We start from the raw sequence: 57,671 nt of genomic DNA, 5'->3' as shown, positions 1-57,671 counted from the left end.
AGCACGTGCAGCGGCGCTGGATGCGTTAACGCTGACGGTGGATGCCAGGCTAATGATATATGAGCGGTCATAAGGGGCGGGCATAAGAAGGGTAGCAAAAAAGAGAGTGTAAAAAATCTAATCGCACTCTCTCAATTACATTCTCAATTACATTCTCAAGTACTTTTTCAAGTACTGTCTCAATGTCACTCTCTTTTATTCTTAACGCATGAACGCAACAAGGCCCGCATAAGCGGGCCTTGTTATCCGAACCGGTTAAGGTTCGAGCAAATTCTTAAACCGTTAAGGCTTAGGACATTTGCTTGATGTTAGAAGCCTGAAGGCCTTTCTTACCCTGGGTAACGTCAAAAGAAACGTTAGCACCTTCTTGAAGGGTTTTGAAACCGTCAGACTGAATTTCAGAGAAATGAGCAAAAAGGTCGTCGCCACCGTCAGAAGGAGCGATGAAACCAAAACCTTTAGTGTCGTTAAACCATTTAACTGTGCCAGTTGCCATGATGTAGATCCTTTCGCGCTAATGCGCCGTAATAAAATTCCTGGTATTACCCAGATGAAAAGTAGCGGGTGAAACAAGGAATACAATATCAGGCTGCCGAAATAGATCGTACACTTCTGAAACCATGCTGCTTGCTAACCAACTGACGCTACAGTGACATGATTTTTCCTTCGAGTCAAAGCCTTTTATGAATATTTTCTAGAAGCGGTGTCATGGTCCGGGCTACTTCCACCCCATTTTCCATGTGCTAGCGTCTTTTAAATCTTGCCATGCAAGAATGATCTCACGGTTGGAATGAATAGCTTCAATGACTACTTCCACAACCTGCTCTTCTTCATTGCGCAGGAGTTTTGTGACGATAAAGTGTTTCTCTTTATGGCGAGGCTGAGTGGCAGTCCATTTGCTGTTGAGAAGTTTGCTAGGGTTGAGGCTATTCACGATGATGCTCCTGTGAGTTGGGGGCTATATGGCGAGCCAGTCTAATATTTATTATTAAAAGTAGTATCTTTAGCAGGGCGTCGTTGAAGCGGTAATTCTGGTGCTACGGCACATTATCAATACAAGGAGAATCCTATGGTTGCCGACTATGAACTGGCCTACCTAAAGCGCGCTGTGGCCTTGGCAGAAGAGGCTTTAAACGCGGGGGATGAGCCATTTGGTAGCGTGCTGGTAAGTGATGAAGGCAAGATACTGGCCGAGGATCGAAATCGCATTGCCGATGGAGATTCTACTCAGCACCCAGAGTTTGCCCTGGCCCGCTGGGCAGCGAATCATATGACGCCTGAAGAGCGTATGAAAGCAACTGTTTACACTTCAGGAGAGCATTGCCCAATGTGTGCGGCGGCCCATGGCTGGGTAGGGCTAGGTCGTATCGTTTATGTCAGTTCTTCTGAACAGTTGGGTGCATGGCTGGCTGAACTTGGCGTAGCGCCACCGCCTGTCGCTCCGCTATCGATTAATGAGGTGGTGCCCGATTTGGCTGTTGATGGCCCAGTGCCTGGGCTGGATGAGCAAGTCCATGCCTTGCATCGCCGTTTGCATGCATAACGTCAGAGCCGAGTTTTGAAGGACAGGGTTTTTATTGGCTGGCAAGGTTCGGTGATAAACGTATGGCCAATAAAGACAAACACCGCCTTGTGCTCGACAAGGCGGTGTTTGTTAAATCGGTGCAAAAAAGAGCACCAGGGTTTCAATGTGTCTAATGTTTCAATATGTCTAATGTTTCAATATGACATAGAAGGCGTGGATGATGCCGGGTACAAAGCCAAACAGCGTCAGAATAATGTTCAGCCAGAAATGTCCTTTGAAACCGACCTCAAAAAACACCCCTAGTGGGGGCAGAATAACGGCAAAGATCATCTTGATCGGGTCAGTTGCGGTAAACGCCATGCAGCCTCCTTTGCTTACACAGTTTATGTATTAACAGAAACATGTTAGTGCTTATATATTAAGCATATAGATATCAACAGCATAGATATCAATCACGGTTTCAATACGGGTTGTTAGCACAGATTCTTTAATGTGGGATCTTTAACAACAGTGTCTTGCAACTGCTGGTTCTAGCGTAGTCACAATAATTAGATTTAGCGAATCAATACGATCTAGGTGCAACTTCACCTAGGTGCGACTCCATGGTTGCGCTATCGTTCATGTACTTAAGATATATTTACTTAATGTATAGAGCTAGAAAGCCCATCGACTTCAGTTTGGAAGGGACGCCATGAGTTATTATTTAACGCCGTCACTGCTACTTATGAGCGCTGTTTTAGCGCCACCTGTTTGGGCGCAATTACCCGCAGGGGAGGACGCAGTGCTGCCTACCGTCGAAGTAAGTGCCCCGCGTTTAGCCCGCGAGCTATATGCCACGCCTGCGGCAGTTTCTACTTTAGAGAGCGAAGAGATTGCCCAAGGTCAGCAGCGTGTGAGGTTGGATGAGGCGCTTAACAGCGTGCCAGGAGTGTTTTTGCAAAACCGCGATAATTTCGCTCAAGGGCAGCGGATTGCTATTCGCGGCTTTGGCGCGCGTGCGCCCTTTGGGGTGCGTGGGATAACCATCATGGTGGATGGTATTCCTTATACGCTTCCGGATGGTCAGGCACAGTTGGATGCCATTGATTTAGATAGTGCCGAGCGCATTGAGGTGATCCGCGGGCCGTCTTCAGTGCTTTATGGCAACGCGGCTGGCGGAGTGATTGATGTGACTACTGCCGATGGGCGTGATAATCCTGGTACACGGCTGCGGATGGGTGCAGGTAGCGATGGCTATCAAAAAGTGGCGCTGCAAAATGGTGGTGTCCAGGGCGATTGGTCGCACCATATTAGTCTGACGGCGCTTAATGTTGATGGCTATCGCGAACAAAGCTCAACCGAGAAGTATTTGCTGAATGCCAAAATACGTCGAGAATTAGGCAGTGAGCGTGCGGTTACCGCGATTATTAATTTACTGGAGAACCCCCGTTCGGAAGACCCCGGTGCACTTAATGCCCGTGAAGTCGCCGCTGGGCGTGATCAAGCAGCGCCCAATTCAATCGCGCTGGATGCAGGACAAAGCGTTGATCAGCAGATGCTTGGCTTGCAGTACGAAGACTTAGCTGCAGGTGATGGCGAACTGTATCTTAAAAGCTTTATTGCTCAGCGTGATTTTGAACAGCAGCTCCCATTTGTGGGCAGTAGTCGTTTGGGTTATCAGCGTGACTATATGGGCGCAAGCGCTGAATACCATAAGGAGGTAGCGTTAGGGAGCCTGCCGCTTAGCTATATTGTAGGCGTTGATGTGGCTCGCCAAGAAGATGAACGTTTTCGTAATGATGTCGATGCCCAGGGGGTTGTTGGCGAGCAGTTAGCGGATGAAACTCAAACTGCGACGTCCGCTGGCGTGTTTGCCCAAGGAGATTTAGCGCTCTCGGAACAGGTCACGCTCTCATTGGGTGCGCGATTTGATCAGGTGGCGCTAGATGTTGACGATACGTTTCTTGCTGACGGCGATCAAAGTGGAAAACGTACCTTTAACGAATGGAGTGGCTCGGCGGGATTAAGCTACCGTTACCGCCCGCAGCACCAAGCGTATATTGATACTAGTACCGCGTTCGAGACACCTACGTTTGCTGAGTTTGCTAACCCGTCTGGCGGTGGTTTTAATCCTGCCGTTGAGCCGCAGAAAGCATGGAACCGCGAAATAGGCTTGCGTGGCTATATTGAGCCATTGGCAATGGATTACGATCTTGCGCTATTTTCGGTCCGCGTTCGTGATGAGCTGGTGCCCTATGATGAAGGTGGCCGTACTTTCTATCAGAATGCAGCTGACACCCAGCGCGATGGTCTTGAGCTAGCGCTGGGTTGGCAGCTTGCCGACCAGTGGCGTCTGGATAGCGCTTTAACTCTCGCGCGTTATGAATTCGATAAGTTTGCAACACCTAGCGAGCGTTTTGATGGCAACCGGATCCCTGGGCTGCCAGAGCAGACGTGGGTCAATCAATTAACCTGGGAAAACCTTGATCAGCGTTTTGCCACGTTGGAAACCGAATACATCGGTGATTTAGTGGCGGATAACGCTAATGCGACGGAAGTAGATAGCTATTGGCTGCTTAACCTACGGGTAGGCGATGGCTGGCAGCTAAGCGAGGATACGCGGCTAAGCGCTTATCTTGGTCTGCGCAATCTACTTGATAAAGAACACTACGCCAATGTGCGCTTAAACGGCACGTTTGGCCGCTTTTACGAGCCAGCGCCAGGGCGAAGTGTGTATGGCGGCGTTGAGCTGAGTTTTTAATCAGAGGCTGCCTAGCAAAAAAACGGGCGGCTCATTGAGTCGCCCGTTCTCGTTCGTCATCACGCTAAGTGATGGCTATTCCGGCAAAGCATAGCCAATCACATAGTCACCCATTTTAGTGCCGAAGGTGCCGTGACCACCAGCGGTAACGACCACATACTGGCGGCCGTCTGCACCGGTGTAGGTCATCGGCGTTGCTTGGCCACCAGCGGGCAATCGCGCTTTATAAAGCTCTTCGCCAGTGGTGATGTCGTAGCCGCGCAGATATTGATCCAGGGTGCCGCTTAAGAATGAGACGCCCCCCGCTGTGGTCAGTGGGCCGCCTAAAGCGGGTACCCCGACATTTAATGCGATGGGTAGGTCAAAGGGCATGCTGTCGCGGGTGGTGCCATTGCGGTGCTTCCACACAACCTCGTTACTTTGCAGGTCGATTCCTGCTACATCACCCCAAGAGGGCGCTTGGCAGGGAAGGCCGAGTACTGACAGTAGTGGGCCGAGTTCGACGGCATAAGGTGCGCCTGTGTTGGGCTGTAAGCCTTGCTCGCTAGCTGATCCTTGGCTCTCTTCAACTTCATCGCGTGGGATCAGTTTGGAAACAAACGCCAAGTACTTCGCGCCGGTAAATAGTGCTTGGCGTTCGGGGTCTACCGCTACGCCTCCCCAGTTCATCACGCCAACGTTGCCAGGATAGACAATGCTGCCTTGCAGTGAAGGCGGTGTGTACTGGCCTTCATAGCGCAGCGAGCGGAACTGGATGCGACACATCATCTGATCAAAGGGTGATGCGCCCCACATGTCGCGCTCGGTAAGTGGCGGTGGCAGTAAATTCAGCGCTGAGCGAGGCTGAGTTTCGGCTGTCCAATCGCCTTCAACAGCTCCCTGTGGGGCGGGCACTTCTTCGATGGGCACAATCGGCTCGCCGGTTTCACGGTTTAACACGTACAGGCTGCCCTGCTTAGTTGGTTGAATGACGGCTGGTTGGGTGCCGTTTGTCGTCGCTAAGTCAATCAATACGGGTTGTGCGGGCGTGTCCATGTCCCATAAGTCGTGATGCACAAACTGGTACACCCAGGCCACTTGGCCGTCGTCCAGGTTAAGCGCCACTAGCCCGGCACTATAGGTCTCATCATTTTCAGAGCGGTTAGCCCCGTACTGGTCGGGTGTGGCATTACCCATGGGGAGATAAACGAGGCCGAGCGCTTCATCAGCGCTGATCGGCGCCCATACGTTGGGTGAGCCGCGGGTATAAGTTTCTCCCTCTTCTAGCGGGGTGGTGTCTTCAGGGTTTCCACTGTCCCAGTTCCATACCAGCTCACCAGTATGCACATCAAACGCTCGTATAACGCCAGAGGGTTCGTCGGTTGAGCTGTTGTCGGTAACATGACCACCTAAAATTACCAAATTTTCAGTGACCGTAGCAGGCGATGTCGAGTAGTAGCCTCCTGGGCTGAATTCGCCAATATTATTAGTCAGGTCGATTTCACCATTTACGCCAAAACTTTCACAACGCTCGCCGGTATCAGCGTTAAGCGCAATTAGGCGGGCATCCGCGGTGGGCAGATAAAGCCTGCGCGGGCACATGACGTCGGTGACGCTCAGTAGCTCAGAAGTGGGCTCTTCTTCAGAGGTGAGCGAGAAGGTTAGGTCGAGTTCAAACTGACTGCCATCGGCATACAGTGCTGCTTTATCGATGGTGGAATCTTCAGCACTGCTGGAATAGTTAGCCGCATCGTAATACGCCAAGCCCCGGCAGGTCATATGCGCCCATCCGGAAAAGTCCTCTGCGCCCATGGTGCTAATATTAGGATCAAACTCCCATAGGGTTTCGCCAGTTTCGGGCGACAATGCCATCGCACGGCTGTGTGATGTACAAATATAAAGGCTATCGTTGACCTTTAGCGGCGTGTTTTGGTTGGTGATTTCAGGCGGTGCATTAGGGCCGGGTTCATCACCGGTTTGAATTCGCCATACCTCTTCCAGTTCGCCTATATTGTCGGGAGTAATCTGGCTTAGCGAGGAATAATGCGTGCCTGCATTGGTGCCGCCGTAAGCGGGCCAGTCACTGTCTGCAACCTGTGCGGGATTTACTTCGGCAGCGTTATTGGCCGATTCAATTGTGCCTTTTATCGTGCCTGGATAGCTAAATTGGCTAGCAATGGCCACAATAATCGATGCTGCAATGCTTGCCGCCAGCGCTAGGCTGCCGCCGCGTGAATGTAGCGGTTTTCGCCACCAGGGAAGCAGTAAAATAATGCCAATTAAACAGACAATGGCAACCCTGGGAACCAGCTGCCACCAGTCGAGTCCCACCTCCCAAAGCGCCCAAACGAGCGTGGCGAAAAGAGTCAGCGCATACAGCCATAGCGCAGCACCTTTGCGCATAGCCAGCAGTACCCCAACAATAAAAACACTCACCCCAGCGATGATATAGTAAGCACTACCGCCCAGGCTAAGCAGCCTGGCGCCGCCGATGGTTAATGCAATACCAGCTATCGCGAATAATAGGCCGAGCAGTAGCGCTGGCCACTTATTGCGGGCACGCGTGTATTCATCCATGAGAAAGCCTCTATTAACAGTGCATTGAGGTCGCTTGGTGACATTAGCAAAGCGACGAATTTACTGCGTGCCCTAACCCATTGGCAGTAATAATGGGTTAAAACACGCGCCACTTATTAGCAATATTAATAGTCAATTCGCTTTTGGTCTAATTGTTTGCTGGTTAAGGACTGGCATGAACTAACAAGCCGCGCTAGTTACCATAGCGCGGCTTGTTGATGGAGAGGGGAGAATGGAAGTATTTTAACTTAACGCAAGTATTGGCTAATCAGTGAGTTTAACCAGCATTTTGCCGGTGTTTCCGCCTTCAAAAAGTGCTAGGAAGGCATCGGGTGTGCTTCCCAACCCCTCTTTGACAGTTTCTTTATAAACGATTTTACCCTGTGCTACCTGGGGAGCGACTTCGTTGAGGAAATAGCGGTAGCTGGACCAGTGGTCGGCGACAATAAAGCCCTGCATTTTCGCTTTACGTACGACCAGCTGTGAAAGGTTGCTTGGCCCTGGCGCTGGTTTTTCGGCGTTATAGCTGTCGATCATGCCACATACAGCAATGCGCGCACCGTCATTAAGCTGACTTAATGCGGCTTCTAGGCAGACACCACCAACATTCTCAAAATACACATCAATGCCATTAGTGCTAGCAAGCTTAATCGCGTCGCTTAGCTCCTGGGCGCTACGGTCTTTATAGCTAACCGGCTCAACACCCAGTGATTCAAGCCACGCAAGCTTATGAGCAGCCCCAGCAATGCCAACTACGTGGCAACCTTTTGCTTTAGCCAGCTGTACAGCAAGCGAACCCACGGCACCGCTGGCAGCGCTTACTAGTACGTTATCGCTAGGTTTGCATTCGGCAATAAGGTTCAAACCTGTCCATGCGGTCATTCCTGGCATGCCTAACACGCCTAAATAGGCTTGTTCAGGCACGTCACTGTTAGGAAGCGCGGTGACACTATCACCCGGCACCTGTGCGATATCACGCCAACCGCCCATGTGGCTGACTTTTTCGCCTGCCTTAATTTTTGGGTGGTTAGACGCAATGACCTCGCCAATTGCGCCGCCCTCCATTGGTTTGCCCAATTCGAAAGGTGCTACATAGGTGCGCAACCCTGTCATCCGACCGCGCATGTAAGGGTCAACGGATAGCCAGCGATTGCGAATTCTCACTTCACCTTCGCCAAGGTCAGGGAGTTCCTGGCTTTCTAGCGAAAAAAATTCGCGCTTAGGTAAGCCAGTGGGGTAATGGGTTAACGTAAAAAAGCGAGATTGCATGGGCGCCTCCTGCATGTGTGATTTAGAAAATCTCCTTGCAGCATAGAGACCGTTAGCGTGCTTTCAAGTTCGCTAAAAGATAATTTTTCAGCGCAATAAAAAGAGCGGCTCTTGTGAGCCGCTCTCAATTACTCCAATTCTTCTACACTGTTTGTTTAAGGGGTATCACACGCTTGCGGGTGTGTTATCCGTTAATCGACCAGGGTAATCATGACGGGCGCAACGCCACGTCGAATCATGCCGAGTTGACGAGCTGCCCGTTTTGAAAGATCAATAATTCTGCCTTTAACAAAGGGGCCGCGATCATTAATCAAGACTTCAACTTCCTGGCCGGTATCAGGGCGAGTTACCAGCACTTTGGTGCCAAAAGGAAGCGTTGGATGGGCTGCCGTCAGGGCCTGTTGGTCGAATGGTTCACCACTGGCGGTGGGAGAACCCTGAAAACGGTCACTATAGAAGGAAGCAACTCCTTCACGAATTTCGATATCAATGGCAAATGCATGACTAGCAGTAAAGAAGATGAGTAATGCCGCGGCACAACTCGTTCGGATGAAACGTTTAGATGCTCCCATTGGAGTGCCTCAGTTTACCTAGTGCAAATTCTGTCCATATCGGTGTGTTACCGAACATATCTTTTGATAGTAACGTGCTCCTTTTGATACGGCAAGCTTTACGAAGATCGGCGCAATTGGCTTCTAAATTATGAATTTTTGCAACTTTATTTAGTATCGTTGCAATTCAGCAAGTTAACAAAGTGTGTCTGTTATAACTAGGCAGTATTTTAGGTCTAATGTAAATTTCAGATAAACGCTCACTTTAATCAGGTAAGCACCATATAATTAGCACACGCTCAGTTTTAAATTTTAGCCAATGAACAAGGATGCACCTATGGCCAAGTCCTCTTCTCTAACGCTGATTTTGGTTGCTGCAGGCGGGGTTGCTGCTGGTTTTTTAGCTGCCCAGACAGCGCCCTTTTTTACAGCAACGGCAGTCGCTGAAGAATCTACTAGCGCGGAACAGGGACAGGTTTCCCAAGCATTAGCTGGTCTCGATAGCATCACGCTAGGCGAGCGCACACGGGGGGAACTTACCTCGTCAGGTGAGCTAAATGGTAATGATGGTAGCCGCTATTTACGCTATGCCATTAGCCTTGAAGAGGACACATTAGTTGAAATTTCTCTTAGCGGAGCGTTGCAAGGGTTAGTGGCTCTTTATGACGACCAGCTGCAACTGCTAGAGAGCGCAGAAGCCGTGCGCCACCATGTTGAGGAAGATGGTGAATACGTGGTGATCGTCAGCGGTGCAGATGCACGTAGCTATGGTCCATTCACTATTAATAGCCGCACGATTGAACTGAGCGACTCTGACACGCTGGCTGTTGGTACGCCGGTGGATAGCTGGTTAGATGGCTCGTCGCGGGAAGTAACGTTCACTGTCGAAGAAGCTGGCATGTATCAAATCGAGATGCGTGCTGATGAATTTGACGCGTATTTAGAGTTATCTGGCCCTAACAACTACTACCGAGAAGATGATGACGGCGCTGGCAACTTAAACGCACGGATTTCAGATTTTCTTGCTCCTGGTGATTACACCATCATCGCACGTTCGGCCTTCGGTGAAGGCAGTGGCCTATTTACGTTGACTGCCGAACCGCGCGAATTACCAGGTGATGGCGAGCTACGCAACGATGGTACCGTTATGCCCAATGATACATTGAGCGGTTGGTTTAGTGGGCAGGAGCTGAGTTATCAGCTTGAAATCGAAGACGCCGGTATGTATCAAATCGATATGCGTTCAAGCGATATTGATGCTTACCTAGTGTTGGAAGGGCCTAATGGTTATTTCCGCGAAGATGACGACAGTGCCGGTAACCTGGACGCCAGTATTGCCGATTTCTTAGCGCCAGGTAGTTATCAGCTAACAGCCCGTACGGCGTATGGCTCTGATAGCGGTTTGTTCACGCTTTCGGTAGAACCACGTGAACTACCGGACGGTGTAGAGTTACGTAATGAAGGTGAGTTAACGCCGAATGAAACGCTTAATGGCTGGTATAGCGGCGAGCCTTTGACTTATGAACTCACCTTAGAAGAAAGCTCGCTAGTGACGCTAAATATGCGTTCAACTGATTTTGATACGTACTTGGAGCTTTATGGTGAAAGCGATTCTTATAGTGATGATGACGGTGGTAGTGGTACTGACTCGCGCATAGAGCAAGCGCTTTTACCGGGTACCTACACCGTTATTGCACGTGGCTTCGCTGTTAGCGGCAGTGGTATGTTTGAGCTGCAGGTCAGCGCCGAGCCGACAGAAATGCAGCCTGACGCTTAATTCAGCTCACGTTATCTGGTAAACAACGCCCTTGTTGATTGCAGCAAGGGCGTTGTTGGTTGTTACTCTACCATTAGCTCTCAACGGCTGGCTTTTAGGCAGCCCACGACGACCAAAAAAGCTGCCGTTGGCAGTCGCCAGTCGAATACGCTGACGCCTGCCAGTACCAGCAGTAGTGCCGCTAAGATCGGCACACCATAAGCAAGGCTACCTACGAGGCTGGCTTGGCCAAAACGTAGTGCCTTGTCCCACGCCACCATAGCAATGCCGTAAGGCCCAAGTCCGAGAGCAATGCCTGCTAACAGCGCCTCACCTTGGGGTAGTGTGAAGCTTCCTTCCATTATCAAGCTGGCGCAGGTGGCAACCGCACAAGCAATCATTAATAACCGCGGGAGTAGTGGTGTCAGTGATACGGGGGCGACTTGCCCCAACCATGAGTAGAGCGCCCAGCAGCAAGCAGCCAGTAGTGCTAACCCATACCCTGAAGCAGCCCCACCAAAGCCACCATTTAAAGCTTGAGGAAGTAATAAAATAGCCGCGCCAGAAAAAGCGATTAGCGCGCCTGTTACGCTTGCGATATGCAGGCGGCCAAGCCGACTCCATTGGCTTAACAGCACAAACAGCACAGGCCAGGTGTAAGTGATTAACGCAGCTTCTGCAGCGGGTGCTAAGCGCATACCGATGTAGTAGCTGCTAACAGCGCCGACAATCAACAGTGGCAGCCCAAGCCATACGCTCATTTGCCAACGAAGTCGGCAAGCCGCGATATTGACTCGACGGCTTAGTGGCAATGTTGCAAGTGCACCTGCCAACAAGGTCAGGGCGGTGAGCTGAAGCGGGGAGGTATCTCGCGCCAATTCTGCTAATAGCGGCGCTATGCTCCATAAAATCACCGCTACCAGCGCTGCACACACGCTGTACCTTGGTGATATGACAACGGGGGAATGAGCGGGATACATGGCGTCTCTCCTTGCGTTAAACCTGAGACGCGCAGCATACTCAGAAAACATTCATCACAATATCAATCTTATATGATGATTCTTATCAATAATGGTGATGTATGCGTGCACCGACGTTTGACTTAACGCTATTGCGTACGCTAGTGACAATTGCCGATACCGGTAGCGTTACGGCGGCGGCAAAACGGTTGGCGTACACTCAGTCAACGGTGAGTATGCAGTTACAGCGCTTAGAAACGCAGCTTGAGGTGAGTTTGCATGAGCGAGCGGGGCGGCGACTACGTTTTACACCTGAAGGAGATCGCTTACTGGCGCATGCACGCCGCCTATTAGCGCTCAACGATGAGGCGTGGAGCGATATGCAGGCGCGCCAGATAACGGGTGATTTAACATTGGGTATTCCCGAAGACTATGCGTCGCTGTTGCCATCAGTATTTGCGTACTTTCATCAGCTTTATCCTGCAGTGGGGCTAACTGTAAAGTGTGGCACCAGTGCTCACTTGGTCGAACAAGTTAAAGCGGCGGAGTTGGACTTGGCGCTAGTGACCCGCCAAAGGAATTCTCCGGGCGGTGATGTGATTCGTCGTGAGCCGCTGATATGGGCGGTGGGTGTCCATCAACAGCCGTCACTGAGCGACCCCATTCCGCTGGCGCTCTATTCGCCCGGTGCTGACGTTTTTCGTGAAGTGGCTGAGCAGGCGTTACAGGGAGCTGGACGTGATTGGCGCGTTGCCTACACCAGCCAGTCAATGGCGGGTCTTGCGCCTATCGTAACAGCGGGGTTAGCTGTCGTGGTGGTAACGCGCAGCATGTTGACCCCATCGCTACGCCCGCTGGATGAAAGCAGTGGCCTGCCTGCTTTACCAATGATTGAACTAGCGCTCCATCGTGCTCCACACCGACCTTCTGAACCTGCGCGGCGGTTAGCAGAATTGATTCGCGAACAGCTAGCGGCACCTAGTGAAGCGTTATAAGGTGTTGCTTTGATGTATTTGTTGACAGGAAGCTATAGCTCCTCAGTGAGGGAGTAGATAATTAGTTTTTCTAACCGAACCTGACTGAACTAAGCTAACTACCATGACGCTATTGGGCTAGGAGTTTTGAATGCACGAGTTAGATCACTATATTTATCCACACCGAGTATTGCACTGGCTGGTGGCAGTCGCCGTACTATTGTCATTGGCCAGTGGCTTGACGCTTGGCTTCCTGGGCTATGAGCGCACTGTTGCCTTGTTTGGGAATACACTTACCAATGTGCTTTACACCAGCCATAAAACGTTGGGCGTGGCGATACTGCTACTGATGACCTTAAGGATCATTACGCGGCTTGCTTTTGTTGTGCCTGATCATGAGCCGCCCCTCAATGCCTTCGAGCGGATTGTTAGCACTAGCGTGCATCACTTGCTGTATGCGGGGTTAGTGGTTATGCCACTGATTGGTTGGGCAGCCACCGCTACTGGCGGCTTTCCTGTTGAGTTTTTCCACTGGCATTTGCCAGGCTTGTTAGGCAAAAACGAAGCGCTTTCGCAAACGCTGTTTGTTTGGCATGAGCGTTTAGGGTGGGCCTTAGTCGTGCTTATTACGTTGCATGTTGCGGGTGCGCTATTTCATTGGCGTATCAAGCGCGATAACGTTATGAAACGTATGAGCTTGTTTGACTAATATAGCTTAATGTCCATCACTATTATGCCGAACCATAGCCATAATAACGGGTGGTTTGGCTGGTTTTGACGGCATACATCTGGGTATCTGCATCGCGAAGCAGGCTGGCTAACGTATCGTTATCTTTATTGCTCAAGCTAATCCCTACGCTGACACCGACGTGAACTAGCCTGCCGCAAGGCAATTTGATGGGTGAGCGAATGGCCTGTTCGATGCGGTTACGCATTTCCTCTAATGCGGTTTGGTCAGTAATTCCTTCTAGCAAGAGGATAAACTCATCGCCGCCAAAGCGTGCACAATGGTCACTTTCTCGCGCAACGTGCGCTAGCCGTTTAGCCACTTGCTGAAGAACAAAGTCGCCTACCTCATGCCCATACTGGTCGTTAATAGGTTTAAAGCAGTCAAGATCACACATGACCAGTGCCAAAGGCGTCTGTGTTTGTTTACATCGTTCAAGGGCCTCTTCGGCACAACGTGCTAGGCCGTTGCGGTTAAGCAAACCAGTGAGCATATCGTGATTGGCAAGCTTTTCTAGTGCTTGAGTACGCGCAGCTACTTTGGCTTCTAGAACCGCTTCCTGCTTTTTTAGCATTGCGACCGTTTCTGCTTGAGCGCGCTCTTTTTGCCATTTTAATTTATTAAAACGGGCAGCTAGCGCGAAAGATAGCAATAACATCTCAATAGCAGAGCCGATTTGTATTCCATGAAGTGTAATGAAATTAGCGGGCAGAATACTAAGATTTCGTAGCGCAAAGACGGCGGCACCTAATAGAAATATCGACCAAGCAAGTACAAAAATACGAGCGCTAGGCACGCGGTGCCAGCTGCAATAAATACCGCAGGCTAGCATTAACAATGAAGCTGTAAACCCTGTGATATCCATTAAGCGCAGGGCGGGTTGAATAGGCAAAAATATCACCGCTATTAGCGCTAAATAGCAGTAGCCGCGAAATAGCGTGATGGTGTGGTGCCAGCGTGGGCAGTAAGTAGCTGTGTTGAGAAAGCTTTGAGTGAACAGGGTTGCCATTGTAGAAGCAAACGTAAAGCCAATCGCAACTAGGCGTGCAGTGTTATCGCCCAGAAAGCTCCAAAACATCAGTGTGCCAATCCCATTGAATGTCAAGATCGCCAGCGTAAACCCGAAGGCAAAGAGAGCATAGTAGAGAAATACCCGTTCTTTTAACCCAAAAAATAGCAGTAGGTTATAAACACTTAGCGCTAGCAGCATGCCAAAGTAGGTGGCTAGCCAGAAGTTGTGACGATCATTCTGGGTGTAAAAAGCATCTGGTGTCATTAGGCTATAGCTTAGAAACTTACTACCTGTGGCATTCACTTTGGTATAAAGCGTTACGGTCTCACCGCCAGCCAGTAGTAGTGGAAAAACAGCCTGACGATGGGCAATTGATCGCTCATCAATTGGCACAGCGCTCCCGCTGTGCTGAACATCTCTCGAGCCATCGCGCAGCGTATAGAGTGTTACATGGTCTAAAAATGGGTACTCAAACTTAACCATCCAAGTAGTGGGGAGTGGGGACGAATTATGAAGCTGTGTTTTTAGCCACGTGTCGTTTTGGGTATAGCCGAAATGTAAGTCAGAGGTCTGACGGACAGGTTGGAATGAGGGGGATAACGCTAAAACGTCATCCAGATTTAACGGTTCTGAAGTATGCCAGTAACCGCTTACTTCATTTAAATCGTAACGCGCCTGCTCAGACGAGACGACCACTGTGGCGGCCGCACTACTCTGAGTATGCCAGCTAATAATAAGCACTAACAAACCTGCCGGAAGGCGCTTTAGCCAACAATAAGCATCCATAAATATCGCTATGTTATTTTTTTTGCGTTGGGTTTTATTTCTGCTAGGTCTTAACGCCTAGGTTTCCTTGCCAGCCTTGGACAGAATTTCCTCCTAAGCCAAGTGTAGACGCCTTTCAGAGCGACAGTCTGACAATGAGGCTAAAGCATGAGGCAGTTCAGACTTTCGGTTAGTCGCTGAACTAAAAGGCCACTGTGCCGCCAAAAATGCCAATAAAGCGGCACCGTAAGCGAATGCCCCTGCGCAATACTGACAAGTTGACCACTTTGTAGCTGTTCAGCGGCCTGGAGCGAGGGCACCATACCGTAGCCAATGCCCGCTGAGGCAAGGCGTACAAATCCTTCAGATGAAGGACAAAGGTGATAGGGGAAGTGACCGTGATAGCCACACTGGGCCAAAAAACGGTGCTGAAGCTGATCATGTGGGCCGAAGACAATCGCAGGAGCCCGTTGAAATGCTCCAGCGGATGGCCCTTCCGGAAAGTAGCGCGCCACGTAGCCAGGAGAAGCTAGAGGTTGATAATGCATTTCGCCCACTTTAATACATCGCGCACCTGCAATAGGTGTTGGAGTGGAACAAAGACAGGCAGCCACATCACCATCACGCAGACGTTTAAGCCCAACCTCTTGATCTTCAATCACTAAATCGAGCAATACGCCCTCGGTCTGGCAAATTTCTGTCACGGCGGATGCCCACCATGTCACCACACTGTCAGCATTGATCGCGATTCGTAATCGGGCTGCTGCGTTATCTAGGGTAGGTAACGTCTGATGTAGGTCGCGCTCCAACAGCTGTACTTGCTGGTAGTGGGTAAGTAGCCGCTGGCCCGCAGGGGTGGGCGAAAGCTTAGGATGGCGCATTAATACAGGCTGGCCCAGGCGTACTTCTAGTGCTTTTATACGTTGAGAGACGGCTGATTGAGAAAGCCCTAATACATCGCCTGCTCGTTCGAAACCACCGCACTCTACCACAGTGGCCAAGGCATGGAGGAGCTTGTAGTCAAACATGTAGTAACCCGTTTATGCGCAATCATAAACGTTAATCAAAACTAAAGAATTAAGCAAAATAGCAGTCGCTCAATAGAGACACATAGTTAGGGCGATGGCATGCCTTTAGTTGCTCATCGATGGCGGGCAACGCGATCACAGCCTTCTAAGGGGCAGTTGCTACACACCTCAAAATCATTCAATAGATAGCGCAGGCAGCATAGCTTACGTACCCGTTTTAACGCTTCGCTGTCTTTAGGCTGATAGGTGCGCACCGGCTCAAATAGTGGGTTGCGTTGGCCGTTCAAAGTGCGTGACGTTAGCAGTGTGCGGGTGGCGGTTAGGGCGCCTTGATTCACTAACGGGTGAGTAGCTAAGGCGTTAACATAGTAATCTACATAGCCTCCGGCGTTACTCCAGAAGACGCGAGGAGCTGCTCCTGAGATGGCTGATAGGCGTTCGATGAGCGGCTCCCAATGTTGGTTTATCAGCGTAGCAAAGCGTTCATTGGTATCCAGCGTGCAGAACTTTTTGCCCTCATGGGGGAGCCACAGCCCTTGGGTACAGCCGTGGTCGTTTACGATCACCTGCACGTCATCCAAGCCAACGGGTAAGTCACGATTAAGCAGCAAATGAGCGGCGAGGGTGGGGATAGCCATTGCGCTAAAATGCCATTTCGACCACAGCGAGGTAATAGCGCGCAGATCGCCACCAGGATAGCGCTCGGCATACCGTGCTATATCTTGTTCAAGTAGCTCAGCACTTTGCCATCGTGATGCTTTGATAGCCCGAGAAGGCGCTACATCTCCAATGAAGGGTGGCGTGAAATGTGCTAATGGCCCCTGATAACAGTCTTTTAGTGTTAACGGCAAGGTTCTGTCATGTTGGCGCAGGGCTTGGGTCATTGCTAGCCTCCTCCGCGTGAAAAAAGAGATATTCGCCAATAAGCAAAGTGAAACGTCGTGTTCATTATTAAAATGGAGTAAGCAATGCTGCTTGGTGAGTAATCACTGCGCCACGGCAATAGGGTGGTTGCCGTTTGGGTGTGTCATAACATGCATCGGCAGCCCGTAAATGGCTTCTAATGTTGAGCTGTGCATTAACTCATCGGGCGTTCCATGAGCAAGCAGACGGCCACTGTGCAGCGCCATGAGCTCATCGCAATAGCGCGATGCCATGTTGATATCATGCAGAACAATAACAACGCCTAGATTTAGCTCGTTGCACAGCTTGCGGATTAACGCTAATACGTCCATTTGATGGGCGATATCCAGTGCTGCCAGCGGTTCGTCAAGCAGCAAAAAACGACTTCCTTGTGCGATGAGCATGGCCAGCCACACCCGCTGCCGCTCGCCACCAGAAAGGGTATCCACTAATCGGTCGGCAAGCGCCTCGGTGTGGGTTAATGCGATGGCGCGTTCAATGGCGTCCTTATCTTTTTGATTGTGTCGCCCTAATAAGCCGTGCCAAGGATAGCGGCCAAAAGCAATTAGCTCGCGTCCGGTCAAATTTTCAGCACTTGGCAAATGTTGCGGCAGATAGGCGACATGGCGCGCAAACTCGCGGTTGCCCCATGTATTCAACGGGCGTTGATTAAAATGAATGTCGCCTTGGCTGACTGGATATTGTTGCGCCAGCAGCTTTATAAGCGTTGATTTGCCAGATCCGTTATGACCAATAAGGCCATATACCTTGCCTTCTTGGAAAGTGTGGTGAATGGGCTGCAAAAGGTGTTTGCCATCGATAGCAAATGACGCGCCCTGAACATCAAACATGCACCGCTCCTAACAGGTCAGATAAGTCTATCCTTTAATTGTAGTGTTAATACTTATCATTTAGAATCGCATTTTTGATTTATTATTCAAATTCTTCTCGCCCCTAGGTCTCCTTCATGATGAAGCCTGCCGATATCAATCGTGTAGCTGCGCACGGGTTAGTACTGACATGCTAGCCCGCCTGTACGGTATATCACCCGCCAAAACGTGTTTTTTACTTAGCCTGCCGCTGATGGTGCTATGGGTAATGGCCTTGCAGCAACAGGGAGGCATAGGGCTTGGGTTGCAGGCATTGCTATCACCCACACTAGAAAATTTCGATGAATTAATGCTGCATTTTGCTTGGTGGCCGCGTTTTATGATTGCGCTACTGGCAGGAGGTGGATTAGCGCTAGCCGGAGTGCTGATGCAGCAAGTTCTGCGTAACCCGTTGGCATCGCCGACAACATTAGGCGTGGCTTCGGGAGCGAATCTTGCCCTGATGGCGGCAACCCTGATGGCACCGGGATTGTTGGTGGTTGGCCGTGAATGGATTGCTTTAATAGGTGGAGGCGCAGCCGTTGGTTTGGTCTTTGCATTGGCGTGGCGCAGAGCTTTAGCCCCTATCGTTGTGGTGCTAGCAGGCTTGGTGGTTAATTTGTACGTTGGCGCGCTTTCAACGGCCTTACTGCTATTTAACCATGAAACCCTTGCTGGATTACTGATTTGGGGGGCTGGTTCGCTTGCCCAAAATGGATGGGATGGTGTTTCGTCGTTAGCGCCGCGCCTAGCGCTAAGCGCAATAGCCGCCTGGATATTGCTCCGGCCGCTGGCTGTATTGGAGTTGGATGATGCCAGTGCAAAGAGTCTAGGAGTCTCGCTGAAATATTTGCGCTTTGCAGGCCTGGGGTTGGCGGTCTTTATTACTGGTAGCGTGGTTAGCGTCGTCGGTATGATAGGGTTTATAGGTTTAGCAGCACCTAATATTGTGCGTATGGCGGGAGCGCGTAAATTAGGTACTCGCTTGTTGTGGTCAACACTTCTTGGTGCTGTGTTACTGGCAACTACGGACTTGTTGTTGCAACGTATTTCCGGCTTGGCGGCAACGTTGATCCCTACCGGAGCCGTTACTGGAGCGCTGGGCGCGCCATTGCTGCTTTGGCTCATTCCGCGTCTTAAACTGCAGGGCGACCGGCCACCAAGTGGTCCGGGCGTCTATCTTCCTCGTCACGCCAGGCCACAACGGTTGGTGTGCGGGCTATTCATGGCTCTGCTAGTTGTTATCGGTCTTGGGTTATTCGTGGGGCAGGGCGCGAATGGCTGGAGTATTGTTGCGCCTTCCCAGTGGAGCGTATTGGAGTGGCGGTTACCCCGTGTCGTTGCTGCCGCTGCCAGTGGTTTAATGCTGGCCATTGCAGGGACCCTTCTGCAGCGCCTTTCTGCTAACCCGATGGCAAGCCCGGAAGTGTTGGGGATTAGTGGCGGCTGCGCGATTGCGCTGATTCTTGGTATTTATCTGCTACCAGCCCCCAATAACGCCCTGTTGATAGGCGTTGGAACGTTAGGTGCACTGGCGACATTGCTGGTGTTAGTAGGTTTAAATCGTAAAAGTGGCTTTGTTCCTGAACGTTTATTACTTAGTGGAGTGGCGATAAGTGCGCTTTTTGATGCAGTACGCAGCGTGTTATTGGCGGGTGGGGACCCGCGAGGGCAGCAAGTCATCGCTTGGCTAGCAGGCTCTACTTATTATGTTGATGTCACTAGCGCAATAGTGGTGGGGGGAATTGCTGCTGGTTTGGTGCTAATGACGCTGCCATTGGTTCGCTGGCTAGATATTTTACCCCTTGGGGAGCCGTCGGCGCGGGCACTTGGTGTTGACTTAAAGCGGGCGCGGCCAGCGCTCTTGCTACTAGTGGCGCTGTTAACGGCCTGCGCTACATTGGTCGTGGGGCCGCTTTCATTTGTTGGTCTTTTGGCTCCCCACATGGCACGGTTAGTAGGCTTTTCACGCGCTCGCCATCATCTGATTGGTGCCGCATTGATGGGTATGCTCCTGATGGTATTGGCTGACTGGGTTGGACGGCAAATCATATTTCCGTATGAAATACCCGCGGGCCTAGTCGCCTCCTTGATAGGTGGTGCTTACTTCATGTGGGGTTTGCGCCGACTATAAGTTTTTCTAATGCAGCATTAGCAGGATGATTTTTTGTTATGTGAGCTGTGACTTACGCTATTGCCTTGTTTCACTCTTTATTAATCACAAGGAACGGCGGCAATGTGGGAAAGTTACATAACGGGCTTAGTGGTGTGTGGCGGCATTATCATGGCAATCGGCGCGCAAAATGCTTATGTATTGGGGCTGGCGGTGCGCCGCGAATATCATTGGTGGTCAGCGGGTTTGTGCATGAGTGCTGATATTATTCTGCTAACTGCAGGTATGTTTGGGGCTAGCGCGTTTCTGTTAACTATACCGAATGCGATGGAAGCCATGCGCTGGGTGGGGGTGGTGTTTTTAAGCTGGTTAGCCGCACAAGCCTTACTCCGGGCTGTTAGCGGGCGGGAAGGATTGCAGGCCGGTAGTGTAAAAGTTCGCAGCTTGCGCGGCGTGCTGTTGGCAACTTTAGCCGTCACCGTATTGAACCCCCAAGTGTATCTAGACACACTACTGTTAATTCCGGCTATTGGTGCCCAACAGGAAAGCGCTGGTGTATTCGTTGCAGGTGCGTCGACTGCCTCTGTTTTATGGTTTAGCTTGCTGGCGTGGGGCGGGTCGGCGCTTTCGCCTTGGCTTTCCCGCCCGGGTGCGTGGCGTACCATTGATGGGCTAATTGGCCTGATGATGGCGGTCATTGCTGTACACCTAGCGCTGGGTTCTACCTTGCTTTGAGAGGCCCCAGGCTGATTAGTGACGGCTGAAATAGCTCTCCATAACGGCAATTACTTTATCGATATCAGCATCATCAATATCCCGATGAACGACAAAACGCGTGGCGTAAAGTAGTTCAATTAAAATGCCATGCTCTTTTAGCCATGAGGAGAGCGGCTTAACATGTTCGTCAGGAAAGTGCGCGAACACCATATTGGTCGCCTGAGCGGTGATTTTGACGCCAGGCAGCTTTACTAAGCCTTCTGCCAAGCGTGCAGCACGATGGTGGTCATCGGCTAAGTCGGCGACATGATGCTCCAGAGCATACTGGCAGGCGGCGGCGATAATGCCTGATTGACGCATACCACCACCGACCATTTTACGCCAGCGCCGTGCGCGGTCGATGAATGTTTGCGAGCCCACTAAGGCAGAGCCGATAGGAGCGCCCAGGCCTTTCGAAAAGCAGAGTGACACACTATCAAACGGTAAGCAGAGCTGCTTAAGTGAGGTGTCTGTGGCCACTGCTGCATTAAACAACCGTGCACCATCTAAGTGCGTTGCCAGGCCGCGTTCGTAAGCTAGTTCGGTGGCTTTTAACACATAGTCCGCAGGCAGCACTTTGCCACCAATAGTGTTTTCTAGCGCCAGCAGCTTTGTGCGCGCAAAATGGAAATCATCGGCTTTGATGGCAGCGCTTATTTTCTCTAGAGGCAGGCTGCCATCGGCAGAGTTTTCAATTGGTTGTGGCTGGATGCTGCCTAACACCGCTGCGCCACCGCCTTCATAACGGTAGGTATGGGCTGATTGCCCTACAATATACTCATCGCCTCGCTCGCAGTGTGCCATTAGCGCCACTAGGTTACTTTGTGTTCCGCTTGGAAATAACAGTGCCGCCTCTTTGCCTATTTGCTCGGCTAGCTTTTCTTGAAACGCGTTGACCGTTGGGTCATCACCCCACACGTCATCGCCTACTGGTGCGGCCATCATGGCATCTTTCATGGCAGCGGTGGGACGGGTCACCGTGTCACTGCGTAAGTCAATCATGCAGAACTCCTTTTTGAGTAAGCCACTTTAAGAGACGCTTTACCGAGCAAGTTGCCAGGAACCAACTATGGTTAACAGCATATGACTATCATCCATAGCATACTCTAGAGCAACTGGGCATAGGCAAGCAGATGGATCTGAAAAGTGGCTACCCTTTTTGGGCCGTGAAAAACGGCCTGTTGAAAACTTTCCCACAACTTACTCGTGACCATCAGAGTGAAGTAGTGGTGATCGGCGGCGGAATTACCGGGGCCCTGATTGCGGATGAGCTTAGCCGCAATGGCCATCATGTGGTGGTGCTTGAGCGTCGTGACGTAGGCTGGGGCAGCTCGGCCGCCAGCACAGCATTACTACAGTACGAAATTGATACGCATATGGCTGAGCTAGCCAAGCGCTATGGAGAAGCCGATGCAGTGCTTGCCTACCGCGCCTGCGCAGAGGCCATTGGCGAGCTTGAAACCTTAGCCGCTGGGTTAGGCGATGTAGATTTTGAGCGGCAACAGAGTCTCTATTACGCCAGCATGGAAGAGGACGTAGCACTTTTAAAAGAAGAGTTAGCGCTGCGCCTAAAGCATGACTTTGCTGCTGACTGGCTTGAAAGTGAGACGGTTTTGGAAGAATACGGTTTTGTGGCGCCAGGCGCTATTCTTACCCAGTTAGCCGCCGCTGTTGACCCATATCGAATGGCATATCAACTGTTTTCCAGGGTTGTAGAGCGTGGCGGAGAGGTATATGACCGCACGCAGATGCAGACGATGTCGCCGGATGAGCAGGGCGTCACGTTAACGCTGGCAAATGGTGCCAAGTTGCGCTGCCAATACGTAGTGATGGCCGCAGGATATGAGTCGCAAGCGTGGTTGCCCGACCCAGTAGCCATCAATCGCAGCAGCTACGCGTTTATCACTGATCCACTACCGCCGGAGGCATTAGGCAAGTTACGCCATACTATGGTGTGGGAGTCGGCGCGCCCCTACCTTTATATGCGTACTACCGGAGACGGTCGGCTACTTGTGGGTGGCGACGATGACGATGAAGATATTCCTAAACGCCGTGACGCGCGGGTAGAGGAAAAAGCCAGAGGTCTGGCACTCAAGATAGAAACACTATGGCCCAAACTTGATATTAACCCGACGTTTTCTTGGGGCGGTACTTTTGCAGAAACTGACGACGGACTACCATTTTTCGGCCCCCATGAAGCACATGGATCACGAGTGCATTTTGCGATGGCCTATGGCGGCAATGGGATCAGCTATAGCATGATAGGGGCCAAACTGCTGCGAGCGCTTATTGAAGGAAAACACCACCCCTTGGCAGAGCTTTTTTCGTTCCAGCGATTAAAAAGATAGCGCATAACCAGTGATTCGAACAACGATGCATAAGAGTAGGCGGTAATGGATAAACACCTTTATTTACGTGCCTTAGAGCGTAATGATCTGCGTTTTGTTCACGAGTTAAATAATAACCAGAGCATCATGTCGTATTGGTTTGAAGAGCCTTACGAATCATTCGATGAGCTGGAGGAGCTTTATAATAAACATATTCATGACAACGCCGAACGGCGATTCGTCGCCGAAGATAGCAATGGGAGTGCCATTGGTTTAGTCGAACTGATTGAGATTGACTACATTCACCGCAGCGGTGAATTTCAGATCATCATCACGCCTGACCACCAGGGTAAGGGGTTTGCCAGGTCATTGATTCGTCAAGCACTGCACTACTCGTTTACGATTTTAAACTTACACAAAATATATTTGATTGTGGCAGTGGAGAACGTTAAAGCGATTCATCTCTACGAGGAGAGTGGCTTCATTGAGGAAGGGCACTTAGTGCAAGAGTTTTTTATCAATGGTAAATATCGTGACGTAAAACGGATGTATATTTTACAAGATACTTATTTAGCACAGTTGGCTTGATAATTAAGTAAGGGAATAATTGCTGTGTTGCATAGACATTTTTCGATGGAATATTAATCAAATATGATAACGCCTCAGTCCGAAAATTAATTCACGGCTGAGGCGTTGTAGGCTACTGCTGGCGCATATAAGCAACGATAGCGTCGAAGGCTGCACGTTGCTGTTGGGCACGATTAGCCCAGACTTGCATCACATCCACTTCTACTGTCTGATCTTGAGCAGCAAAAGATGACATAGCGAATACTCCTAATTCAGATGGTGAGGGACGGTTCAGCCAAAAGGGGCTCGGTTGTACCCGATGTTGTTGTACATGGTTTGCGTTTTACGTCGAAGCAAATTAGCTACAGGTCAAGTTTATGCGCATTTTAACCCTTAAAGCTAGTCCTAAAGATGTAAGTAAATTGCCATGGTGCGTAAGAGATTGCTTACAAAAATGGCAGGTGTACACCTATGCTTTTGAATGGAAAAGGTTTTCATAATGCAAAAAAGCCGACTAGACGCGTCGGCTTATGTAGTTATCTTTTCGTCTATAAGGGAAGATAGCGGTAAAAATCGCTGCTTTTAGCCGAAATAAGCCGCTAACGCTTCATTGGCAGCGTGTTGCCACTTGGCTTGTAGGCGCCAAAAAGCAAACACTTCATCATCTAGCGTAGAAAATGCAAAAGTAGAAATCATTCGGTGGTCCTCCTAAGTGGGACACACCTAGAGTATAGACTAGTTTTGTTGCATTGCAGCATTTAGCCATGGTTAATAAAAGCAGTTCATAACGACAGTTCATAAAAACGAGTAGTATCATTATGTTATCTGAAACCACTTTCCATGATCGCAGAATAAACGCCTCTATTGGCCATCTCTTTGTTCGTACCTGGGAACCGTCTCAGCTGCGTTCAGAGGTTCCTATTGTGCTGTTTCATGACTCATTAGGCTGTGTGGATTTATGGCGTAGCTTTCCATCAGCACTATGTGCGGCCACTCAACGGCGAATAATTGCCTATGACCGGCTAGGTTTTGGACGCTCTGATGCATGTTTAGCACCGCCGCCACTGAGCTTTATTGAAGACGAACCAACGACTAGCTTTGCGGCACTCCACAGCGCGCTTCAGTTAACGCATTTTATTGCCCTGGGGCATAGCGTAGGCGGTTGCATGGCAGTGCACTGTGCAGGACAGTATGTAGAGCAGTGCCAAGGAGTGATTACTATTGCAGCGCAGGCGTTAAACGAGGCGCGCACACGACAAGGTATTGAAGAAGCGAAGATCGCTTTTCAACTACCGGAACAGTTCGCCAAATTAGAAAAATATCATGGCGATAAAGCTCGCTGGGTATTGAATGGCTGGACAGATACTTGGTTGCATCCCGAGTTTGAACACTGGTCACTTATTCCGGCCCTTAGGCGGGTTATTTGCCCAACGCTAGTGCTTCATGGTGAAAACGATGAATATGGTTCTCACCGTCAACCTGACTGCATCGCTCGCTATACCAGTGGTTCTGCGCACAGTGAAATACTGCCGGGCATTGGGCATGTGCCACACCGTGAAGCGGAAGCAGTAGTTGTTAACTATGCTAAAGAGTTTACTGAACGGCTTACGCCATAAAAAGACCGTTACACAGGGAAAAGTGAGGAACGCTATGCGCTTGCGAATTTTATCCGACCTTCATTTAGAGTTTTTTGATGGAGATCGAGAATTGCCAGAGGTGGAGGCCGATCTCATCATTTTGGCAGGCGATATTCATCAGAAAACGGAAGGACTCGCCTGGGCCAGGCAGCGGTTTCCAACATTACCTATCTTATATGTGCCAGGCAACCACGAGTTTTATGGCACTTGCATGCCGTTACTCCGCGAAGAGCTCGCCAGTGAGGCCAGCCGCTATAAGATTGAACTGCTGGATAATCGAGCGGTGACTATCGGTGGGGTGCGTTTTTATGGCACCACGCTATGGACTGATTTCTTGCTTTATGCTGATGACCCAACGCGCCTCCCAGAAGAAACGGAAGCCAAAGCACTGCGCTACATGCCCGATTTTCGCATTGTGACCACGGCTCCAGGCCAGGTCTTTACCCCTCAGGCTAGCCAAGTATTACACGCGGAAGCGCTTGACTGGCTCGGCAACGAGCTTGAGCAACCGTTTGATGGCCCCCGCGTTGTTATTAGCCATCACGCTCCTTTACACAGCTGCATTCCTGAGCAGTATCTTGGTGATGCGCTGTCACCAGCTTTTGCCTCCCACCTGCCTCAATTGATGGGCAAGATGGATTTATGGGTACATGGTCATGTCCATGAACCAGTCGATAGTTTATCTAATGGAACGCGCGTTATCGCTAACCCAGGCGGCTATCCCTATGAGTTCACCCCAGCTTTATTTAAGCCGGACTTGGTCGTTGAGGTTATTTAAATGAGTTTTAAATTATAAAAGACGACCAAGCGTTTTAACGATGGCTCTCTTCTAGCCGTGTCAATAAATAGCCATGCATTGCATCTGCAGCGGGTGAAAGGCTTTGCCGTGCTCGCCGTAATAATCCAATCCGGCGTTCAAGACGCGGGGTGGCCAGGGGAATAAAACGCAGCCGCTTGTGCTCTTCCTGAAACGCCAGCCGGGGCAAGGTGGTGACGCCGATACCGGCTTCCAACATGGCGGTGAGCGAGATCATATTGGAAATATACAGGGTGCTATGGGTGAGAAGCTCTGCCGCCGGTGAGCCTTCCAGCAAGCGCGAGGTGCCATTACGAATCAGCGTATAGGGCTTGAGGGCCCGCCAGTGCAACGCCTTCTGCTGCGCCAATGGGTGGTCGTCGCGGCACACCACGCCAATATCATCGTGCAGTAAGGCTTCAAAGCTCAGCGCCTCGTCGGGCAGCCATAGGCTGGTAATGCCGAGTTCGACTTCACCCTTGAGCACCATTTCATTGACCCGCTCGGAATGGCCGTCCTGCAGGCTGATATCAATCCCTGGGTAGCGTTGCAGAAACCCGGCCAGCAGCGCGGGCATCAGGCGGCTGGCCACCGAAGGCACCGCAGCAATATCCACCCGACCGTGCTGCTGGCGGGCAATCGCCAGGGCATCCCGGCAGACGCGGTCATGGTGGGCCACCAGTTCGCGAAAGCGCGGCACGCACCAGTGGCCGAAAGGGGTCAGCAGGGCCTTACCGCCGCCTTTCTCAAACAGCGGCTGGCCAAGCCGCTCTTCCAGGTCGCGCACGGCCATGGAAATGGCCGGCTGGCTGCGGTGCAGTTGGCGGGCAGCGGCATGAAAACCACCGGCATCAAGAATCGCCAGCACATAGCGCATGGGCGCTAGTTTCAGTTCGGGGAGCATGGTCTGTCATCAACCGTTTAAGGTGGTAAGTTTTGCTGATCATTTTATCTGTATTATTGATTATCCTTATCTTCACGTCTTCTTTAGCATGGCGTCAAACGCTTGTTATTCACCCTGCTGAAGGAAATCTTTATGTCATCCCCGCACGCGCTTTATATCAACGGTCAATGGGTCGACGGTACAAGCCACATTACCAATGCCAACCCCTCTGATCTGACGGATGTGATCGGTGATTACGCCCAGGCCAGTGCCGCTCAGGTAGAAGACGCCATTGATGCTGCACGCAACGGTCATAAAGAATGGGCCAAAACCGGGCTGGAGCAGCGCTACGGCGTACTGATGGCGATTGGCGATGAGCTGATGGCACGCAAGGAAGAGCTGGGGCGCCTGCTGTCGCGTGAGGAAGGTAAGCCGCTGGCAGAAGGTATGGGCGAAGTCGCCCGCTCGGCGCAGTTCTTCCACTACTATGCCGCCGAAGTGCTGCGCCAGCTGGATGAGCGGGTCGATTCCGTGCGCCCTGGTGTGGAAGTCGAGACCCGTCGTGAACCGGTGGGTGTGGTGGGGATTATCAGCCCCTGGAACTTCCCCATGGCAACGGCGGTATGGAAGATTGCCCCGGCGCTGGCGTTTGGTAACGCCGTGATTTTCAAACCCGCCAATCTGGTGCCCGCCAGTGCCTGGGCGCTGACCGAGATCATCAGCCGTCAGGCGCTACCGGCAGGTACCTTCAACCTGCTGATGGGCAGCGGCGGCAGCGTCGGTGAAGCGCTGATCACCAGCCCTGCCATCAATGCGCTGACCTTTACCGGCTCGCTGGAAGTCGGTCGCCGCGTCGCCGCTGCTACCGCCGGCAATCTGGTCAAGTGCCAGCTGGAAATGGGCTCCAAGAACGCCTTGATTGTGGCTGAGGATGCCGATCTGGATCTGGCCGTGGAAGCCGCTTTCAACGGCGCCTATTCCGGCACCGGGCAGAAATGCACGGCTTCGTCGCGGCTGATTGTCCACACGGCGGTTCACGATGTGTTTGTCGACAAGCTCAGCGCGCGTTTGGCGAAAGCCAAGGTCGGCCCAGCGCTGGAAGAGGGTGTGCAGATTGGCCCGGTGGCCGATGCCCGTCAGCTTGAATCCAATCTGAACTGGATCGAGCGCGCCCAGGCCGAGGGTGCCAAACTGGCCTTCGGCGGTGAGCGGGTTGAGTGTGCCAGCGACGGTTACTTCATGGCGCCGACCCTGTTTGTGGATACCACCAATGAGATGGCGATTAACCGTGAAGAAGTCTTCGGCCCGATTGCCTGTGTGATCAAGGTGGCGGATATGGACGAGGCGATTGCCACCCTGAATGACACCAACTTCGGTCTGACCGCAGGCATTATTACCGATTCCCTGGCCCTGGCCACCCGCTTCAAGGCACAAGCCGAGACCGGCTGCGTGATGGTTAACCTGCCGACGGCGGGTACGGACTATCACGTGCCCTTTGGCGGGCGTAAGGATTCAAGCTTTGGCCCGCGTGAACAGGGGCGCTATGCGCGTGAGTTCTACACCGTGGTCAAGACCTGCTACGTCAAGGCGTAAGGAGTCGTGCATGTCCAGACAGATGCTGACCGTGGATGGGTTGCAGTATTCCAACTGGTCCCGGGAAATTTTTGAACAGATGCGCGAGGGCGGCGTGGATGCTGTCCACGCCACTCTGGTCTACCACGAAACCCTGCGCGAGACCCTGACCCGCATCGGCGAATGGAATCGCCGTTTTGAAGCCCACGGCGACCTGATCATGCCCGTTCATGCGCCGGGGGATATCGAACGCGCCCGTGAGGCGGGCAAAGTGGGCATCTTTTTTGGCGCCCAGAACTGCTCGCCTATTGAGGATGATATCGACATGGTGGCGGTGCTGCGTCAGCTGGGGCTTCTGATCATGCAGCTCACCTATAACAACCAGAGCCTGCTGGCCTGCGGTTGTTATGAAAGCGAAGACAGCGGCATTACCCGCTTCGGCCGCCAGGTGATCCGCGAGATGAACCGGGTCGGCATGGTGATTGATATGTCCCACAGCAGCGAGCGTTCGACCCTTGACGCCATCGAGATTTCCGAGCGGCCGGTGATTATCTCCCACGCCAATCCGAGCTTCTTCCATGACGCCAAGCGCAACAAGTCTGACAAGGTGCTCAAGGCGATTGCCGAGAACGACGGCCTGCTGGGCTTTTCGGCCTATCCGTTCCACCTGAAGAACGGCCCGGACTGCACCCTGGAAGATTACTGCGACATGATTGCCCGCACCGTTGACCTGATGGGTATCGAGCATGTCGGCCTGGGAACCGACCTGTGCCAGAACCAGCCAACCTCGGTGCTGGAATGGATGCGCAACGGGCGCTGGTCAAAAGAGATGGATTACGGCGAAGGCAGCGCCAATAACGCGGGCTGGCCCAAGCCGCTGGCTTGGCTACGCGATAGCCGCGACTTCCCCAACCTGATTGAAGCCCTGCGCGCTAAAGGCTTCGCTGAGCAAGATGTCGCCCGCATCATGGGGCGCAACTGGGTCGAACTGCTAGAGCGAACGACCCTGCCCATGTCTTAACGGAGCGGTATATCACGCCATAAAGATGGATTGGTTATTACCAACCCTTACCACCAACAATAAATAATAACGAGGTTTCCCCCATGAACTCACCCAAAGATACAGGCCCAGCCCATGGGCTTGGTAAGTTCGGTGACCCGGTTGTACTCGGGCTTAGCGGCGGCTTTGTCATCCTGTTTGTCGTTCTGTCACTGATCAACATCGAAGGAGTCGCTGGCGCAATATCAAGCGGCTTTGCCTGGACCGCTGCCGTCTTAGGCTCTTATTTCCAGTTGCTGTTGTTACTGACTTTTTTTATCGCCATTGGGCTTGCCATTTCCCCGGCTGCCAGCGCCAAGATTGGTGGACTGAGCAAGCCAGAGTTGAGCACCTTCAAATGGCTCTCCATCATCATGTGTACCCTACTGGCCGGGGGTGGGGTTTTCTTTGCTGCCGGTGAGCCGGTGTATCACTTTGTGGTCACCCCACCCGCTTTTGACACCGAAGCAGGCACCGTGGAAGCCATTGCCAGTGCCTTGGCACAGTCGTTCATGCACTGGGGCTTTCTGGCCTGGGCCGTGCTCGGCTCGCTGACCGCCATTGTGCTGGCGTACTGGCACTATGATCGTGGCCTGCCACTGCAGCCACGCACGTTACTTTACCCGGTACTTGGCGAGCGGCTGATGCGCAGCTGGGTGGGTGGTGTGGTAGATGCCTGCTGTGTGATTGCCGTCGTGGCAGGTACCGTTGGCCCGATCGGCTTTTTGGCTACTCAAGTCAGTTTTGGCCTGCATGAGCTGTTTGGTATCAGTTCGGGCTATGCCACCCAGTTGATGATTTTGATTGTGCTGGGCGTTGTGTATGTCACCTCGGCAGCCACCGGGATTCATAAAGGCATTCAGCTGCTAAGCCGCTTCAATGTGTTTCTGGCGCTGGCAATTGCGGCAGTGATCTTTGTATTTGGGCCAACGCTGTTCTTTACCAATGCTTACCTGCAGGGCTTTGGCGTTTATATCAGCTCCTTCTTCGCCATGGCGACCATGACTTCGGAAACCGCCCCAGGCTGGTGGATGCAGTGGTGGACGGTGTTCTTTTTTGCCTGGTTTATCGGTTACGGTCCGCTGATGGCGATTTTCGTGGCGCGTATCTCTCGCGGTCGTACCATTCGGCAGATGATCCTGGCCGTTGCCGTAATGGCACCGATTGCCACCACCGTCTGGTTTACCCTGTTGGGCGGTGCCGGTATTCACTATCAGTTAACCGGCACAATTGACTTAGCTGAGGCGCTGAATAACTTCCAGTTTGATGTGGCGACCCTGACCGTGGCGCAAGCGCTGCCCGGGGGAGCGGTGATGGCGCTGACGATTCTACTGCTGACTACTATTTTCGTAGCCACCACCGGCGACTCGATGAGCTATGCGATTGCCGTGGTCTGTACTGGTCACGATGAACCGCACACAGCTGTGCGAATATTCTGGGGAATCACGATGTCGTTAATGGCTGCGATTCTGCTTTATATGGGCTCTGGTCAGATTGGTGTGCTGCAGCAATTTATCGTGATTACCGCTATTCCTGTTTCACTGGTGCTGTTGCCATCACTGTGGCTAGGGCCAAAAGCGGCCTACGCGATGGCACGCGAGCAGGGCCTGACGACGCGTAAGAAGGTGATTGTTCATGAGTAACAGAGATTGGGCGTTGGCTCCGCTGGCGCCCCTGAGCCTGCGCCCTGCCGATGAGGTAATGCGGTTGGAACGCCTGGGTAGCCTGCATGCCTGTCGACTGAGTTTTGTGCGCTCCCTGATGCGTCAAATGGGCCGTCAGCGTTGGCAAATAAGTCGGGTGCGTTTTGATCTGGATGATGACGGTTATGGCACGGCCGTTTATCGCCTCCAAACTCCCCATGGGCGCTACCATGGGGTGATGTTTGCCCAGGCGCTGGACGATTCGCGCCGCTCCGATCGGGTAATTGCAGACGCCTGGGACGTTACCTTCGGCTTAGTGGAAGGTGATGTGGACGATAGTTTGTTGGAACAGATGGCGGCCAATGTGCCTTTACAAGAAGCAGGCCGCCAGCACCCCAGGGTGCTAGTGCTTTCCCGTGCTAATAAAAGCCTGCGTAACTTCGCCCACTTTGTGGAAGCATTAAGCAGTGGTCAGCAGCCAGACCCGCAGTGGTTAACTCGGGTTGGCTACCTGTATCGCACCACGGCGGTTTACGGCAATGGTAAGTTTGGCCTCGCTGACTTCGCGCGTTTACATGGAAATCCTGACTTTAGACGCCCGTTTTCGGTGCAGATGGCGGGCGTTTATTTGTTGCGCCATTTCTCCATTGAGCAAGTGGAACATCTGGCCCGCTGTCAGGCGCCGGACACCGCTTGTGCCCTGGCCACCGAGCTACGCCGCTACTTGGGGATCGGTAACTCGACTGGCTTGGGAATGGCCCCTTTTTTGATCAACCATCCTCAGCTCATTGCTCAATGGGTTCACCAACGCGAAACCGCGCTGGCGTTGGCCCAACGTCAGGTCCCCAGCGAGGAAGACCGCCAGCGGCTAATTAGTCTAACTCGGCGTGCTTTACAACATCTGGCGGAAACGGTGACCGAAGACGCCGAGCAGACCCAGCGCAATGGCGAGACCGTGGCCGCCTTACCTGATGTGCTGAACTGGTTGGAAAGCGTCGCGCTGGAAGAGGATCTTTGGGCTCAATTAATAGCCTGGAGCGAGCGTACCCTGTCACTAGAAGCCCAAGAGCTAATCAATACCCTATTGATCGAGCTCTATCCTGATCAGGTCGACCTGCTAGAAGACCAGATGGGTGTTCATGAAAATCTCGACCTTGAGCCGGATATGCCGTTGATGCGTCTGCGCCAGCTAATTGAAACGCACTATGGTTGGGCGCTCTCTTACGACTATACAAGCCATGAGGGCGCCTATTGGTTCTGGTATCGGTCGGCGGAAAAAGAGGAGCCGCGCCTTGGCGTGCGCGACCAAGAGCCAGGTGCCGAAAAAGAGGTGCCCATTGCCATAGGGCCAAGGGTAGCTCATAGCCATGCCGCTATTTGTGAGTTTTTAGAGGATGCTCCGCGAGCTAAAGTGGTCGATTTTCTACTTGCCAAGCCGCGTCACAAGGAAATCATCCGCCGCGTACAGTCCCTTGTAAAAGATACTTACGGCGATATCCACGCCAATTTGTGGCATCAGGATATGAAACCCATGCACCTGCTGCGCGCAAAGCTGGCGTTTTTCGGTGCCAGCCGCTTTGACCCAAAATCTGACCGCTGGGTGCGCATCACCCTGTTTCAGGGCGCGCCGCTGGTGGAAGAACTCAACGCCGAGCCGCAGGATCTCAGCCATTTTGATGACTGGAGTTTTCCGCTGCAGCCAACGCTTGAAAACGGTGTCGTTGGCGCGGCCGGGCTATCGCCTCATGCCGAGTCAGCGGCGTCTCATGTCAATCAACCTGCGCATGGAGGAAGATAATGAAAGTCTCCTTCAACGAGCTACAGGGGCTGTGCCGAAAAGCCTTCACTGGCATTGGGTTTGAAGATGGCGATGCCGCCGATGCTGCTGACATGGTGGCTTGGATGCAGTGCCATGGTTTCAATGCGGTTGAACAACTCAATCGTGGCCTGGACTTCTTGCTTGAAGAAGACCCGGAATCTCTACCAAAGGTGATCTATCAGGATGGCGACCTGGCGGTACTCGACGGCCATGGCCAGAGCGTGCTGCGCAGTATTAGCTTAGCCACCGAGCTGGGCTTTGCTAAGGCCCGTGCGCGGGGGCTATCAGTGGTCAAGATCCGCCGCTGCCATAATCGCCAGCTGATTATGGGCTACCTTTCACGCCTGGCCGGGCGGGGTATCAACATTACTGCTTTCTGGCGCAATGCCCAGGAGCCGCTGACCGAGCAGGTCGTGGGCTTTCGCGCTGGCCACTCGACGCCTGAAGTACGCATCTATTCAGTGCGCGATGTACCAGAAGAAAACGAACCCAACGACGGCATCACCCTGGTAATGGCCAACCATGTTGAGTTACTTCCTTCCCTGGGCGCAGACCACGACCTTGATCTGCTGGCGCGTCATTCAGAATCCGACCTAATGGCCTGCCGCGAGCGGTCTCTACAGGAAGGTATCGACGTGGATGATGCGATATGGGCACGCCTGAAAACGCTGGCACATCGTATTCTGGTGGAGTCCTCCGAAGCTTCTCGAAGCGGTGCTGGCGCAGGTGTCAACGATAACGATTAATAGATCAATGAGAGTATTGTCATGATTCAACCGGTAAAAACCGATCTCTACGCGGCCAAAGCTCCACTTGAGTGGGCGGTGGTTGGCAATGGCATTTTATTCACCGCGCAAATTCCCATTGGTACCGATGGGGTTGTGGTAGAAGGCGGTATCGAAGCACAAACGCGCCAGACGCTGGATAACCTGCAACATACGCTGGAAAGCGCCGGTGCAAGCATGCAGCAACTGACACAGGTGCTGATCTACGTAACGCAGCGGGAAGATCTGGCCACCGTTAATCGCGTATATGCGGACTATGTCACCGCGCCTTACCCCAATCGGGCCGCTATTATTGTGTCTGGTTTTGCGCGAGAAGAGATGTTGGTCGAGATGGTGGCCTATGCTGCTGTCTCAGCGGTTTAATAGTTACCATAGACACAAGCGTTATTCGAAGCGTCCCGCGGGGTGATGCCAGTCAGCCTTAACTGGCTGGCACTACCCCCCCCTAGCCCCATATAGCAAAGCGGCCACCTCCCAAAGCGTGTACCGCACGTCATTCCCGAGTCACCGCACCGTCATTCCCGAGTGGGGTTATCGGGAATCTAACTTGACCTTGGCCTGCAGCAGCCCAAAACCCCAGGTCAACATGGATTCCCGCTAAGGGCCTGCGGGAATGACGAGGGCGGCTCGGAGGTCTGGGGTGGAGCCATCGTCAGGCACTTATTAAACAAAAAACCAGCCCATCGGCTAATGCCAGTCAGCCTTAACTGACTGGCATTAGGCCCACGGGCCGCTTTTATTGGCGTGCGATTAAGTGTGCTTCTTTACTAGCTGCCCGCAGGAAGGCGCTGCCCAGCGATTATCTTCGGTGAAGACCACATCGCAAACAACAGGCGAGTAAACGCGGCGTACTTCCTCATCAATTTGCTGGCGTAGTGTGTCTTGATGGGCCAGCGTAGCGTCATGAAATGCTTTGGGTAGCACCACGTGGACGATGATGTATAGCAGGCGACCAGGGCGTACCATACGCACCCGCACTTCCTGAGTGTCGATATCCGCAAGACCGCGAGCAACCGCTTGACGCACTGGCTCGGCGATTGCTTCGTCCGGTGTTTTATTCAGCAGCTCACGCAGGGCTTGAGAAGCCATGCGTACCGGTACGCCAAGGCATAGCAACACAACGGCCATCACCAGTACGGAGTCGACATAAGGCACGATTCCCCGCCAGTCTAAGCGCTCAAACAGCATCACCAAGCAGAACGCCGCTAACACGGCAGCCGAGATAATGCTGTTCACCAGCCAGTTAAGCTTGTCAGCAGCCACCAGCGGGCTACTTACATGGCGCTGACTGCGGTGCATCATCCAAGCAGTGAGCGAGCAGGCGGCGGTGGCAAACAGCGCATAGATAACAGCAAGTCCCGCTGAGATCTCCCGCCCTCCGGTCAGTAACGCAGCCACGGCATCTACCAGCGCAAAGATGGAAACGCCTAATATTAACAAGCCTTTGCATAGGTTAACCAACGACTCGAAATAGCTGTAGCCAAACGGGTAAGAGGCGCTATCGGGTCGGCTGGCTAACTTGCTGACCTTAATGGTAACCAGCGCAACGCTAAAGTAGATAAGGTTAAATAACCCATCCAGCAAAATAGCCTGGGAGTTAGATGCCAACGTTGCCGTGATTCCTGCACAGCCAATCAGCAGTGCCATGAAGGCGGAAAATGCTAAGGTGCTGGATTCTGTTTTCACGAACGGTTGCTCCGAGATTACCTAGCCAAAAGGCTAGCAAGGATAGCAACATCAGTGGTCACAATGTCAGTGATTTGTTTAAAGTGAACATCGCCGCCTGATGTAGGCGGCGATGTTATTAACAGCTTGTCCTGGAGTAGGTTGGCTAGGTGGAAACCTGCACCAGGGGCAGGAGTATCTACGTGGTAAGCGAAAATAGCGTTGGCATTTTTTGCGCTTCTTTTTGAATGTTGTCGTCGAGCGGTGTGTCGTAAGTCTTGAGCAGATAGCCCAACACCGAATAAAACCCCACCATAGCAATGAGGTCGATAACGGCCTTACGCCCGATGGCATCTGCTAACTCTGCTTCTTGCTCAGGGGACAGCATTCGCTGATCAAACAATGCATCCACAGCGTCGACGATAAGACCATCAACGCCTTCGGGGCGAGTTCTAATGGCGTCGATTCGATCCGTGGAGAACCCGAGAGCGAGTGCCCGGCTAACGTGATGAGCCCACTCGTAGCGTGACCCCATGCGCAGGCCAGCGCGAAGAATCACCACCTCGGTTAATTCTGGCCCTAAGGCATTTTCCTTCACAACATGCTGGCGTAAAGGTGCCCAGGCGTTGAGTAAATCCGGGTGATGGGCCATGGTGCGATAGACATTGAGCGCACCGGCAAAGTCTTCGCGTAATTCAGCGATGTCGTTTGGCCAATCGGCATCAGCAATAGGCGGGCAGGGAGAGGGCGTCATGGGTGAGCTCCATTCAGATAGGGTGCGTGACATCACTCGGCGATGGCGGCGTTGATGGCGTCGGCAATGCGCTCAATGATTAGGTCGACATCATCGGCTTCAATAATATAGGGCGGTGCCAGCAGGATATGATCACCGTGAATACCATCAATCGTGCCGCCCATGGGATAGCTGATCAGCCCACGAGCCATGGCGTGACGCTTAATTTTGGCGTGAATTTTTCGGCTCGGATCGAAAGGCGCTTTCGTGTCCCGGTCCGCCACCAGCTCGATACCGCGAAACAGCCCTCTTCCCCGGATATCGCCTACATAAGGGGATGCACCGAGAACGGCTTCCAAACCGTTTTGTAATCTCGCGCCCATGGCGTTTACATTGGCAAGTGTCTCGGGGCGAGCAATGATTTCAACCACTTTGTTAGCAGTTGCCGCGGCAACAGGGTGGCCGATGTAAGTATGCCCGTGCTGGAACAGGCCAGAACCGTTGGCGAAGCTGTCGTAAATTTTGCCGGACAGCATCACCGCGCCGATCGGCTGATAACCCCCGCCCAAGCCTTTGGCTATTGTGACGATATCCGGTATGACGTTGTCTTGCTCGCAGGCGAAGACCGTGCCGGTGCGCCCCATGCCGCACATCACTTCGTCGAGGATCAGTAGTACGCCATATTTGTCGCAAATCGCACGCACACGTTTAAAGTAATCCGCGACAGAGGCGACAGCGCCGAGGGTGGCACCTACGACGGGTTCGGCAACGAACGCCATGACTTCTTCAGGGCCGAGTTCCAGAATTTTCGCTTCGAGCTCGTCGGCAAGCCGAATAGCGTAAGCCTCAGGCGACTCATCAGCGCCTTTTTCGCGATAGGCATAGCAGGGGGAGACATGATGAGTTTCTGGCAGGATGGGCTGAAACTGTTTACGCCGCATTGCATTGCCACCGGTTGCCAATGCACCAATGGTGTTGCCGTGGTAACTCTGCCGCCTGGCAATAATATGCCTGCGCTGGGGGGCGCCAATTTCCACAAAGTACTGCCGTGCCATCTTCAGCGCCGCTTCAACGGCCTCTGATCCACCTGACACAAGGTAGACGTAATTCAACCCTTCAGGTGCCAAATTGACGAGCTTCTCGGCAAGCGCCTCGGCAGCGTCGGTGGTAAAAAACGAGGTGTGTGCGTAGCAAAGGTTATCAATTTGAGCGCGCATCGCCGCCAGCACTTCTGGATGAGCGTGTCCCACACTGGTGACCGCAGCGCCTCCTGAGGCGTCTAAGTATCGGTGCCCAGCAGTGTCTGTAATGTAGACACCTTGCGCCGACGCGGCATGAGGGAGGGTTGGGCCGATACTGCGATGAAGAATACGAGTCATGGAGACGGTTCCTTATGGTCACTAAGCGGTGTGAGCACGCCATAAGGAGAAGATTGGCACAACTTGGTTAAGATTTGCAACAATTGAATCATTTTGTTTTTTATAAAACATGTAGATCATTGTTTTTTTAAGACAGTAACGTTTAAATCGGCGGCTGTTTTAATAAGCCCGTATAAGAGGCAATACCCATGCCGCAGCGCGACCCTTTAAGGGAACAGATTATCGCCCAGTACGATGCCATGTCGCCGCAGCTCCAGCAGGCAGCTCGCTACGTATTGGAACACCCAGATGAGGTGGCATTGGTTTCTATGCGCGAATTGGCGCGCCATGCGGCGGTGCAGCCTGCCACCATGACACGGCTGGCTAAGTTTCTGGGAAAGCAAGGATACGATGATATTCGCGAGCACTATGTGGCAGCGCTACGGCGGGGTAATGATGGCTTTGCCGCTAAGGTCCGCCAGCGAACCGAGGGTGCGACAGCCGCGGCCAACGACACTATTGCCGCGCATATGTTACATGGGCTGAGTGTTCAGATTTCTCAGCTCTGTGAACCGGACTCGCTGCAACGGTTAGAAGCCATTGCTAATACGCTGAAATCAGCGAGAAAAGTGTATGTGCTAGGCTTGCGTTCATGCCATTCCGTGGCGTGGCACTTCCACTACGTGATGTCACTGTTGGGCGATCGTTCGGTTCATCTAGAGGGGCCGGCGGGCACCGGCGGCGATAGACTAATTCGCGCCACGCCCGACGATGTCATGCTGGTGGTCTCTGTTAAACCCTATGCAGTCGCGACACTGGAACTGACGCAGTTGGCAAAAGACAAGGGGCTTACGATTCTATCGATTACCGATAGTGAAGTATCGCCCTTGGTTGGGCTGTCAGATCAGACCATTTTTTGCCCTACGGAAAGCGACAGCTTTTTCCATACGTTAACGCCCGCGTTAGCTATCTCAGAAGTGCTGTGCACCTTATTAGCAGAAGATGACCGACCACAGGCACTCGATGCGTTGCAGCGGGCGGATGAACATTTCTTGAGCCTGAATACCTATGCGAGCGCTATTCCTCGACGGGAGTGACGTCATCGCAAAGCCGCTGTCAGTTATCCCTGTACCCATAACTCTTCGCCTTTGAACGCGACTTTCCAGGTACGCAGCTTGACGTTCTCATCCTCTAAACACTGGCCATCTTCAAGGCGAAAGCACTGCTTATAGAGTGGTGAGGCAACCACCGGGCTGCCTTTTACATCACCGATAATGCCGCGGGCAATGACGTTAGCGTTAGAAAACGGATCAAAGTGGTCGAGGGCGTAGAGTTCTCTCTCCTCTCCTTGGGAACGCTGCCCCGGTAAGTAGAAAATGGCTACTTGGGCGGGGCCTTCTGGGGTGTCCAACCAAGCAGCGACGCCGGAAAATGCCACTAGGTCAGCTTTCGTACACAGTGGTTGCCAGGTGTCGGTGCTCACGGTGTGTTTGAGTGCGGCCGCAGTCATCAGTTACCTCATTTGTGTTGTCTGGTTTGCGATTATGTCGTGTTTAAGCAGGACGTAGCTGACCGCGCTCGGAGGTCATAATGATGGATGGGTCGGGGCGCGCATCGTTGACGAAGCTACGGAAGCGCTTGAGTTTCTCTGGGTCGCTGATGGCGTTGGCCCATTCGCACTGGTAGCTATCAACGACGTGCTGCATTTGCCGCTCAAGCTCGCTGTTAATGCCTAAGCTGTCTTCCAGAATGACCTCTTTAAGGTACTCAAGCCCACCGTCGAGATTTTCCCGCCACACGGAGGTGCGCTGTAGGCGGTCGGCGGTGCGTACATAAAACATCAAGAAGCGGTCAATGGTGCGGTAGAGCTGCTCGTCATCAAGATCTTTTGCGAACAGTTCAGCGTGGCGTGGGCGCATGCCGCCGTTGCCGCAGACGTATAAATTCCAGCCGTTTTCGGTGGCGATAATACCGATATCCTTACTTTGAGCCTCGGCGCACTCCCGGGTACAGCCTGACACACCAAACTTAATCTTGTGGGGCGCGCGCAGGCCCTTGTAGCGGTTTTCAAGTTTAATCGCCATGCCCACGCTGTCCTGCACGCCGTAGCGACACCACGTGCTGCCAACACAGGACTTCACCGTGCGCAGCGACTTGCCATAGGCGTGGCCGGTTTCAAAACCGGCCTCAATAAGCTCGCCCCAGATAGCGGGGAGGTCTTCTAAGCGTGCGCCGAAAAGATCGATGCGCTGGCCGCCGGTGACTTTGGTGTAAAGCTGGTACTTCTGGGCCACTTGCCCCAGCATGACTAACTTATCGGGGGTGATTTCACCGCCTGCAATGCGCGGCACCACCGAGTAGGTGCCGTTTTTCTGCATATTGGCCATAAAGGTGTCATTGGTATCTTGCAGCGGCACGTGAGCAGCATCGGTGATTGGTTCGTTAAAGCAGGACGCCAGAATAGAGGCGACGGCAGGCTTGCAAATAGCGCAGCCAAGGCAGTGAGACTCGGGGTTGCCATGCTTTTTAATTAACGCACTGAAGGTTTTGATGCCTTCAACGCGCACAATGTCGTAAAGCGCTTGGCGGGTATAGGCGAAGTGCTCGCAGAGTGATTTATCGACTTCCACACCGCGTGCTTCCAGCTCATGGTCAACCACGCTTTTGAGCAGTGCGGTGCAGCCACCACAGCCCGTGCTGGCTTTGGTCGCCCCTTTGACGTTGCCAAGGTCAGCGGCCCCGCCATCAATGGCGGTGCAAATATCGCCTTTAGTAACGTTATGGCATGAACAAATCATTGCGGTTTCAGGCAGCGCGTCTGGGCCTAGTGCTGGGGCGGCTCCACTTTGCTGGGGAAGAATCAACGAAGCGGGCTCTTTGGGCAGCTCAATGCCGTTGGCGTAGTACTGTAAGAGGGTGTCGTACGCGCTGTTATCGCCTACCAACATTGCGCCCAGCAGCTTTCTACCATCGCTGGTTACCACCATCTTGCGATACACCTGGGTGAGTGGGTCGAGATAGCGAAACATGCGCGCACCGGGGTTTTGAGTACCATGGGCATCGCCGATAGAACCCACATCCACACCCAGTAACTTCAGCTTGGTGCTCATATCGGCACCGCTAAAGTGTGTGTTGCCGCCCGTCAGGGTGGACAGCGCTGCCTTGGCCATTTGGTAGCCTGGGGCGACTAAACCAAAAATACTCTCATTCCATAGCGCGACTTCGCCAATGGCGAGAATGGCAGGATCGCTGGTGTAGCATTGGTCATCAATGACTACGCCGCCGCGCTCGCCAATGCTCAAACCGCATTCGCGCGCCAAGGTGTCTTGTGGACGAATGCCCGCTGAAAACACTATCAGGTCGGTTTCCAGCACTTTGTCATCCTGGAATACCATGCGCAGGCGGCTGGTTTCGCCAGGTTCGATACGCTGGGTAGCGCGCTCGGTAAGCACTTGGACGCCCAGCGCTTCAATTTTTTCCTTGAGTAGTTCACCACCTTCGTTATCTACCTGCATGGGCATTAGGCGTGGGGCAAACTCCACCACAGCGGTATCCAGATTAAGATCGCGTAGCGCATTGGCGGCTTCCAGCCCAAGTAACCCACCACCGACGACCACCCCATTTGTTGCGTTTTCTGCGGCTGCTTGAATGGCGTCCAGGTCATCCAGCGTGCGATACACCAAACAACCTTCGCTGTCGTTGCCGGGAATGGGCGGCACAAACGGGAAGGAGCCGGTGGCCAGAACCAGCTGGTCATACGGGTAGCTGCCCTGGGCAGTGATAACGGTTTGCTGTTCACGATCAATGCGAGTGACCGCCTCACCGCTGCGCAAACTAATGCCATGGGTGGTGTAGTAATCTGCCTCGCATAGCGCCAGCGACTCTGCGTCGCGTCCGCTAAAGTACTCTGAAAGATGCACGCGGTCGTAGGCACGGTGGCGCTCTTCGCCAAACACGGTTACTTGAAAACGTCCCGGTGCCTCGCTCTCAACCAGCTGTTCGACCAAGTGGTGGCCGACCATGCCGTTACCAATAATGATCAGTTTTGTTGGGGTTGCCATGGTTATGCCGCCTCTGACGTCGGTGGGTGAGATGAGGATGAAGAAGACGATGATGAAGAAGCCGGGCTGGGCGCGTTATCAGCGTGCTGTGTTTGCAATGCCTCGACATCGGCTGGGCCAAACAGTAGTGCTTGGCGGCAAGCCGTCAGGTCAATGCTTGCCAAGGCCTGCTCGAAATACCAAGGGCCGTGGCGGGTGTCGCCATACAGCACTGCCCCTTCAAGCTGGCCATCGCGCAGCAGCAGGCGGCGGTAGTCACCGTTTTCTGGATCGCGATAGCACAACACATCATGTTCGGGGGCTGCTTCGGTAGGGCCAAACGCGAACAGTGCTACGCCGCTAACTTTCAACTTGGTAGCGGTAGGAGCCTCTTGATAGCCATCGGGTGCTTCGCCGCACAGCACGGCTGCCAATACGTCAACCTGGCGCCAAATCGGCTCCACTAACCCATAGGTGTGCTGCTCAAATTGGCAGCACTCGCCTATGGCATAAATATGTGGGTCAGACGTGGAAAGGTGCGCGTCAACCACAATGGCTCGTTCGCAGCTAAGTCCCGCCTGTTGCCCCAGCGCTACATTGGGCGTAATGCCCGCCGCGACAATCACACTATCGGCGGGTAAGTGGCGGCCATCGCTCAGCATGACCGCCTTGACGTGCCCGTTACCGTTATCTTCCAGCGCAGCAAGCGAAGCGTTTGTTTCGATATGGATGCCGCGCTGGCTAAGGGTGTTTTCGAGCAGCCAGGCGGCGGTTTCATCCAGCTGGCGATTCATTAAACGCGTGCTGCGTTGAAGTACGCTAACCGTGAGTGTTTGGCCTCCGCGCTTGCGCAGACCTTCGGCGGCTTCCAGGCCAAGCAGGCCACCGCCGATAATGACCGCCTTACCACCACGCTTTGCGATAGCGGCTAGGGTGGTGGCGTCTTGCACGTCGCGAAAGCCATGAACGCCCGCAAGCGCAATGCCGGGAATCTTTGGCATCGTTGGTCGTGAGCCCGTCGCAATCACTAAGCGGTCGTAACGCAAGCGGCGGTTGCTATCCGTAGTAAGGCGGTGGTTGTTGCGATCAATGGTGGCGACTTTTTCGCCGAGCAGCAGGGTAATGCCCTGTTCGGCGTACCATGCTTGGTCACGGAAAGTAAGCGCATCGGTGGCGAGCTCACCCGCCAATAAGGGGGAAAGCAGTATTCGGTTATAGGCAGGCACGGGCTCTTCACCAATAACGGTGATACACGTTGGGCGCCGTGGATGGCGCACCAGCGCTTCAATCAAGCGGTGGCTGGCCATGCCGTTACCAATGATAATGAGGTGGTCGATAGGTGAGCACCGGGAAGTGATTTCCATAGGTGGCTCCTTCAATTCAACATGTGTGTCAGGCAACAAAAAAACGCCCCTGACACAGCCTTTCATTAAGAAAGGTGCATCAGGGGCGTCGTTGCCCGTTAGCGTCGTTAAGTCACGTCATTGAGTACGCTGTGCAGCCGCCATTGGCTGCCAAGTTGTCTCTTATGCTCAATAAGCAGCAAAAAATTAGCCAGTTCCTTCCTTGGTATGAATTAATCCTTTTTAATCAGTTGTTTGATTTTTGAGGTACCCACAAGCCCGCACCTGAGTAACTGAGTAAGCGCACACTATTAGTGCGTTTGGCGAGCACTGCGCACGGTCATAGGTCGCTCATCCCAATAAAAGGCACTGTAAGGGCTGCCAAATGGCTGCGTGAGTTATTTTAAATTTATGTTTTTTAAGATTATTTAATTTTTTTAAGCGGTTTGGGCTTATTGTTTGCAAAAATATTGGTAACAAGTAATAACGGCTCATTGCAGTGTATTAGCCAAATAAAACACAACGACTAAGCGCAACGAACAACACTAACCGCAGCAAACCACTGATGAGTATGGCACCCAGGGTGGTGCCCCTGAGACAACGGCGTCCAGGCAGGCTTCTTTTGAGAGGCTCGCTTGGGCGCTTTTTGCTTTTTAACGCCGGAGGAAAACGCAATGCCAAAGGCTGAACGGCTCGCTGAAGGTGATATCCGCACCACGTGCCCCTACTGCGGTGTTGGCTGCGGAGTAAAAGCGACATTAGACAGTGGCAGCGTCATTGCAGTGGAAGGGGATCGTGAACACCCTGCTAACTACGGGCGCCTGTGTGTTAAAGGCACGGCGCTGCATGAAACGCTGGGAGCGCACGGCCGCTTGGGATCCCCGCGGGTGGGTGGAAAAGACGTTTCCTGGGAGCAGGCGTTAACCGAAACGGCACGGCGTTTACAGGCGCAGCGTAACGCGCATGGCAATCATACGGTTGCCGCCTATCTTTCGGGGCAGCTGTTAACGGAAGATTACTATGTGGCTAATAAGCTGTTTAAAGGCTTTTTAGGCACGCCGCATCTGGATACCAATTCGCGGCTGTGTATGGCGTCGGCAGTGGCGGGCTATAAGCGCGCGTTTGGCGCTGACGCGGTACCCTGTAACTATGAAGATTTAGAAGAAGCGGAGCTGGTGGTGTTGGTCGGCTCGAATCTGGCCTGGAACCATCCAGTGTTGTATCAGCGCCTGAAAGTTGCCAAAGAGCGCAATCCACTGATGCGCGTGGTGGTCATCGACCCAAGAGTGACCGATAGCTGCGAAATTGCCGACCTGTATCTGGGCATTCGGCCGGGCAGCGATGCTTACTTGTTCAACGGGCTATTGGCGTGGATGTCAGCACACCAGCGGCTAGACAGCGTCTATCTTGAAGGTCATACCGAAGGGTTTGACGAGGCATTAAGCGCCGCTCAGCAAAGCGCTGGCAGCGTGCATGATGTTGCAGTAGCCTGTGACGTTGACCCTGAACGTTTAGAAACCTTTTACTACTGGTTTGCCAGCCAACTGCATGTCGTCACGCTCTATTCCCAAGGCGTCAATCAGTCAACCAGTGGCACCGATAAGTGTAATGCCATCATTAATTGCCATTTGGCGGGCGGTAAACTTGGCCTGCCGGGGGCTGGGCCGTTTTCAATTACTGGCCAACCCAATGCCATGGGCGGTCGAGAAGTGGGTGGGCTTGCTAATCAGTTGGCAGCGCACATGGACTACCACACCCCCGGTGCGCTTGATCTGGTCAGTCGCTTTTGGGCCACAAAACACTTAACACCCGTGTTGCCAGATGCCCCCGGCCATAAGGCGGTTGAACTGTTTGATGCCATTGACCGCGGTGAGATTACGGCGTTATGGGTAATGGCAACCAACCCGGCCGTTAGCATGCCGGATGGCGCAAAGGTACGCCGTGCGTTGGCAAGGTGTCCGTTAGTGATTGTCTCGGAATGCGTTGCCAACACTGATCTACTGCCCTACGCCGATATTGTGCTACCCGCGTCTGGTTGGGCAGAAAAAGATGGCACGGTCACCAATTCCGAGCGACGTATTTCCCGCCAGCGCGGCATGCTGACTCCCCCTGGCGAAGCTCAGCACGACTGGTGGATTATTTGCGAAGTTGCCAAGCGCCTGGGTTTTGCAGAAGCGTTTAGCTACTCCCACCCATGGGAAATTTTCGACGAGCACGCTAGGCTATCCGGCTTTGAAAACAGCGGTACGAGCAAGCGGCTGTTTGATATCTCGGGACTGGCAGGCAAAGGGCAGGACGCTTATGATGCGCTCTCGCCGATTCAGTGGCCGGTTAATCACGCTGCGCCTCGGGGCACGCCAAGGCTGTTTGAAGAGGGGGTGTTTGCCACGGCCAATGGTCGAGCTAAGCTACTGCCGATTACGCCGCGATTGCCCGAACAGAGGCTTAGTACCACCTATCCGCTGCGGCTGAATACTGGGCGTGTGCGCGATCAGTGGCACACCATGACCCGCACCGCCAGAGCACCGCGGCTGATGAATCATCGGGCAGAACCATTTATTGAGCTGCACCCTGTGGATGCGGCCAATGCGGGCGTCTCTGACCAAGGGCTTGCGATGCTGTCGGCAACTGAAGGTGAGTACCGTGGGCGAGTGCGTATTTCAAACGCCCAGCGGCAAGGGGAAGTGTTCGTGCCCATGCACTGGACCGACTGTTTTACCAAGCAGGGGCGCAGCGGTGCACTGCTCACCGGCTATACCGACCCCGTGTCTGGCCAGCCGGAAAGTAAGCAGGGCGCGGTGGCATTAACGAATCTTGACATGGCTTGGCAAGCAACGCTGCTGGTAGCAAATGAGCAAATCAGCACGGGTAGCCCCCGTTGGTGTAAGAGCGCTTATTGGTCGCGTATTCCCATGGGCAGCTGCGAGCGCTGGCAGCTTGCCGATACGGCACCGGTCAGTAATTGGTTAGCAACAGTAGAAGCGTGGCTGGGTGTACCTGCGTCGCTGTGGTGCGAGGATAGCACGAGTGCCAGGCTGCGCGCGGCAGGGGTAGTGAAGGGCCAGTTGCGCTGGTGGCTAATGGTAGGGCCACCGCAAGAGTTGCCTGGGTTAGCCTGGCTTGAGGCGCGCTTTAACGACGTTACGCTAGACACTGCTCATCGCCAGCGGCTACTGGCAGGTTGCGATGATGGCGCTGTAGATGCAGGCCCCGTGGTGTGTAGCTGTCATCAGGTAGGACAAGCCACTATTGTTAAGGCTATCCGCAGTGGCGACACCAGCGTGGAAGCCCTTGGTGCGCGGCTGGCCTGCGGCACCCAGTGTGGCAGCTGTATTCCAGAACTAAAATCATTACTTGAAGAGGAGCGGCCAAATGCGTGCGCTAAGCAAACAACTAACCCAGAAATGGCCTGAGGCCTTTATGCGCCTGAGCCAGCGGGTGTTAGCGCCCTTTGGCCGCGAATCAGCCACGCGCTTACGCCTTCCACTTAGCGGCGAATGCCGTTCTGGAACGGTCTATTTAGTCGGTGCAGGAAGCGGCGATATGGAACTGCTCACCCTAAAGGCAGCGCGACTATTAATGCAGGCCGATGCGGTAGTCTATGACCGATTAGTGGGGGACGATGTGCTGGGGCTGATACCGCCAGGCACCGAACGCTATTACGTGGGAAAAGCCCGCGGGCATCATAGTGTGCCTCAGGATGAGATAGGCGCGCTGATCGTCTCGCTTGCTCAGGCGGGCAAGTCGGTTGTGCGTTTGAAAGGTGGCGACCCAGGCGTGTTTGGGCGCATGGGTGAGGAGCTGGGAGCATTAGCAAATGCCGCAGTATCCGCTGAAATAGTGCCAGGCATTACCGCTGCATCGGCAGCCGCTGCTGGCATGGGAATTCCGTTAACAGACCGTGGCCACGCCCAACAGCTGCGCTTTATCACAGCGCAACTGTGCCGGGAGGGCGGCACGCCGGACTGGGCCAACCTTGCCCGTCAGGATGAAACCCTGGTGTTTTATATGGGGCTTTCCAAAGTAGACGCTATTTGCCACGGCCTACGCCAAGCGGGTCTGCCGGATACGTGGCCCATTATGTTGGTGGCCAATGCTAGCCAGCCCGAACAGCAATCATTGGTGGGCACGTTAGCGGACATGCCTGCGCGACTCGCTGCTCAACCGTTACCCTCGCCATGCCTGATTATGGTGGGCAGCGTGGTGAGCATGGTGGCAGACAGTCCTGCCGCGAGCACGTTAGCCACTTATAGTGATCAAACGTCATCGTAAGACATTGGGAACTTGATCAATCTCATTGGGTCATAGGAGCGGCGAAACAAATAGGAATGGCGGCAACAGTCAGTGCAGGACAAACGATTGCGTCGCCAGATAAGCGTTTGTTAATGTCTATTGGTAAAGACTGTTTTTTCAAAGACTAAGCTTTCAAAGACTAAATTTTCAAAAACTAAGTTTTCAAAAGACTGAGGAGTACACCGTGAAAAAAGGCAAAATACGCGATAACGCACTGAAAGCGCAGCTGCGAACGCCCATGTTCAAAATGCAGCAGCAAACACCGAAAAAAGGTAAGGGTAGCTACTCCCGCAAAGGCAAAGCCTCAGAGCGAGGGCATCGCCAAGTCGCTTGAACAGGCGTTTTGGCGATGCCTTCCCCAGGCACCTTACTGCTCGGCCTGTTTACCGAGCAGCTCCCATCAGCTTGGCCGACTTACTGTGTCGGCTTTTTCAATGGCCGTTTGCGACATTTCCATTCGATATCCTGACTGGTAAATGCTGCGAAGACGAAGCCCATGGCGACCATCTAACTCTAGCTTGCGTCGTAACCGACTGACATGGGTATCAACCGTGCGAGTAGAAACACTGCCTTTTATTCCCCATACCAATTCAAGTAAGTGGGCACGCGTTAACAGTTTGTCAACTTTGGAGAAAAACAGCGTTGCCAGACAGTATTCCCGCTCGGTTAGTACCACTGATTTTCCTGCTACGCTAATAGTATGCTCTTCTGAATTAATGGAAAAAACATCAGGGCAGCTCATGGTCGATTTAGGCGGCTCTTAGCCAGCGCGGCGGCCAAGCGCATTCACCCGTGCGATTAACTCTCTTGGCCGTAAAGGCTTAGCTAAAAAATCATCAGCCCCTTGCTCTAACGCTTGTACAACATCTTCCTCGTTTTGGCTGGCAGTAATAAACAGAATGGGGCCTAGCCACCCATCGTTTTGGCGTAAATGACCTACCATATCCATACCGCAACCATCCGGCAGCCGCCAATCGATAATAAGAAAATCAAAGAGCGTTTCTTGGGTCGCTCGACGGAGTTCGCTGGCACGGCCAAACAGTGAAACTTGATGATCTGCAGATATAAGGCATTGTTCTATAAAAGATTGTTGGTCGAGGTCGTCCTCAAGCACACCGACATGCATAACGCGTTACCCACAATATACAGCGTGATAAGTTCCACACCGTTGAAATGATTGGCGATGGGGTCAATTCTAGTTTAATTAGTATGTCTGACACAAAGATTTACATTTAACGCTTGGTTCTGAGGGGTATACTGACTAAAAATGAGGAGGGTAATAATGGCTAGGCAGTTAAATAAAAAGCTACGCTGGTATGTCGCTAGTGTATGCATGGGGTTTGCAACAATAGTTTTTGCAACAATAAGTTTTGCAACAACGGCAAGTGCTTTCAATGCGCCAACCGGGCGAGTGGTTCTGGAAGTTGGTGGGAATATTGAGATAACCAATGTGGGTGACGAAGCGCATTTTGATAAAGCGATGCTTGAGGCATTGAGTCAACACACGACCATTACCAGTACCCCTTGGCACGATGGCGTTGTGAGTTTTGAAGGCCCGCTAGGGCGCGCCATCTTAGAAGCTGTTGATGCAGATGGTGACCAGGTTAAGGTCATTGCGCTAAATGACTATGCATCGTCTATTCCAGTGAGCGATTTTTACGATCACGATGTGATTTTGGCTATGAGTGCCGATGGAAAGCCTCTGCGCGTTAGAGACCACGGGCCGTTGTTTGTGATTTATCCTTTTGATGAAACGCCGTCTTTATTAAATGAAGAAATATTGACGCGCTCTGTGTGGCAAGTAAAACGTGTCGTCATAGAGTGATGGCGACAGCATAAAAGAGGCGTTCAATAAGCTACTGCGGTCGGATAACTGTTATGTTGCCAATCTTTAAGCACTATTTCTCACGCCGCGTCAGGGTCGCTACTTTCTCAGCGATCCTTTTTTTTCTATCGGCGATTATTACCGGCGGCGTTATCTTTCAACGACAGCATGCTATTGAAAATAGGTTGTTAGAAAATTTAGTGTGGGCAGGGTATCAGTTTGATAGAGAAGTACGGGAGTTTCATTTAACGCTAGTAGATAGTCAGGTTGGTAATGTATCTGTTGATGATCTTTTACTTCGCTTTGAGATTTTATACAGTCGAAAAATGCTGTTCCAGCAAGGAGAAATAAGTCTAGCTGTTGCAGAAATAGAGGGAGTCGATAGGTTGCTGGAGCAGGCTACTCTTCTTATTAATGACATGGACGACTTGCTAGAGCCCCAAAGAGATGCTTCAGAAGCAATTATCGAATCGGTCATGGTAGAAATGCTTGCTAAAACCGTCGAGCTACAGGGTTTGACGAGCAATGTGTTAATAGAAACTAATGCTAATGTAGCAAGTATGCGTAACCTTGAACGTGAAAGAATGATACAGCTTTATGGGCTTGCCTTAATGCTATTGCTTCTTCTCATGTTTTCGGGTGGGATGTTGGTGAACGCATTAATTAGAGAAGGGCGCATCAGTTTAGGAAAAGCCCACGCATTAGAAGTAAAAAGCCGTGAACTTAGAGAAACGGCTAAGAAAGCTGAAATAGCGAGCCAAGCTAAATCGGAGTTTATGGCAGTGATGAGCCATGAAATACGTACGCCGCTAAACGGCGTCGTGGGTATGGCGGATTTATTAAATTATGAAATTAACGAGCCAAAAGCTAAGGCCTATTTGTCTACGTTAAAACGCAGTGCAGAAAGTTTGCGTGCTGTGATCAACGATATACTAGATTACACTAAAATTGAAAGTGGACGTTTAGACTTAGATGAGCGCGCCTTTGATGTAAAAGCCTGCATTATTGAGCTTTGTACAGGCTATCAGCTGCAGGACAAAAATAAAAAGGTGACCTTCAGTTATTCTATTGACCCAGCACTGCCGCAATTTATGTGTGGAGACATTGCACGGCTGCGGCAGGTAATGATGAATTTGATTAATAATGCGCTGAAATTTACGGATGAGGGGTTTGTCAAATTTCATGCGGCCCTTAAGGGTAACGATCAGCTATTTATAGAGATACGTGATACTGGTTGTGGTATTGCCACGGCTGATCAAGGGCGATTGTTTTCCGCTTTTTCGCAGGTAGATACCTCTATAGCGCGTCGACATGAAGGTACTGGCTTGGGGCTGGCAATCTGTAAACGGCTGGTGGAAGCGATGGGTGGTGAAATAGGGGTCACCAGTGAAGCTGGACTTGGTAGCCGATTTTGGTTTGTAGTGACGATGCCCTTGGCAGAGGGTGTGGAGGTTCTTCATCATAAAGAACCGCGACTGAAGCTGGCTGAAGACCACCATATTCTTATCGTAGAGGACAACCCGGTTAACCAAACAGTGGCAAATGTTATGCTCAAGCAGTTAGGGCAGCGGAGTACGGTGGTAGAAAATGGCTTTGCAGCACTTGAGTATTTGAAAGAACATGCTGCCCAGTTAGATTTAGTATTAATGGATATGCAGATGCCTATACTTGATGGTGTCGAAACCACTAAACGCTGGCGAGCCTTTGAAGCTGCCAATCAGTTACCACGCCTGCCAATTATCGCAATGACAGCGAATGTTATGGTTGAACATCGTGAACGCTGTATTGAAAGCGGCATGGATTGTATGATCCATAAACCTTTTACTCGAACTGAGCTGTATCAAACGATTAGTCGCTATATCGTGGCGGGGACGGTTGAAGTGCCCCCTCACGAGTACTCAAGTCAATCGGCACAACAGGTACTACACTGCCAAAACGAAGTGCTTAACGATGAGCAAATTCTGGACCCCTATATTTGCAATGAATTGAGAGAGACGTTCGAGTCAACGCCACTTAATACGTTGTTAGCCGCTTTTTTTACCCGCTTAAATGAACGTCTGGAGAAGCTCTCTCGCTATTGTGAGAGCGAACAAAGAGAGGCACTGCGCGATGAAGCGCACTCTTTAAAAGGAGCCGCAGCGTCTTTGGGCTGTCTTGCCATTGCAGAACAAGCTAGGCAACTAGAAGAATCCGCTTTCAATGCAGCAACATCCGAATTAGCTAAAAACGTTAATGCTCTCGTGCAGTTACGTGAAAAATCGCAACGGGCCTTAGCTGATGCAGGCTTGTTAGCTCTTTAGTCGTGGGTAAGTTTCGTGAGTGTTTTAGCCATCCAGTCGTTGAATGCCTGAGCGGTTAAAGGACGGGAAATAAAATAGCCTTGCCCAACTGGGCAGCCAGCGTCTATTAGCAGTGCTTGTTGGGCTTCATTTTCAATGCCTTCAGCGACGACGGTCATACCTAGTTGTTTGCCGAGATCAACAACCGACAGGGTAATTGCCAGTGCACGGCTATCATGATCAATGAGCGATACGAAACTACGGTCAACTTTCAATTCATTAAATGGTAGCCGATACAGTTGTATGAGTGATGAGTAACCCGTGCCAAAGTCATCAAGTGCTAACTTGCAACCGCGCTGGCGTAGAGCTTCTAGAATATGGCGCGCATAGCCAAGACATTCAACACCTACCGACTCTGTTAGCTCCAGGGTAAGGTAGTGAAGCGAAGCAGTACGGTGCTTGGTCAGCTCATCAAATTTTTCTAGCATATGCTCAGATTGTAAAAATACGGCTGGCACATTGACCGCAATTTGGAGATCCCAGCCGCGCGCCTGCCACCGTTCTTGCTGAGCAAAAGCAAGTTTAAGAATGCACCACGTGAGAGGCCCCATTAGCCCACTCTTTTCTGCTAATGGAATAAAGGTATCTGGGTATAGCATACCGCGCTGGGGGTCTTCCCAGCGAACAAGCGCTTCTACGACGATGATGTGCCCAGTCTGTAAGTTTTTCTTAGGCTGGAAGACTAAATAGAGATGCCCTGCTTGAATAGCATTTGCCAGCTCATCACGGGTAGGGGGCTTAGGTAATGCCTGTAGCTGCTCAAGAAATGGTGAGAGACCCGTAAGAAGTTTGGATTTAGGCAGAAAACCAAGCATTTTCAAACCTCTGGCTCTACCCGCAGCAATAGCATGAGACGCTGTTTCTTCCGAACAACTGCTAAGTAAGAGAATAGCCGCGTTCAGGCGTAAATCATAAAGATAATCAAGAATATCCAGCCCGGTAAATTCACCCAGACCAAAATCAAGTAAAATTAGTTCAGCATCCAGTAACGCAGGTCTTCTAGCCAACTCGCCCAAGCTGCCAGCTGTTACTACCTCGTATCCACGCTTACAGAGCAACATCTTACCCAGTAGCTGCACATCACTGTCATCATCAATGACCAACGCACTCAACGGCATAACTCTTCCTTCAACCACTCACCACGCAACGACTTCTGAGCATAGGCGTTTTTATTTTCTAGTGTGCACCGCTATTGAAAACGGCATCAGTCATTTACCAGCTATTGGGTACTTCTCTAGGGAATATGACTTATCTTGTTCCTCTAGAATAGACAAATGTTAATAAACAATAACTAGAAAGTGAGCGAGGGTCGATAGGGAAGGCTTTTATGTAACCTTTTTTAACCTTTCGGTCTCGATAATGGTGTGAAATTGGCCCTTAATAGTAATAATTGTTATTAATTTTTTATTGATAGCCTTCTGCCTGCAGATGAAATAATGAAGCATACCGACCATTCACTGCTAGCAGTTCTTCATGGGTGCCACGCTCAATAATCGCCCCTTGATCGATCACAATGATCTGGTCGGCGCTACGCACCGTCGAAAAACGGTGAGAAATTAAAATCGTCATTTTATCGCGGCTGTGCTCACGAAAACGCGCAAAGACTTCTGATTCGGCGGCGGCATCCATCGCTGCGGTAGGCTCATCCAGCACTAAAATATCGGCATTTTTCCGCATGTAGGCGCGCGACAGCGCTACTTTTTGCCACTGGCCACCTGACAACTCCTGGCCATTTTTAAACCAGCGCCCTAACTGGGTTTGGTAGCCATCAGGCATGCGGTCAATAAAGCCATCGGCCATGCCTTCATGGGCCGCCTGGTGCCAACGCTGTTCATCGCTAAAGGCCTGGGTGTCCCCCACGCCTAAGTTTTCCCCCACGGTCAGCTGGTAACGTACAAAATCCTGAAAAATCACGCCCACCCGTTCCCGTAATGCTTGGGTATTCCAATGGTTGAGGTCGCTACCATCCAGCAGAATACGCCCTTTGGTGGGGTGGTAAAGCCGTGTTAATAGCTTAATCAGCGTGGTTTTTCCTGAACCGTTTTCGCCAACGAGTGCAATGCTGTTGCCTGGGGCTAAGTGCAAGGAAATATCGTGCAGTACCTCGCTGCCACCTGGGTAGGAAAAGCTGACGTGCTCAAAGCGAAGCCCATCCCCAGGTATTGCGCCTTGGGTGAGGTGGCCTCCTTCGGCTTCCGTTGGCTGCTCTAGGTATTCGTAAAGGTTCGATAAGTAGAGGTTATCTTCGTACATGCCGCTAATGGCTGTCAGGCTTGCCGATAACGCTCCCTGGCCTTGTTTAAATACCATTAAGTACATGGTCATTTGGCCAAGTGTCAGTGCCCCAGCCACCGTTTCGACCACCACCCAGCCGTAAGCGGCGTAAAACGTCAGTGTGCCCAATAAACCGAGAATAAACCCCCAGCTTTCCCTGCGTAACGTGAGGCGGCGGTCTTCGGCAAACAGCCGGGTGAATATATCTCGGTAGCGCTGCAGGAACAGGCCTTCAAGGCCGAAGAGTTTTACTTCTTTAATGCTGTCTTCTCGGGCCAGCACGGTTTCCAGGTACATCTGCATGCGGGTTTGCGGTGAACGCCAGCGAAATAGCCGGAAGGCATCGCCGGAAAACTTTGCCTCCGAGAGAAACACCGGTAGGGCGCCTGCTACTAAGATGAGCAGCGCCCAAGGCGAAAACTGGACGAGTAAAAAACCAAAACTAGCCAGTGAAATAGCATTTTGCAGCAATCCGAAGGTTTTATTCACTAGCGCGAGTGGGCGGGTAGATGCTTCGCGGCGTGCGCGAGTGAGTTTGTCGTAAAGCTCTGAATCTTCAAATTGACTAAGCGAAAGCGTGCCTGCTTTCTCAAGAATCATCACATTGACTTTCTGGCCTAGTAGCGCACGCAGCAGCGATTGTTGGGCTGACAGGCCGCGCTGAGCCAGCGCGATCAGCGCAATAATAAGGCCTTCCAAGGCCACTAAACCCAAGACCGGTGTTAACGTTTCCCATAGGTTGACACTGTTTGAAGATTGATGGCTTTCCATTGCTGCCACCACGCCATCAACAATCAGTTGGCCTACCCAGGCGGCCACGGCAGGCAGTACGCCTGCCACCAGGGTGCATAACGCTAAGCCAAGCATCATCCAGCGGGAAGTTTCCCACACTAGGGCGAGTGCTCGTCGGCTATAGCGAAAAACGCTAAAAAAACCGCTGAAAGGGGAGTGAGCGGGAACAGAAGGGGGTGGTGTCATTAGTTAGCAACATAGCTTTTAAAGAAGAGTGCCATGATGCGATGCTTTGGCGTTGATAGCCAGCCTACAGCCGTGCGGACAATCAACCGCATGGCTGTAGGTGGTTAAACAAACTTAAAGTGGCAATACAGCGCCATCAGTACGTGGTTCAGTACCGCCTTGCAATACGCCACTGTCGGGGTCACGCAGGATAATCTGGCCACGGCCAAAGCTGATCGAATCAGCTACTTTAACAATGTGATGCCCGCGACGTGCCAGCGCCAGGGCAAGGTGGTTGGGAAAGTCGGCTTCAACTTCCACGGTGGTGCCTTTGGTCCACTTCCAGCGTGGCATATCTAGCGCTGCCTGGGGGTTTAAGTGGTCTTCCAACATGGCGGTTACTACCTGTAACTGTCCTTGCGGTTGCATATAACCGCCCATCACGCCAAACGGCCCAACGGCTTGGTTATCCTTGGTAATAAACCCAGGAATAATGGTGTGGTAGGTGCGTTTGCCGGGGGCTAATGCATTGGCATGTTCAGGGTCTAGGGAGAACGACCAGCCGCGGTTTTGCAGGCTAATGCCGGTGCCTGGAACCACCATGCCAGAGCCGAAGCCTTTAAAATTACTCTGGATAAACGACACCATATTGCCGTCGCTGTCGGCGGTGGCAAGATACACGGTGCCGCCTTGTAAGGGGTTGCCGTGGACAGGATCAACGGCCTGCTCGCCAATCAGCGCGGCTCGCGTTTTCAAATAGCTGTCATCAAGCATCTGCTCGGTGGTAGGTGCCATGTCAGCACGCTCAGTAATATGTTTGAAACCATCCATGTAGGCCAGTTTCGTTGCTTCAATGCGACGGTGGAGAGTTTCTAAGGTGTCACCTGGGCAGGCTTCTAAACGTTCTAACATACCGAGCGCCTGGAGCACGATCATACCGCTGCCGTTGGGGGGGATCTCCCAAATATCGTGTCCTTTATAGCGAACGCTAATGGGGTCTACCCATTCAGGCTGGTAAGCGGCAAGGTCTTCTTTTCGCAGCAAACCACCATTTTCGCGGGAAAAGGCGTCAATTTTTTCTGCCAGTTCGCCTTGGTAGAAAGCCTTGGCGTTTGTGTTCGCAATGGCGTGTAAGCTTTTGGCGTGATCAGGTGATGACCATAGCTCGCCAGGACGAGGCGCGTGACCCTTTGGCGCGAAGGTCGCAAACCAAGGTTGGAAAGACGCCTCATGATAAGCCGAGTAGGTATCGAAGGCTTCTTGCCACATTTGATGAATAACCGGGGTGACGGCAAAGCCTTCTTCTGCCAAAGCAATGGCTGGGGCTAATAGCTGTGCAAATGGCAGCTTGCCAAAGCGTTCGGAAAGCGCAGCCCACGCGGCGGGTGCTCCAGGTACGGTAACTGGCAACATACCGTGGTTGGGTATCGTGTCATGGCCGAGTGCTTTCAGGGCGTCGATAGTCGCTGCTTGAGGGGCTGGGCCACTGGCGTTAAGGCCGTGCAGCTTGCCATCCACCCACACAATGGCGAAGGCATCGCTGCCAATGCCGTTGGAGGTCGGTTCTACCACGGTGAGCGCTGCGGCGGTGGCAATGGCCGCATCAATAGCATTGCCGCCCTGCTGTAAAATGCTAATACCTACCTGGGCAGCTAATGGCTGTGAGGTTGCCACCATGCCGCGTTTGCCAAAAGTGGCCATGCGGCGAGAGGCGCTTGGGTAGTAAAGGGCATTGTGTTGCATCATAAAATCCTTTGCAGCGGCATAAGAAAAGCTATTTATGGCGATGGAGTGGCTTGTTGAAGGCGCTTAACTTTGCGGTCTTGGTAAAGTGAGAACACCACCGAAGCAACGGCTAGTGCCAAAAACAGGGCAGAAAGCGGCCGTGTTAAAAAAGTCAGCCAGTTGGGGTCGAGTTCCAAGGCGCGGAATAACTGGCGCTCTAGATTATTGCCTAGGACAACCCCCAGAATTAACGGGGTAAGCGGCACGCCTGCTTTCCACAGCAGATAGCCAATCACGCCAAAAATAAACAGTACCCAAATATCGAATACATTGTTGTTTAATGCATAAGCACCGATGGCACACAGCATCAGTACAACCGGTACCAGGATTTGCTGAGGGATAAGGGATATTTTGGCGAACCAGCGCACCAGCAGAAGGTTGCATAGCACCATTGCAATGGCGCCAATTAATAGGCTGGCGTAAATAGCTCCCACCAGAACCGGGTTTTGTTCAAACATCATCGGCCCTGGGGTAATGCCGTGAAGAATGAGCACACCCATCATAATAGCCATTGGCAGGTCGCCAGGAATGCCCAGCGCCAGTGTGGGAACGAATGCACCACCGGCAACGGCACTGTTTGAGGCTTCCGAGGCGACAATACCGCTAGGTGTGCCTTTACCAAATTCTTCAGGATGGCGTGAAAACTTTTTAGCTTGATCGTAGCTTACAAAATTAGCCACGGTGCCGCCGGTGCCGGGTAGCGCACCAATTAAGCTACCGATCAGTGAGGAGCGCAGCGTATTGAGCTTTTGGCCGGCCATATCCTTCATAATCAAACGATAAGGAATAGTGACGTTAGTATCGACGCTTTTTCCATTAGTGCCCTCATCGCGCATCTTTTCGATATTGCCGAGCAGCTGTGAAAAGGCGAATACGCCAATCATTACAGGCAGCATTTCGAAACCCGAACTTAGCGCGGGTAGGTCGAAGTCAAAGCGCAAATTGCTGTTACGATCGTAACCGACTGTGGTGATGAGTAGCCCGATGGCCGCCGCCAGTAGCCCTTTTAACAGAGCCCCGTTGGAAAGCCCTGCGACCAGCGTTAATGCAAAAACAATCAGCGCAGTAATTTCCCATGGGCGAAAGTTCATACTGAAGCTGGCGATTAAAGGGCCAAAAAAGACCAGTACAGCAACGCTAATCAGCGTGCCAAGAAACGATGCCATCACGCCAATGCCTAAAGCACGGCCCGGTTCTCCACGTTGCGCCATGGGGTAGCCGTCATAAACGGTGGTAATTGAGGAAGGCGTTCCAGGTATCCCCAGCATTACGCCAGATACAATACCGCCTGAGTAACCGCCGACAAAAACCCCAACCATTAGCGATACACCGCTGATAGGGTCCATAGCGAAGGTAAAGGGAAACACCACCAGAATCGCCATTGTCACGGTAAAGCCAGGAATGCTGCCTCCAACAATACCGAAAAGAACGCCAAGAATGATTAACCCCATAACAGCAGGACTGCCCACTTCTGTCAGCGCTTGAAGA

The 57,671-nt window shown here is 52.3% G+C and carries 50 protein-coding genes (2 of these 50 running past the window's edge); 24 read left to right on the top strand and 26 right to left on the bottom strand.

Features of this window, described 5'->3' with window-relative positions; genetic code table 11:
* Positions 1–73: the 3' end of a putative RNA methyltransferase gene (locus M0220_RS03745; protein WP_264018725.1), read on the top strand. 788 nt of this gene lie to the left of the window's left edge; the window shows 73 of its 861 coding nt (coding positions 789–861); its start codon lies beyond the left edge, outside the window; it ends in the stop codon at positions 71–73.
* 216 nt (positions 74–289) lie between these two features.
* Here the strand turns inward: M0220_RS03745 and M0220_RS03740 are convergent, their stop codons facing one another.
* The gene (locus tag M0220_RS03740) at positions 290–496 is read right to left on the bottom strand and encodes a cold-shock protein (RefSeq protein WP_009722287.1); all 207 of its coding nucleotides are present in this window, start codon (positions 494–496) and stop codon (positions 290–292) included.
* A gap of 222 nt (positions 497–718) precedes the next feature.
* Positions 719–934, bottom strand: a complete 216-nt coding sequence (locus tag M0220_RS03735) for a TIGR02450 family Trp-rich protein (protein WP_030069843.1) — start codon at positions 932–934, stop codon at positions 719–721.
* A 135-nt stretch (positions 935–1,069) separates the two neighbouring features.
* On the opposite strand from M0220_RS03735, the gene M0220_RS03730 reads away from it, so the two are divergent.
* Positions 1,070–1,543 carry a nucleoside deaminase gene (locus tag M0220_RS03730; RefSeq protein WP_030069844.1) on the top strand — a complete coding sequence of 158 codons (474 nt, stop codon included), beginning with the start codon at positions 1,070–1,072 and terminating at the stop codon, positions 1,541–1,543.
* Between the two features lie 168 nt (positions 1,544–1,711).
* Here the strand turns inward: M0220_RS03730 and M0220_RS03725 are convergent, their stop codons facing one another.
* Entirely contained in the window at positions 1,712–1,885 is a 174-nt protein-coding gene (locus M0220_RS03725; protein ID WP_009722289.1) for a YqaE/Pmp3 family membrane protein, read from the bottom strand.
* Between the two features lie 331 nt (positions 1,886–2,216).
* On the opposite strand from M0220_RS03725, the gene M0220_RS03720 reads away from it, so the two are divergent.
* Positions 2,217–4,265, top strand: a complete 2,049-nt coding sequence (locus M0220_RS03720; protein WP_264018723.1) for a TonB-dependent receptor family protein — start codon at positions 2,217–2,219, stop codon at positions 4,263–4,265.
* Positions 4,266–4,340: 75 nt separating this feature from the next.
* Here the strand turns inward: M0220_RS03720 and M0220_RS03715 are convergent, their stop codons facing one another.
* The 3 genes from M0220_RS03715 to M0220_RS03705 all read right to left on the bottom strand — a co-directional run bounded on the left by M0220_RS03715 (position 4,341) and on the right by M0220_RS03705 (position 8,662).
* Positions 4,341–6,821 carry a glucose/quinate/shikimate family membrane-bound PQQ-dependent dehydrogenase gene (locus M0220_RS03715; RefSeq protein ID WP_264018721.1) on the bottom strand — a complete coding sequence of 827 codons (2,481 nt, stop codon included), beginning with the start codon at positions 6,819–6,821 and terminating at the stop codon, positions 4,341–4,343.
* A 264-nt stretch (positions 6,822–7,085) separates the two neighbouring features.
* The gene (locus M0220_RS03710; RefSeq protein ID WP_264018720.1) at positions 7,086–8,090 is read right to left on the bottom strand and encodes an NADP-dependent oxidoreductase; all 1,005 of its coding nucleotides are present in this window, start codon (positions 8,088–8,090) and stop codon (positions 7,086–7,088) included.
* A 191-nt stretch (positions 8,091–8,281) separates the two neighbouring features.
* Positions 8,282–8,662 (bottom strand): septal ring lytic transglycosylase RlpA family protein, encoded by a 381-nt coding sequence (locus tag M0220_RS03705; protein WP_009722293.1) that lies wholly within the window; start codon positions 8,660–8,662, stop codon positions 8,282–8,284.
* Positions 8,663–8,978: 316 nt separating this feature from the next.
* Between M0220_RS03705 and M0220_RS03700 the strand changes: the two genes are divergently transcribed.
* Positions 8,979–10,418 carry a hypothetical protein gene (locus M0220_RS03700; protein WP_264018717.1) on the top strand — a complete coding sequence of 480 codons (1,440 nt, stop codon included), beginning with the start codon at positions 8,979–8,981 and terminating at the stop codon, positions 10,416–10,418.
* 80 nt (positions 10,419–10,498) lie between these two features.
* Here M0220_RS03700 and M0220_RS03695 read toward each other — a convergent pair whose 3' ends face one another.
* On the bottom strand, positions 10,499–11,377 hold the full coding sequence (locus M0220_RS03695; RefSeq protein ID WP_264018716.1) for a DMT family transporter: 879 nt from the start codon (positions 11,375–11,377) through the stop codon (positions 10,499–10,501).
* 101 nt (positions 11,378–11,478) lie between these two features.
* Between M0220_RS03695 and M0220_RS03690 the strand changes: the two genes are divergently transcribed.
* Positions 11,479–12,351: a LysR substrate-binding domain-containing protein gene (locus tag M0220_RS03690; protein ID WP_264018715.1), complete on the top strand. Its 873-nt coding sequence runs from the start codon at positions 11,479–11,481 to the stop codon at positions 12,349–12,351.
* A gap of 130 nt (positions 12,352–12,481) precedes the next feature.
* Positions 12,482–13,039, top strand: coding sequence for a cytochrome b (locus tag M0220_RS03685; RefSeq protein WP_030069859.1), 558 nt, complete (start codon positions 12,482–12,484; stop codon positions 13,037–13,039).
* Between the two features lie 22 nt (positions 13,040–13,061).
* On the opposite strand, the gene M0220_RS03680 is transcribed toward M0220_RS03685, so the two are convergent.
* The 4 genes from M0220_RS03680 to M0220_RS03665 form a co-directional block, all read right to left on the bottom strand.
* A complete protein-coding gene (locus M0220_RS03680) occupies positions 13,062–14,855 on the bottom strand; it encodes a diguanylate cyclase (RefSeq protein ID WP_264018714.1) in 1,794 nt (597 codons plus the stop codon).
* Between the two features lie 140 nt (positions 14,856–14,995).
* Positions 14,996–15,862 carry a LysR family transcriptional regulator ArgP gene (locus M0220_RS03675; protein ID WP_264018713.1) on the bottom strand — a complete coding sequence of 289 codons (867 nt, stop codon included), beginning with the start codon at positions 15,860–15,862 and terminating at the stop codon, positions 14,996–14,998.
* A gap of 113 nt (positions 15,863–15,975) precedes the next feature.
* Positions 15,976–16,746 carry a siderophore-iron reductase FhuF gene (gene fhuF, locus M0220_RS03670; RefSeq protein ID WP_264018712.1) on the bottom strand — a complete coding sequence of 257 codons (771 nt, stop codon included), beginning with the start codon at positions 16,744–16,746 and terminating at the stop codon, positions 15,976–15,978.
* A 102-nt stretch (positions 16,747–16,848) separates the two neighbouring features.
* The gene (locus M0220_RS03665; RefSeq protein WP_030069866.1) at positions 16,849–17,616 is read right to left on the bottom strand and encodes an ATP-binding cassette domain-containing protein; all 768 of its coding nucleotides are present in this window, start codon (positions 17,614–17,616) and stop codon (positions 16,849–16,851) included.
* 169 nt (positions 17,617–17,785) lie between these two features.
* On the opposite strand from M0220_RS03665, the gene fhuB reads away from it, so the two are divergent.
* A complete protein-coding gene (gene fhuB, locus M0220_RS03660; protein ID WP_030069868.1) occupies positions 17,786–19,768 on the top strand; it encodes a Fe(3+)-hydroxamate ABC transporter permease FhuB in 1,983 nt (660 codons plus the stop codon).
* A 102-nt stretch (positions 19,769–19,870) separates the two neighbouring features.
* Positions 19,871–20,482 carry a LysE/ArgO family amino acid transporter gene (locus tag M0220_RS03655; protein ID WP_030069870.1) on the top strand — a complete coding sequence of 204 codons (612 nt, stop codon included), beginning with the start codon at positions 19,871–19,873 and terminating at the stop codon, positions 20,480–20,482.
* 15 nt (positions 20,483–20,497) lie between these two features.
* Here the strand turns inward: M0220_RS03655 and ltaE are convergent, their stop codons facing one another.
* Entirely contained in the window at positions 20,498–21,505 is a 1,008-nt protein-coding gene (gene ltaE, locus M0220_RS03650; protein WP_030069872.1) for a low-specificity L-threonine aldolase, read from the bottom strand.
* A 131-nt stretch (positions 21,506–21,636) separates the two neighbouring features.
* Here ltaE and M0220_RS03645 point away from each other — a divergent pair, with 131 nt between their 5' ends.
* Both M0220_RS03645 and speG read left to right on the top strand, forming a co-directional pair.
* Positions 21,637–22,851, top strand: a complete 1,215-nt coding sequence (locus M0220_RS03645) for an NAD(P)/FAD-dependent oxidoreductase (protein ID WP_264018710.1) — start codon at positions 21,637–21,639, stop codon at positions 22,849–22,851.
* 45 nt (positions 22,852–22,896) lie between these two features.
* Positions 22,897–23,418, top strand: a complete 522-nt coding sequence (speG, locus tag M0220_RS03640) for a spermidine N1-acetyltransferase (RefSeq protein ID WP_030069876.1) — start codon at positions 22,897–22,899, stop codon at positions 23,416–23,418.
* Positions 23,419–23,530: 112 nt separating this feature from the next.
* Here the strand turns inward: speG and M0220_RS03635 are convergent, their stop codons facing one another.
* Complete coding sequence (locus M0220_RS03635) at positions 23,531–23,653, bottom strand: hypothetical protein (protein WP_264018709.1); 123 nt, start codon at positions 23,651–23,653, stop codon at positions 23,531–23,533.
* Between the two features lie 562 nt (positions 23,654–24,215).
* Between M0220_RS03635 and M0220_RS03630 the strand changes: the two genes are divergently transcribed.
* Together M0220_RS03630 and M0220_RS03625 are read left to right on the top strand one after the other, a co-directional pair.
* On the top strand, positions 24,216–25,013 hold the full coding sequence (locus M0220_RS03630; RefSeq protein ID WP_264018708.1) for an alpha/beta fold hydrolase: 798 nt from the start codon (positions 24,216–24,218) through the stop codon (positions 25,011–25,013).
* Between the two features lie 34 nt (positions 25,014–25,047).
* The gene (locus tag M0220_RS03625; RefSeq protein WP_264018707.1) at positions 25,048–25,812 is read left to right on the top strand and encodes a metallophosphoesterase; all 765 of its coding nucleotides are present in this window, start codon (positions 25,048–25,050) and stop codon (positions 25,810–25,812) included.
* A gap of 34 nt (positions 25,813–25,846) precedes the next feature.
* On the opposite strand, the gene M0220_RS03620 is transcribed toward M0220_RS03625, so the two are convergent.
* Positions 25,847–26,734 (bottom strand): LysR family transcriptional regulator, encoded by an 888-nt coding sequence (locus M0220_RS03620; RefSeq protein WP_264018706.1) that lies wholly within the window; start codon positions 26,732–26,734, stop codon positions 25,847–25,849.
* A 132-nt stretch (positions 26,735–26,866) separates the two neighbouring features.
* Here M0220_RS03620 and M0220_RS03615 point away from each other — a divergent pair, with 132 nt between their 5' ends.
* The 6 genes from M0220_RS03615 to M0220_RS03590 all read left to right on the top strand — a co-directional run bounded on the left by M0220_RS03615 (position 26,867) and on the right by M0220_RS03590 (position 33,934).
* Positions 26,867–28,306 carry an aldehyde dehydrogenase family protein gene (locus M0220_RS03615; protein ID WP_264018705.1) on the top strand — a complete coding sequence of 480 codons (1,440 nt, stop codon included), beginning with the start codon at positions 26,867–26,869 and terminating at the stop codon, positions 28,304–28,306.
* A gap of 10 nt (positions 28,307–28,316) precedes the next feature.
* A complete protein-coding gene (locus tag M0220_RS03610; protein ID WP_264018704.1) occupies positions 28,317–29,306 on the top strand; it encodes a dipeptidase in 990 nt (329 codons plus the stop codon).
* 83 nt (positions 29,307–29,389) lie between these two features.
* Positions 29,390–30,967: a BCCT family transporter gene (locus M0220_RS03605; RefSeq protein ID WP_264018703.1), complete on the top strand. Its 1,578-nt coding sequence runs from the start codon at positions 29,390–29,392 to the stop codon at positions 30,965–30,967.
* On the top strand, positions 30,960–32,765 hold the full coding sequence (locus M0220_RS03600; RefSeq protein WP_264018701.1) for a hypothetical protein: 1,806 nt from the start codon (positions 30,960–30,962) through the stop codon (positions 32,763–32,765). The genes M0220_RS03605 and M0220_RS03600 overlap by 8 nt, the downstream gene beginning before the upstream one ends.
* The gene (locus tag M0220_RS03595; protein WP_264018700.1) at positions 32,765–33,532 is read left to right on the top strand and encodes a DUF3726 domain-containing protein; all 768 of its coding nucleotides are present in this window, start codon (positions 32,765–32,767) and stop codon (positions 33,530–33,532) included. Before M0220_RS03600 ends, M0220_RS03595 begins: the two co-directional genes overlap by 1 nt.
* A gap of 21 nt (positions 33,533–33,553) precedes the next feature.
* The gene (locus tag M0220_RS03590) at positions 33,554–33,934 is read left to right on the top strand and encodes a RidA family protein (RefSeq protein WP_264018699.1); all 381 of its coding nucleotides are present in this window, start codon (positions 33,554–33,556) and stop codon (positions 33,932–33,934) included.
* Between the two features lie 387 nt (positions 33,935–34,321).
* On the opposite strand, the gene M0220_RS03585 is transcribed toward M0220_RS03590, so the two are convergent.
* The 3 genes from M0220_RS03585 to M0220_RS03575 form a co-directional block, all read right to left on the bottom strand.
* Positions 34,322–35,257: a cation diffusion facilitator family transporter gene (locus M0220_RS03585; RefSeq protein WP_030069879.1), complete on the bottom strand. Its 936-nt coding sequence runs from the start codon at positions 35,255–35,257 to the stop codon at positions 34,322–34,324.
* A gap of 178 nt (positions 35,258–35,435) precedes the next feature.
* The gene (locus tag M0220_RS03580) at positions 35,436–35,990 is read right to left on the bottom strand and encodes a carboxymuconolactone decarboxylase family protein (protein ID WP_264018698.1); all 555 of its coding nucleotides are present in this window, start codon (positions 35,988–35,990) and stop codon (positions 35,436–35,438) included.
* A 32-nt stretch (positions 35,991–36,022) separates the two neighbouring features.
* The gene (locus tag M0220_RS03575) at positions 36,023–37,348 is read right to left on the bottom strand and encodes an aspartate aminotransferase family protein (protein WP_264018697.1); all 1,326 of its coding nucleotides are present in this window, start codon (positions 37,346–37,348) and stop codon (positions 36,023–36,025) included.
* A 188-nt stretch (positions 37,349–37,536) separates the two neighbouring features.
* Between M0220_RS03575 and M0220_RS03570 the strand changes: the two genes are divergently transcribed.
* Positions 37,537–38,424 carry a MurR/RpiR family transcriptional regulator gene (locus tag M0220_RS03570; RefSeq protein WP_264018696.1) on the top strand — a complete coding sequence of 296 codons (888 nt, stop codon included), beginning with the start codon at positions 37,537–37,539 and terminating at the stop codon, positions 38,422–38,424.
* Between the two features lie 23 nt (positions 38,425–38,447).
* On the opposite strand, the gene nirD is transcribed toward M0220_RS03570, so the two are convergent.
* Genes nirD through M0220_RS03555 form a run of 3 tightly spaced genes read right to left on the bottom strand, consistent with a single transcriptional unit; the run spans position 38,448 to position 42,731 of the window.
* Positions 38,448–38,837, bottom strand: a complete 390-nt coding sequence (gene nirD, locus M0220_RS03565; RefSeq protein ID WP_264018695.1) for a nitrite reductase small subunit NirD — start codon at positions 38,835–38,837, stop codon at positions 38,448–38,450.
* Positions 38,838–38,880: 43 nt separating this feature from the next.
* A complete protein-coding gene (gene nirB, locus M0220_RS03560) occupies positions 38,881–41,388 on the bottom strand; it encodes a nitrite reductase large subunit NirB (protein WP_264018694.1) in 2,508 nt (835 codons plus the stop codon).
* 2 nt (positions 41,389–41,390) lie between these two features.
* Positions 41,391–42,731: an NAD(P)/FAD-dependent oxidoreductase gene (locus tag M0220_RS03555; protein ID WP_264018693.1), complete on the bottom strand. Its 1,341-nt coding sequence runs from the start codon at positions 42,729–42,731 to the stop codon at positions 41,391–41,393.
* A 653-nt stretch (positions 42,732–43,384) separates the two neighbouring features.
* Between M0220_RS03555 and M0220_RS03550 the strand changes: the two genes are divergently transcribed.
* The 3 genes from M0220_RS03550 to arfA all read left to right on the top strand — a co-directional run bounded on the left by M0220_RS03550 (position 43,385) and on the right by arfA (position 47,337).
* Entirely contained in the window at positions 43,385–46,123 is a 2,739-nt protein-coding gene (locus tag M0220_RS03550; protein WP_264018692.1) for a nitrate reductase, read from the top strand.
* Positions 46,083–46,982: a uroporphyrinogen-III C-methyltransferase gene (gene cobA / locus M0220_RS03545; protein WP_264018691.1), complete on the top strand. Its 900-nt coding sequence runs from the start codon at positions 46,083–46,085 to the stop codon at positions 46,980–46,982. The genes M0220_RS03550 and cobA overlap by 41 nt, the downstream gene beginning before the upstream one ends.
* Positions 46,983–47,187: 205 nt before the next feature.
* Positions 47,188–47,337: an alternative ribosome rescue factor ArfA gene (gene arfA, locus M0220_RS03540; protein WP_084180349.1), complete on the top strand. Its 150-nt coding sequence runs from the start codon at positions 47,188–47,190 to the stop codon at positions 47,335–47,337.
* 66 nt (positions 47,338–47,403) lie between these two features.
* On the opposite strand, the gene M0220_RS03535 is transcribed toward arfA, so the two are convergent.
* Both M0220_RS03535 and M0220_RS03530 read right to left on the bottom strand, forming a co-directional pair.
* Complete coding sequence (locus M0220_RS03535; RefSeq protein WP_264018690.1) at positions 47,404–47,679, bottom strand: winged helix-turn-helix domain-containing protein; 276 nt, start codon at positions 47,677–47,679, stop codon at positions 47,404–47,406.
* Between the two features lie 84 nt (positions 47,680–47,763).
* Complete coding sequence (locus M0220_RS03530) at positions 47,764–48,129, bottom strand: response regulator transcription factor (RefSeq protein WP_264018689.1); 366 nt, start codon at positions 48,127–48,129, stop codon at positions 47,764–47,766.
* A 156-nt stretch (positions 48,130–48,285) separates the two neighbouring features.
* Here M0220_RS03530 and M0220_RS03525 point away from each other — a divergent pair, with 156 nt between their 5' ends.
* Both M0220_RS03525 and M0220_RS03520 read left to right on the top strand, forming a co-directional pair.
* Positions 48,286–48,828: a molybdopterin-dependent oxidoreductase gene (locus M0220_RS03525; protein ID WP_264018688.1), complete on the top strand. Its 543-nt coding sequence runs from the start codon at positions 48,286–48,288 to the stop codon at positions 48,826–48,828.
* A gap of 53 nt (positions 48,829–48,881) precedes the next feature.
* Complete coding sequence (locus tag M0220_RS03520; RefSeq protein ID WP_264018687.1) at positions 48,882–51,128, top strand: ATP-binding protein; 2,247 nt, start codon at positions 48,882–48,884, stop codon at positions 51,126–51,128.
* Here the strand turns inward: M0220_RS03520 and M0220_RS03515 are convergent.
* The 4 genes from M0220_RS03515 to M0220_RS03500 form a co-directional block, all read right to left on the bottom strand.
* Positions 51,125–52,285: an EAL domain-containing response regulator gene (locus tag M0220_RS03515; protein WP_264018686.1), complete on the bottom strand. Its 1,161-nt coding sequence runs from the start codon at positions 52,283–52,285 to the stop codon at positions 51,125–51,127. The genes M0220_RS03520 and M0220_RS03515 overlap by 4 nt on opposite strands.
* Positions 52,286–52,571: 286 nt before the next feature.
* A complete protein-coding gene (locus M0220_RS03510) occupies positions 52,572–54,419 on the bottom strand; it encodes an ABC transporter ATP-binding protein (protein ID WP_264018685.1) in 1,848 nt (615 codons plus the stop codon).
* Positions 54,420–54,533: 114 nt separating this feature from the next.
* Positions 54,534–56,141 (bottom strand): gamma-glutamyltransferase family protein, encoded by a 1,608-nt coding sequence (locus M0220_RS03505; protein WP_264018684.1) that lies wholly within the window; start codon positions 56,139–56,141, stop codon positions 54,534–54,536.
* Positions 56,142–56,176: 35 nt separating this feature from the next.
* Positions 56,177–57,671: the 3' portion of a tripartite tricarboxylate transporter permease gene (locus tag M0220_RS03500; protein ID WP_030069894.1), read on the bottom strand. Its footprint extends 14 nt past the window's final position; 1,495 of the gene's 1,509 nt are visible here — the last part of the coding sequence; its start codon lies beyond the right edge, outside the window — the gene reads right to left on this strand; it ends in the stop codon at positions 56,177–56,179.

The organism is Halomonas qinghailakensis (assembly GCF_025820815.1).
GTDB classification, from domain to species: domain Bacteria; phylum Pseudomonadota; class Gammaproteobacteria; order Pseudomonadales; family Halomonadaceae; genus Vreelandella; species Vreelandella qaidamensis.
The sequence above is the reverse complement of the archived record's forward strand: the minus strand, read 5'-3'. Positions and strand labels throughout refer to the sequence as shown.

What these genes read in the sequence shown, in the direction of transcription:
- M0220_RS03740 (WP_009722287.1), bottom strand. Translation starts at nt 496, where the DNA reads ATGGCAACTGGCACAGTTAAATGGTTTAACGACACTAAAGGTTTTGGT.
- M0220_RS03730 (WP_030069844.1), top strand. Translation starts at nt 1,070, where the DNA reads ATGGTTGCCGACTATGAACTGGCCTACCTAAAGCGCGCTGTGGCCTTG.
- M0220_RS03725 (WP_009722289.1), bottom strand. Translation starts at nt 1,885, where the DNA reads ATGGCGTTTACCGCAACTGACCCGATCAAGATGATCTTTGCCGTTATT.
- M0220_RS03720 (WP_264018723.1), top strand. Translation starts at nt 2,217, where the DNA reads ATGAGTTATTATTTAACGCCGTCACTGCTACTTATGAGCGCTGTTTTA.
- M0220_RS03715 (WP_264018721.1), bottom strand. Translation starts at nt 6,821, where the DNA reads ATGGATGAATACACGCGTGCCCGCAATAAGTGGCCAGCGCTACTGCTC.
- M0220_RS03710 (WP_264018720.1), bottom strand. Translation starts at nt 8,090, where the DNA reads ATGCAATCTCGCTTTTTTACGTTAACCCATTACCCCACTGGCTTACCT.
- M0220_RS03705 (WP_009722293.1), bottom strand. Translation starts at nt 8,662, where the DNA reads ATGGGAGCATCTAAACGTTTCATCCGAACGAGTTGTGCCGCGGCATTA.
- M0220_RS03700 (WP_264018717.1), top strand. Translation starts at nt 8,979, where the DNA reads ATGGCCAAGTCCTCTTCTCTAACGCTGATTTTGGTTGCTGCAGGCGGG.
- M0220_RS03695 (WP_264018716.1), bottom strand. Translation starts at nt 11,377, where the DNA reads ATGTATCCCGCTCATTCCCCCGTTGTCATATCACCAAGGTACAGCGTG.
- M0220_RS03690 (WP_264018715.1), top strand. Translation starts at nt 11,479, where the DNA reads ATGCGTGCACCGACGTTTGACTTAACGCTATTGCGTACGCTAGTGACA.
- M0220_RS03685 (WP_030069859.1), top strand. Translation starts at nt 12,482, where the DNA reads ATGCACGAGTTAGATCACTATATTTATCCACACCGAGTATTGCACTGG.
- M0220_RS03680 (WP_264018714.1), bottom strand. Translation starts at nt 14,855, where the DNA reads ATGGATGCTTATTGTTGGCTAAAGCGCCTTCCGGCAGGTTTGTTAGTG.
- M0220_RS03675 (WP_264018713.1), bottom strand. Translation starts at nt 15,862, where the DNA reads ATGTTTGACTACAAGCTCCTCCATGCCTTGGCCACTGTGGTAGAGTGC.
- fhuF (WP_264018712.1), bottom strand. Translation starts at nt 16,746, where the DNA reads ATGACCCAAGCCCTGCGCCAACATGACAGAACCTTGCCGTTAACACTA.
- M0220_RS03665 (WP_030069866.1), bottom strand. Translation starts at nt 17,616, where the DNA reads ATGTTTGATGTTCAGGGCGCGTCATTTGCTATCGATGGCAAACACCTT.
- fhuB (WP_030069868.1), top strand. Translation starts at nt 17,786, where the DNA reads ATGCTAGCCCGCCTGTACGGTATATCACCCGCCAAAACGTGTTTTTTA.
- M0220_RS03655 (WP_030069870.1), top strand. Translation starts at nt 19,871, where the DNA reads ATGTGGGAAAGTTACATAACGGGCTTAGTGGTGTGTGGCGGCATTATC.
- ltaE (WP_030069872.1), bottom strand. Translation starts at nt 21,505, where the DNA reads ATGATTGACTTACGCAGTGACACGGTGACCCGTCCCACCGCTGCCATG.
- M0220_RS03645 (WP_264018710.1), top strand. Translation starts at nt 21,637, where the DNA reads ATGGATCTGAAAAGTGGCTACCCTTTTTGGGCCGTGAAAAACGGCCTG.
- speG (WP_030069876.1), top strand. Translation starts at nt 22,897, where the DNA reads ATGGATAAACACCTTTATTTACGTGCCTTAGAGCGTAATGATCTGCGT.
- M0220_RS03635 (WP_264018709.1), bottom strand. Translation starts at nt 23,653, where the DNA reads ATGTCATCTTTTGCTGCTCAAGATCAGACAGTAGAAGTGGATGTGATG.
- M0220_RS03630 (WP_264018708.1), top strand. Translation starts at nt 24,216, where the DNA reads ATGTTATCTGAAACCACTTTCCATGATCGCAGAATAAACGCCTCTATT.
- M0220_RS03625 (WP_264018707.1), top strand. Translation starts at nt 25,048, where the DNA reads ATGCGCTTGCGAATTTTATCCGACCTTCATTTAGAGTTTTTTGATGGA.
- M0220_RS03620 (WP_264018706.1), bottom strand. Translation starts at nt 26,734, where the DNA reads ATGCTCCCCGAACTGAAACTAGCGCCCATGCGCTATGTGCTGGCGATT.
- M0220_RS03615 (WP_264018705.1), top strand. Translation starts at nt 26,867, where the DNA reads ATGTCATCCCCGCACGCGCTTTATATCAACGGTCAATGGGTCGACGGT.
- M0220_RS03610 (WP_264018704.1), top strand. Translation starts at nt 28,317, where the DNA reads ATGTCCAGACAGATGCTGACCGTGGATGGGTTGCAGTATTCCAACTGG.
- M0220_RS03605 (WP_264018703.1), top strand. Translation starts at nt 29,390, where the DNA reads ATGAACTCACCCAAAGATACAGGCCCAGCCCATGGGCTTGGTAAGTTC.
- M0220_RS03600 (WP_264018701.1), top strand. Translation starts at nt 30,960, where the DNA reads ATGAGTAACAGAGATTGGGCGTTGGCTCCGCTGGCGCCCCTGAGCCTG.
- M0220_RS03595 (WP_264018700.1), top strand. Translation starts at nt 32,765, where the DNA reads ATGAAAGTCTCCTTCAACGAGCTACAGGGGCTGTGCCGAAAAGCCTTC.
- M0220_RS03590 (WP_264018699.1), top strand. Translation starts at nt 33,554, where the DNA reads ATGATTCAACCGGTAAAAACCGATCTCTACGCGGCCAAAGCTCCACTT.
- M0220_RS03580 (WP_264018698.1), bottom strand. Translation starts at nt 35,990, where the DNA reads ATGACGCCCTCTCCCTGCCCGCCTATTGCTGATGCCGATTGGCCAAAC.
- M0220_RS03575 (WP_264018697.1), bottom strand. Translation starts at nt 37,348, where the DNA reads ATGACTCGTATTCTTCATCGCAGTATCGGCCCAACCCTCCCTCATGCC.
- M0220_RS03570 (WP_264018696.1), top strand. Translation starts at nt 37,537, where the DNA reads ATGCCGCAGCGCGACCCTTTAAGGGAACAGATTATCGCCCAGTACGAT.
- nirD (WP_264018695.1), bottom strand. Translation starts at nt 38,837, where the DNA reads ATGACTGCGGCCGCACTCAAACACACCGTGAGCACCGACACCTGGCAA.
- nirB (WP_264018694.1), bottom strand. Translation starts at nt 41,388, where the DNA reads ATGGCAACCCCAACAAAACTGATCATTATTGGTAACGGCATGGTCGGC.
- M0220_RS03555 (WP_264018693.1), bottom strand. Translation starts at nt 42,731, where the DNA reads ATGGAAATCACTTCCCGGTGCTCACCTATCGACCACCTCATTATCATT.
- M0220_RS03550 (WP_264018692.1), top strand. Translation starts at nt 43,385, where the DNA reads ATGCCAAAGGCTGAACGGCTCGCTGAAGGTGATATCCGCACCACGTGC.
- cobA (WP_264018691.1), top strand. Translation starts at nt 46,083, where the DNA reads ATGCGTGCGCTAAGCAAACAACTAACCCAGAAATGGCCTGAGGCCTTT.
- M0220_RS03530 (WP_264018689.1), bottom strand. Translation starts at nt 48,129, where the DNA reads ATGCATGTCGGTGTGCTTGAGGACGACCTCGACCAACAATCTTTTATA.
- M0220_RS03525 (WP_264018688.1), top strand. Translation starts at nt 48,286, where the DNA reads ATGGCTAGGCAGTTAAATAAAAAGCTACGCTGGTATGTCGCTAGTGTA.
- M0220_RS03520 (WP_264018687.1), top strand. Translation starts at nt 48,882, where the DNA reads ATGTTGCCAATCTTTAAGCACTATTTCTCACGCCGCGTCAGGGTCGCT.
- M0220_RS03515 (WP_264018686.1), bottom strand. Translation starts at nt 52,285, where the DNA reads ATGCCGTTGAGTGCGTTGGTCATTGATGATGACAGTGATGTGCAGCTA.
- M0220_RS03510 (WP_264018685.1), bottom strand. Translation starts at nt 54,419, where the DNA reads ATGACACCACCCCCTTCTGTTCCCGCTCACTCCCCTTTCAGCGGTTTT.
- M0220_RS03505 (WP_264018684.1), bottom strand. Translation starts at nt 56,141, where the DNA reads ATGCAACACAATGCCCTTTACTACCCAAGCGCCTCTCGCCGCATGGCC.